General features: G+C 71.9%; 52 protein-coding genes (1 of these 52 cut by a window edge). 28 read left to right on the forward strand and 24 right to left on the reverse strand.

Annotated features, from left to right (window positions below):
* Positions 1–455: 455 nt before the first annotated feature.
* On the reverse strand, positions 456–905 hold the full coding sequence (locus ABT171_RS37735) for a nitroreductase family deazaflavin-dependent oxidoreductase (RefSeq protein WP_351250939.1): 450 nt from the start codon (positions 903–905) through the stop codon (positions 456–458).
* A 125-nt stretch (positions 906–1030) separates the two neighbouring features.
* On the opposite strand from ABT171_RS37735, the gene ABT171_RS37740 reads away from it, so the two are divergent.
* The 3 genes from ABT171_RS37740 (at position 1031) to ABT171_RS37750 (ending at position 3718) form a co-directional block, all read left to right on the forward strand.
* Positions 1031–1717, forward strand: a complete 687-nt coding sequence (locus ABT171_RS37740; protein ID WP_351250940.1) for a TetR/AcrR family transcriptional regulator — start codon at positions 1031–1033, stop codon at positions 1715–1717.
* Between the two features lie 124 nt (positions 1718–1841).
* A complete protein-coding gene (locus ABT171_RS37745) occupies positions 1842–3056 on the forward strand; it encodes a sensor histidine kinase (protein ID WP_351250941.1) in 1215 nt (404 codons plus the stop codon).
* Positions 3053–3718, forward strand: coding sequence for a response regulator (locus ABT171_RS37750; protein WP_351250942.1), 666 nt, complete (start codon positions 3053–3055; stop codon positions 3716–3718). Before ABT171_RS37745 ends, ABT171_RS37750 begins: the two co-directional genes overlap by 4 nt.
* Here ABT171_RS37750 and ABT171_RS37755 read toward each other — a convergent pair.
* Together ABT171_RS37755 and ABT171_RS37760 are read right to left on the reverse strand one after the other, a co-directional pair.
* Positions 3679–3963: a DUF6332 family protein gene (locus ABT171_RS37755; RefSeq protein ID WP_351250943.1), complete on the reverse strand. Its 285-nt coding sequence runs from the start codon at positions 3961–3963 to the stop codon at positions 3679–3681. The genes ABT171_RS37750 and ABT171_RS37755 overlap by 40 nt on opposite strands.
* A 155-nt stretch (positions 3964–4118) precedes the next feature.
* Complete coding sequence (locus ABT171_RS37760) at positions 4119–5609, reverse strand: MFS transporter (protein ID WP_351250944.1); 1491 nt, start codon at positions 5607–5609, stop codon at positions 4119–4121.
* A gap of 85 nt (positions 5610–5694) precedes the next feature.
* Here ABT171_RS37760 and ABT171_RS37765 point away from each other — a divergent pair, with 85 nt between their 5' ends.
* Complete coding sequence (locus ABT171_RS37765; protein ID WP_351250945.1) at positions 5695–6090, forward strand: MarR family winged helix-turn-helix transcriptional regulator; 396 nt, start codon at positions 5695–5697, stop codon at positions 6088–6090.
* A 7-nt stretch (positions 6091–6097) separates the two neighbouring features.
* Here the strand turns inward: ABT171_RS37765 and ABT171_RS37770 are convergent, their stop codons facing one another.
* Complete coding sequence (locus ABT171_RS37770; RefSeq protein ID WP_351250946.1) at positions 6098–6838, reverse strand: maleylpyruvate isomerase family mycothiol-dependent enzyme; 741 nt, start codon at positions 6836–6838, stop codon at positions 6098–6100.
* Between the two features lie 302 nt (positions 6839–7140).
* The gene (locus ABT171_RS37775) at positions 7141–8319 is read right to left on the reverse strand and encodes an MFS transporter (protein ID WP_351250947.1); all 1179 of its coding nucleotides are present in this window, start codon (positions 8317–8319) and stop codon (positions 7141–7143) included.
* 319 nt (positions 8320–8638) lie between these two features.
* Between ABT171_RS37775 and ABT171_RS37780 the strand changes: the two genes are divergently transcribed.
* Positions 8639–9034 (forward strand): luciferase domain-containing protein, encoded by a 396-nt coding sequence (locus ABT171_RS37780; protein WP_351250948.1) that lies wholly within the window; start codon positions 8639–8641, stop codon positions 9032–9034.
* A 12-nt stretch (positions 9035–9046) separates the two neighbouring features.
* Here ABT171_RS37780 and ABT171_RS37785 read toward each other — a convergent pair whose 3' ends face one another.
* A complete protein-coding gene (locus ABT171_RS37785) occupies positions 9047–9826 on the reverse strand; it encodes a DeoR/GlpR family DNA-binding transcription regulator (RefSeq protein WP_351250949.1) in 780 nt (259 codons plus the stop codon).
* Positions 9827–9951: 125 nt separating this feature from the next.
* Between ABT171_RS37785 and ABT171_RS37790 the strand changes: the two genes are divergently transcribed.
* Together ABT171_RS37790 and ABT171_RS37795 are read left to right on the forward strand one after the other, a co-directional pair.
* On the forward strand, positions 9952–10833 hold the full coding sequence (locus ABT171_RS37790; protein WP_351250950.1) for an SIS domain-containing protein: 882 nt from the start codon (positions 9952–9954) through the stop codon (positions 10831–10833).
* Between the two features lie 32 nt (positions 10834–10865).
* Positions 10866–11717 carry a class II fructose-bisphosphate aldolase gene (locus tag ABT171_RS37795; protein ID WP_351250951.1) on the forward strand — a complete coding sequence of 284 codons (852 nt, stop codon included), beginning with the start codon at positions 10866–10868 and terminating at the stop codon, positions 11715–11717.
* Positions 11718–11810: 93 nt separating this feature from the next.
* On the opposite strand, the gene ABT171_RS37800 is transcribed toward ABT171_RS37795, so the two are convergent.
* A complete protein-coding gene (locus ABT171_RS37800) occupies positions 11811–12944 on the reverse strand; it encodes a methyltransferase (RefSeq protein WP_351250952.1) in 1134 nt (377 codons plus the stop codon).
* Positions 12945–13011: 67 nt separating this feature from the next.
* Here ABT171_RS37800 and ABT171_RS37805 point away from each other — a divergent pair, with 67 nt between their 5' ends.
* Entirely contained in the window at positions 13012–13656 is a 645-nt protein-coding gene (locus ABT171_RS37805) for an alpha-ketoglutarate-dependent dioxygenase AlkB family protein (protein ID WP_351250953.1), read from the forward strand.
* A gap of 48 nt (positions 13657–13704) precedes the next feature.
* A complete protein-coding gene (locus tag ABT171_RS37810) occupies positions 13705–14943 on the forward strand; it encodes an ROK family protein (protein WP_351250954.1) in 1239 nt (412 codons plus the stop codon).
* A gap of 141 nt (positions 14944–15084) precedes the next feature.
* Here the strand turns inward: ABT171_RS37810 and ABT171_RS37815 are convergent, their stop codons facing one another.
* From ABT171_RS37815 to ABT171_RS37825, 3 genes are read right to left on the reverse strand one after another with little or no spacing between them, the layout of a single operon-like run.
* The gene (locus ABT171_RS37815; RefSeq protein ID WP_351250955.1) at positions 15085–15996 is read right to left on the reverse strand and encodes a phosphotriesterase family protein; all 912 of its coding nucleotides are present in this window, start codon (positions 15994–15996) and stop codon (positions 15085–15087) included.
* Positions 15993–16577, reverse strand: a complete 585-nt coding sequence (locus ABT171_RS37820) for a DUF4865 family protein (protein WP_351250956.1) — start codon at positions 16575–16577, stop codon at positions 15993–15995. Before ABT171_RS37820 ends, ABT171_RS37815 begins: the two co-directional genes overlap by 4 nt.
* 13 nt (positions 16578–16590) lie before the next feature.
* The gene (locus ABT171_RS37825) at positions 16591–17166 is read right to left on the reverse strand and encodes a TetR/AcrR family transcriptional regulator (protein WP_351250957.1); all 576 of its coding nucleotides are present in this window, start codon (positions 17164–17166) and stop codon (positions 16591–16593) included.
* 189 nt (positions 17167–17355) lie between these two features.
* Here ABT171_RS37825 and ABT171_RS37830 point away from each other — a divergent pair, with 189 nt between their 5' ends.
* Genes ABT171_RS37830 through ABT171_RS37840 form a run of 3 tightly spaced genes read left to right on the forward strand, consistent with a single transcriptional unit; the run spans position 17356 to position 20950 of the window.
* A complete protein-coding gene (locus ABT171_RS37830) occupies positions 17356–17649 on the forward strand; it encodes an SHOCT domain-containing protein (protein WP_351251035.1) in 294 nt (97 codons plus the stop codon).
* Positions 17646–18395, forward strand: coding sequence for an ABC transporter ATP-binding protein (locus ABT171_RS37835; RefSeq protein WP_351250958.1), 750 nt, complete (start codon positions 17646–17648; stop codon positions 18393–18395). The genes ABT171_RS37830 and ABT171_RS37835 overlap by 4 nt, the downstream gene beginning before the upstream one ends.
* Positions 18392–20950 (forward strand): ABC transporter permease, encoded by a 2559-nt coding sequence (locus tag ABT171_RS37840; protein ID WP_351250959.1) that lies wholly within the window; start codon positions 18392–18394, stop codon positions 20948–20950. The genes ABT171_RS37835 and ABT171_RS37840 overlap by 4 nt, the downstream gene beginning before the upstream one ends.
* A gap of 257 nt (positions 20951–21207) precedes the next feature.
* Here the strand turns inward: ABT171_RS37840 and ABT171_RS37845 are convergent, their stop codons facing one another.
* Positions 21208–21855, reverse strand: coding sequence for an ATP-binding protein (locus tag ABT171_RS37845; RefSeq protein ID WP_351250960.1), 648 nt, complete (start codon positions 21853–21855; stop codon positions 21208–21210).
* Between the two features lie 230 nt (positions 21856–22085).
* A complete protein-coding gene (locus tag ABT171_RS37850; RefSeq protein ID WP_351250961.1) occupies positions 22086–22409 on the reverse strand; it encodes a hypothetical protein in 324 nt (107 codons plus the stop codon).
* Between the two features lie 319 nt (positions 22410–22728).
* Here ABT171_RS37850 and cds1 point away from each other — a divergent pair, with 319 nt between their 5' ends.
* Positions 22729–23853 carry an L-cysteine desulfhydrase Cds1 gene (gene cds1, locus ABT171_RS37855; RefSeq protein WP_351250962.1) on the forward strand — a complete coding sequence of 375 codons (1125 nt, stop codon included), beginning with the start codon at positions 22729–22731 and terminating at the stop codon, positions 23851–23853.
* Between the two features lie 13 nt (positions 23854–23866).
* Here the strand turns inward: cds1 and ABT171_RS37860 are convergent, their stop codons facing one another.
* The gene (locus ABT171_RS37860; protein WP_351250963.1) at positions 23867–24328 is read right to left on the reverse strand and encodes an SRPBCC family protein; all 462 of its coding nucleotides are present in this window, start codon (positions 24326–24328) and stop codon (positions 23867–23869) included.
* Positions 24329–24400: 72 nt separating this feature from the next.
* Positions 24401–25243, reverse strand: coding sequence for a DeoR/GlpR family DNA-binding transcription regulator (locus ABT171_RS37865; protein WP_351250964.1), 843 nt, complete (start codon positions 25241–25243; stop codon positions 24401–24403).
* Positions 25244–25534: 291 nt separating this feature from the next.
* Between ABT171_RS37865 and ABT171_RS37870 the strand changes: the two genes are divergently transcribed.
* A complete protein-coding gene (locus tag ABT171_RS37870; RefSeq protein WP_503078484.1) occupies positions 25535–27892 on the forward strand; it encodes a hypothetical protein in 2358 nt (785 codons plus the stop codon).
* A 28-nt stretch (positions 27893–27920) separates the two neighbouring features.
* Here ABT171_RS37870 and ABT171_RS37875 read toward each other — a convergent pair whose 3' ends face one another.
* The 4 genes from ABT171_RS37875 to ABT171_RS37890 form a co-directional block, all read right to left on the reverse strand.
* Positions 27921–30356, reverse strand: a complete 2436-nt coding sequence (locus tag ABT171_RS37875; RefSeq protein WP_351250965.1) for a right-handed parallel beta-helix repeat-containing protein — start codon at positions 30354–30356, stop codon at positions 27921–27923.
* A 227-nt stretch (positions 30357–30583) separates the two neighbouring features.
* Complete coding sequence (locus ABT171_RS37880) at positions 30584–31189, reverse strand: Rv1733c family protein (protein ID WP_351250966.1); 606 nt, start codon at positions 31187–31189, stop codon at positions 30584–30586.
* A gap of 111 nt (positions 31190–31300) precedes the next feature.
* Positions 31301–32197, reverse strand: a complete 897-nt coding sequence (locus ABT171_RS37885; RefSeq protein ID WP_351250967.1) for an MOSC domain-containing protein — start codon at positions 32195–32197, stop codon at positions 31301–31303.
* Positions 32198–32240: 43 nt separating this feature from the next.
* A complete protein-coding gene (locus tag ABT171_RS37890) occupies positions 32241–32678 on the reverse strand; it encodes a DUF6643 family protein (RefSeq protein WP_351250968.1) in 438 nt (145 codons plus the stop codon).
* Between the two features lie 293 nt (positions 32679–32971).
* Here ABT171_RS37890 and ABT171_RS37895 point away from each other — a divergent pair, with 293 nt between their 5' ends.
* The gene (locus tag ABT171_RS37895) at positions 32972–34252 is read left to right on the forward strand and encodes a TerD family protein (protein ID WP_351251039.1); all 1281 of its coding nucleotides are present in this window, start codon (positions 32972–32974) and stop codon (positions 34250–34252) included.
* A 6-nt stretch (positions 34253–34258) separates the two neighbouring features.
* Here ABT171_RS37895 and ABT171_RS37900 read toward each other — a convergent pair whose 3' ends face one another.
* Entirely contained in the window at positions 34259–35452 is a 1194-nt protein-coding gene (locus tag ABT171_RS37900) for a glycosyltransferase (protein ID WP_503078497.1), read from the reverse strand.
* Between the two features lie 39 nt (positions 35453–35491).
* Between ABT171_RS37900 and ABT171_RS37905 the strand changes: the two genes are divergently transcribed.
* Together ABT171_RS37905 and ABT171_RS37910 are read left to right on the forward strand one after the other, a co-directional pair.
* On the forward strand, positions 35492–36277 hold the full coding sequence (locus ABT171_RS37905; protein WP_351250970.1) for a glutamate racemase: 786 nt from the start codon (positions 35492–35494) through the stop codon (positions 36275–36277).
* Positions 36278–36383: 106 nt separating this feature from the next.
* Positions 36384–36929, forward strand: coding sequence for a hypothetical protein (locus tag ABT171_RS37910; protein WP_351250971.1), 546 nt, complete (start codon positions 36384–36386; stop codon positions 36927–36929).
* A gap of 13 nt (positions 36930–36942) precedes the next feature.
* Here ABT171_RS37910 and ABT171_RS37915 read toward each other — a convergent pair whose 3' ends face one another.
* On the reverse strand, positions 36943–37914 hold the full coding sequence (locus ABT171_RS37915; protein ID WP_351250972.1) for an O-antigen ligase family protein: 972 nt from the start codon (positions 37912–37914) through the stop codon (positions 36943–36945).
* Between the two features lie 289 nt (positions 37915–38203).
* Here ABT171_RS37915 and lnt point away from each other — a divergent pair, with 289 nt between their 5' ends.
* The 4 genes from lnt (at position 38204) to ABT171_RS37935 (ending at position 43309) form a co-directional block, all read left to right on the forward strand.
* On the forward strand, positions 38204–39814 hold the full coding sequence (lnt, locus tag ABT171_RS37920; protein ID WP_351250973.1) for an apolipoprotein N-acyltransferase: 1611 nt from the start codon (positions 38204–38206) through the stop codon (positions 39812–39814).
* A 120-nt stretch (positions 39815–39934) separates the two neighbouring features.
* Positions 39935–40414, forward strand: a complete 480-nt coding sequence (locus ABT171_RS37925; RefSeq protein WP_351250974.1) for an NUDIX hydrolase — start codon at positions 39935–39937, stop codon at positions 40412–40414.
* A 54-nt stretch (positions 40415–40468) separates the two neighbouring features.
* The gene (locus ABT171_RS37930; RefSeq protein ID WP_351250975.1) at positions 40469–41284 is read left to right on the forward strand and encodes a 3-hydroxybutyrate dehydrogenase; all 816 of its coding nucleotides are present in this window, start codon (positions 40469–40471) and stop codon (positions 41282–41284) included.
* A gap of 108 nt (positions 41285–41392) precedes the next feature.
* Positions 41393–43309 carry a helix-turn-helix domain-containing protein gene (locus ABT171_RS37935; protein WP_351250976.1) on the forward strand — a complete coding sequence of 639 codons (1917 nt, stop codon included), beginning with the start codon at positions 41393–41395 and terminating at the stop codon, positions 43307–43309.
* 39 nt (positions 43310–43348) lie between these two features.
* On the opposite strand, the gene ABT171_RS37940 is transcribed toward ABT171_RS37935, so the two are convergent.
* Positions 43349–44725: an MFS transporter gene (locus ABT171_RS37940; protein ID WP_351250977.1), complete on the reverse strand. Its 1377-nt coding sequence runs from the start codon at positions 44723–44725 to the stop codon at positions 43349–43351.
* Between the two features lie 1267 nt (positions 44726–45992).
* Here ABT171_RS37940 and ABT171_RS37945 point away from each other — a divergent pair.
* The 5 genes from ABT171_RS37945 (at position 45993) to ABT171_RS37965 (ending at position 52219) form a co-directional block, all read left to right on the forward strand.
* On the forward strand, positions 45993–46205 hold the full coding sequence (locus tag ABT171_RS37945; RefSeq protein WP_351250978.1) for a hypothetical protein: 213 nt from the start codon (positions 45993–45995) through the stop codon (positions 46203–46205).
* Positions 46205–46879, forward strand: coding sequence for a restriction endonuclease (locus ABT171_RS37950; RefSeq protein ID WP_351250980.1), 675 nt, complete (start codon positions 46205–46207; stop codon positions 46877–46879). Before ABT171_RS37945 ends, ABT171_RS37950 begins: the two co-directional genes overlap by 1 nt.
* 43 nt (positions 46880–46922) lie before the next feature.
* Positions 46923–47639 carry a restriction endonuclease gene (locus ABT171_RS37955; protein WP_351250982.1) on the forward strand — a complete coding sequence of 239 codons (717 nt, stop codon included), beginning with the start codon at positions 46923–46925 and terminating at the stop codon, positions 47637–47639.
* Positions 47640–48221: 582 nt separating this feature from the next.
* Positions 48222–50336, forward strand: a complete 2115-nt coding sequence (locus tag ABT171_RS37960) for an ATP-dependent nuclease (protein ID WP_351250984.1) — start codon at positions 48222–48224, stop codon at positions 50334–50336.
* Complete coding sequence (locus ABT171_RS37965) at positions 50336–52219, forward strand: UvrD-helicase domain-containing protein (protein WP_351250986.1); 1884 nt, start codon at positions 50336–50338, stop codon at positions 52217–52219. The genes ABT171_RS37960 and ABT171_RS37965 overlap by 1 nt, the downstream gene beginning before the upstream one ends.
* Positions 52220–52545: 326 nt before the next feature.
* Here the strand turns inward: ABT171_RS37965 and ABT171_RS37970 are convergent, their stop codons facing one another.
* Together ABT171_RS37970 and ABT171_RS37975 are read right to left on the reverse strand one after the other, a co-directional pair.
* Positions 52546–53670 carry a GNAT family N-acetyltransferase gene (locus ABT171_RS37970; protein WP_351250988.1) on the reverse strand — a complete coding sequence of 375 codons (1125 nt, stop codon included), beginning with the start codon at positions 53668–53670 and terminating at the stop codon, positions 52546–52548.
* Between the two features lie 157 nt (positions 53671–53827).
* The gene (locus tag ABT171_RS37975; protein ID WP_351250990.1) at positions 53828–53956 is read right to left on the reverse strand and encodes a hypothetical protein; all 129 of its coding nucleotides are present in this window, start codon (positions 53954–53956) and stop codon (positions 53828–53830) included.
* 431 nt (positions 53957–54387) lie between these two features.
* Between ABT171_RS37975 and ABT171_RS37980 the strand changes: the two genes are divergently transcribed.
* Positions 54388–55638 carry an IS701 family transposase gene (locus tag ABT171_RS37980; protein WP_351250992.1) on the forward strand — a complete coding sequence of 417 codons (1251 nt, stop codon included), beginning with the start codon at positions 54388–54390 and terminating at the stop codon, positions 55636–55638.
* A 106-nt stretch (positions 55639–55744) separates the two neighbouring features.
* Here the strand turns inward: ABT171_RS37980 and ABT171_RS37985 are convergent.
* Positions 55745–56562 (reverse strand): IS5 family transposase gene (locus ABT171_RS37985; protein WP_351250994.1). Its coding sequence is split into 2 segments (ribosomal slippage): positions 55745–56220 and positions 56220–56562, totalling 819 coding nucleotides; the frame shifts between segments, so codons are not numbered across the junction.
* A 92-nt stretch (positions 56563–56654) separates the two neighbouring features.
* Here ABT171_RS37985 and ABT171_RS37990 point away from each other — a divergent pair.
* Positions 56655–56707: the start of a hypothetical protein gene (locus ABT171_RS37990; protein WP_351250996.1), read on the forward strand. The gene runs 556 nt beyond the window's last position; only the first 53 of its 609 coding nucleotides appear in the window; its start codon is at positions 56655–56657; its stop codon lies off the right edge, out of view.

Genomic DNA, 56707 nt, shown 5'->3' on the forward strand with positions numbered 1-56707 from the left:
CCCCGGGTCATCCGTTCGACAGGGGGGAACAGTCATGCCGGGCCCGGAGGCCAGCGGTCCTCTTACAGGACCGCGGAAAACATAACGGGGGGGGCGGGTCGGTGGGTGGGGTTGCGCGGGGTTGGGCCGGGCGGTGAGTTGTACGGGACTGGGCCGGGCGGGGACCCGTGGCGGGGCCGGGGCGGCTCGGGGGACTCGGGCGCGACCGTTCCGGGCGCGGATTTGCGGGGGTCGGGCTGGTGGGTGAGCTTGCGCAAGGCCGGGCCGGGTGGGGGCCTGCACAGAGCTGGGCCGGGCGGTGACTTGTACAGGACTTGGCTGGGTGGGGACTTGGAGGAGGCCCGGGTCCATGGCTGGGCTTGCGCAGCCGGGCCCGGCGGGGGCCTGCGCAGGACCGGGCCGGTGGGGGGCGGTGCCGGTCCCGGGCCGGTGGGGCAGTCCGGTGGAGGGAGCGGTCAGCTCGTGACCGTGATGTGGAAGACCGGGTGGTCGGGGGCGATGCGACGCAGGTCCTCGTCGGGGGACTCGGGGCCGACGCCGTCGAAGAAGACCCCGACCTCGGCCTTCCAGCGCTTGAGGTAGGCCCGCAGCAGCGGGACCTTGTCGTCGTCGGCGACCTCGGTGGCGCTGAAGACGTCCACGTTCTTGCCCAGCCGCAGTTCGCCGCCGCCCGCCGCCCGCATGTTGTGGGTCCACTGGACATGACCGCGCGGCGCGAGCAGGTACTGCCGCCCGTCCACCGTCAACAGGTTGACCGGGGTGGTGCGCCACTGTCCGCTCTTGCGCCCGCGCACCGCGAGGACCCGGGAGCCCCAGACACTGATGCCGCGCCGGGTCATCCAGGCGACCGCCCGGTTGAAGACGTTGATCGTGAACCAGCCCGGCTTTCTGACGTGTGTCGACATGGTGACCCCCACGGTTGGGAGAGCGGTGCTCTCGCTTGACTTCAGTGTGGTGCAGACAGGTGCTCCGACGCAAGAGCAGTGCTCTCGTTTGTGTGCACCGCTCTCGCGCGTGGCACACTGCTGGCATGAGCACCGCACAGGGCGCCCGCGCACGGGCCAGGACGGAAGTCACGGCAGCCATCAAGGAAGAGGCGCGCAGACACCTCGCGAAGGAAGGCGCGGCCAAGCTCTCGCTGCGGGCCGTCGCCCGGGACCTGGGCATGGTCTCCTCGGCGCTGTACCGCTACTTCCCGAGCCGTGACGAGCTGCTGACCGCCCTGATCATCGATGCCTACGACTCCCTCGGCGAGGCGGCGGAGCAGGCCCGCGACGCCGCGGCCGACTCCGCGCCCGTGGCCCGCTGGACGGCGGTGTGCGAGGCGGTGCGCGGCTGGGCACTGGCCCACCCGCACGAGTACGCGTTGATCTACGGCTCGCCCGTGCCGGGCTACGCCGCCCCGCAGACCACTGTCCCGGCCGCCGCCCGCGTCGGCCTGGTCCTCATCGGCATCGTCCGGGACGCCCGCGAGCACGGCGGCCTCTCCGAGCTCCCCCTCCCCGCCGGGCTGCGCCCCGAGGCCGAGCGCATGGCCGCCGACCTCGCCCCCGAACTGCCACCCGAGTCGGTCGCGGCCCTGGCGGCGGCCTGGGCCCAGCTGTTCGGGCTGGTCAGCTTCGAACTGTTCGGCCAGTTCAACAACGTGGTCGAGGACCGAGAAGCCTTCTTCCGGCACGCCGCCATGGGGCTGGCGCAGGGGGTGGGGCTGCGGTAGGCGGGGGGTACGTCAGGGGAGACCGGGGCTGACCTGCCGGAGCCGCCGTACTTCCCCGGGAGTACGAGTGATCACCTCGCTCGGCTGACGTCCGCGCCGCCCGGTGGCGTCTACCGTGGCCCGCATGACAGAGCAGCGCGCCCCGGGGCAGTGGTGGCGGCACGGCCCACCCTGGTGGAGCGCTCCGGACGACACGGAGCCGCACCGGGCGCGCCTGCCCTGGCGGTCCACCGCGCTGTTCACCGCGTTCGTGCTGATCGGCAGCCACTTCGCCGCGCACAGCGAGCACCACCGCGTGGCCCTGAACGGCTACGCGCGCGTGCTGCTCGTCGTCGCCTCCGTCCTGCTGCTCTGGCGGAACCGCTACCCGGTGGCCGTGGCCTTCGGGACCGCGACGGTGACCCTCGGCTACCTGGCCGCGGGCTATACCTACGGGCCGGTCTTCCTGACCGTCGCCGTCAGTTGTTACAGCGCGGTCGTCGCCGGGCACCGGCGGGCCGCCTGGGCGTCCGTCGGCCTCCTGTGGGCCGGGCACGCCCTGGTCGCCCTGTGGCTCTACCCATGGCTCCCGCCCGCGGGCGACAAGCGCGGGAACGTCTATCAGGAGATCGGTATCGGCGCCTGGGTGCTGGCCGTCGTCGCGCTGTCCGAACTGGCCCGGGTGCGGCGCGAACAGTGGGCCCGGGAACGCGCCGACCGGGCACAGGCGGCCCGGCGCCGCGCGGACGAGGAACGGCTGCGGATCGCCCGCGAGCTGCACGACGTCCTCGCGCACAGCATCTCCGTCATCAACGTCCAGGCCGGCATGGGGCTCGCACTGCTCGACAGCGACCCCGAGCAGGCGCGGGCCGCGCTCACCACCATCAAGGCCGCCAGCAAGGAGGCGCTCGGCGAGGTACGCCAGGTCCTGGACACCCTGCGAACGCCGGGCGACGCTCCGCGTGCCCCCGCTCCCGGCCTCGACCGGCTGCCCGAACTGGTGGAGCAGGCGGCGGCGGCCGGGCTGACCGTGGAGATCGAGGGCGAGCCGCCGCGACTGCCGCCCGGCGCCGGCCTCGCCGCCTTCCGCATCGTGCAGGAGGCCCTGACCAACGTCGTACGGCACTCCGGATCGCGGCACGCGCGTGTGCGGTTCACCGAAGACGGCGACGCGCTGCGGCTGTGCATCGACGACGACGGTCCGGCCACGGGCGCCGACGCCGGGGGCAGCGGCAACGGGCTGGCCGGCATGCGGGAGCGGGCCGCCGCGCTCGGTGGCACCATCGAGGCGGGCCCACGCCCCGGCGGTGGCTTCCGGGTGCTCGCCGTACTGCCGCTGCACCCCAGGGAGGGCCAGTGATCCGGGTACTGCTCGCCGATGACCAGTCGCTCGTGCGGGCCGGTTTCCGGGCGTTGCTCGACGCGCAGCCGGACATCGAGGTGGCCGGGGAGGCGGCCGACGGCGAGGCGGCGCTGCGCCTGGTGGGCGAACTTCGGCCGGACGTCGTTCTGATGGACATCCGCATGCCCCTGCTGGACGGTCTCGCCGCGACCCGGCGCATCACCGGCGACGCGGAGCTGGCGGACGTGAAGGTGGTCATGCTGACCACCTTCGAGCTCGACGAGTACGTCTTCGAGGCGATCCGCTCCGGCGCCTCCGGCTTCCTGGTGAAGGACACCGAACCGGACGAACTCCTGCGCGCCGTACGGGCGGTGGTCCAGGGTGACGCGCTGCTGTCGCCCGGCGTCACCCGCCGGCTGATCGCGGAGTTCGCGGCCCGTTCCAAGGAGCCCGCGGCGGCGGACGCCCTGGTCCGGCTCACCGAGCGGGAGCGGGAGGTGATGGCGCTGGTCGGCATCGGCCTGTCCAACGAGGAGATCGCCCGCCGCCTGGTGGTCAGCCCGCTGACGGCCAAGACCCATGTCAGCCGCACGATGGTGAAGCTGGGCGCCCGGGACCGCGCCCAGCTCGTCGTGCTGGCCTACGAGTCGGGGTTGGTCAGGCCCGGCTGGTTGGGGTGAACCGCCCGCTGGAAGCGGACCAGCACGCTGACCACCCGCACGATGAACACCACGGGTGTCACCGCCACGCCGAGCCACAGCAGGGCCTTGGACAGCAGGTGCGGCAGGTCGAAGAGCAGTGCGGGCCCGGCCACGGCCCCGAACAGCACCGCCGCCGCGAAGGCCGCACTCACCAGCGCATAGCCGATCTCGACCGTCGCCGCGTCCCGTTGCGCATTGCTGCGGCGTCCCCCGTGTGCGTACATTCCCCCAGCCTCACAGACGGCCGCCCGGCGGAGCAACCAGCTCCGCCGGGCGGCAGCGCGCCCCATGGGCACGCGGGGAACCGCGCGACCAGCCGACGACGGGCTGGCGGACGGCCGACGACCCGTCAGGGACTTCCGCACGTCGCGCGGAGCGCTCAGTCATGGACCGGCACGCGGTCCGTTTCCGCCTCCTGCACGGCGGATCCGGCGACCACGAGGGACGGCTGCGTACGACGGCCGCGCAGACCGGTGAGGGTGATCAGCAGGCCGGCCGCCGCGATGCCGGTGACGACGAGGAAGCCGGGCCGGTAGCTGTCGAGGACGGCCTGCGGGGTGGCGTGTACGGGAGCGCCCGCGGTCACCGCGGCCGTGACGACCGCCAGGAAGATCGCGCCGCCCACCTGCACCGAGGTGTTGAGCAGACCGGAGACCATCCCCTGCTCATGGTCCTCGACGCCGTTGGTGGCCTGGATGTTGAGCGACGGGAAGACCAGCGCGCAGGCCGCGCCGATCAGCAGCATGGACGGCAGGATCACGGCCGCGTACACGGGGTCCAGGTCGACGCGCAGGAAGAGCGCGTAGCCGAGGACCATGAAGGCGAAGCCGGCCGCGATCAGCCGTGGTGTACCGAACCGGTCGACGATCGCACCCACCTTCGTGGAGGACACCGCCACCAGCGCGCCCGCCGGCAGGAACGCGAGCGCGGTGTGCAGCGCCGACCAGCCGAGCAGCGACTGCATATAGAGCGTCGTCAGGAACTGGAAGCCCACGTACGAGCCGAAGAACGCGACCGCGCCGAGCTGGGCGCGGACCTGGCTGCCCGAACGCAGCACGCCCAGCCGGATCAGCGGGCTCGGCGAACGCCGCTCGACCAGGACGAAGGAGGTCAGCAGCAGCGCCACGGCGAGGAAGGACAGCAGCGTGCGGGCCGAGGCCCAGCCGGCTCCGGGAGCCTGGACGACGGTGAAGACCAGCAGCAGCATCGACGCCGTGCCGAGGACGGCGCCGGGGATGTCGTAACCGCCGTGGTTCTCCTCGCGGGCGCTGCGCGGCAGCAGCCGCAGGCCGGCGAGCAGCGCGACGAGCGCGATCGGCGCGGGCAGCAGCATGGTGAAGCGCCAGCTGGCCTCGGTGAGCAGGCCCGAGAGCACCAGGCCCATGGAGAACCCGGTGGCGGCGCAGGTGGTGTAGATGGAGAGGGCGCGGTTGCGCAGCGGGCCCTCCGGGAACGTGGTGGTGATGATCGACAGGCCGGCCGGTGCCGTGAAGGCCGCGCTCAGGCCCTTGATGAAGCGGCTGGCGATGAGCAGCGGACCGGAGTCCACCAGCCCGCCGAGCAGTGAGGCCAGCGCGAAGACGCCGAGGGCGACGAGGAACACCTGCCGCCGGCCGAGCAGGTCGGCGGTCCGGCCGCCGAGCAGGAGCAGGCCGCCGTAGCCCAGGATGTAGCCGCTGACGATCCATTGCAGCGTCGACGTGGACAGATGCAGGTCGGAGCCGATGGACGGCAGCGCGACGCCGACCATCGACACGTCCAGCGCGTCCAGGAACATCGCCGCGCAGAGCACCAGCAGGGTGCCCCACAGCCGGGGAGTCCAGCGCACCGCAGAGGACGGGGACGCGGGGGTGGTGAGCGGAGAGGTCATGCCGAGGACACTACATGCGCATACATTGAATGCAAACGCATTTAATGCCGGTGCAATAATCTTGTTTCTCTGCTACGGTGCGCCCATGGCGTCGAACAGGGCCGAGCAGGCGCTCGTGGAGCAGTGGCGGGACATCCTCGCGCTGCACGCGCACACCCAGTGCGAGCTGGACCGGGCGCTCGGCGGACACGGCCTGTGCGCCAGCGACTTCGAGGTTCTCGACCTGCTGGCCGAGGGCGGGGCGGACGGCGGCTGCGTCTATCGCGTGCAGGAGATCTCCGAGCGCGTCCATCTCAGCCAGAGCGCACTGTCCCGGCTGATCGGCCGTCTGGAGAAGGACGGCCTGGTGGAGCGCGCCATGTGCGCCGAGGACCGGCGCGGGGTGCGCGTGGCGCTCACGGCGAAGGGGCGCGCGCTGCACGGCGAGGTACGGCCGGTGCAACGCGGGGTGCTGGCCCGGATGCTGGGCGACGCCGACTGATCAGGCGTCAGATCCCGCCCTTCTCCCGCCACAGCGTGGCGAGCGACTGATCACCGGAGACGGTCGGGACGGGCCCCCGGTTCCACAGGGCCAGGTACAACTCGTCGGCGGGGCCGGACAGTTCGGCCTCCGCCGCCCCGGTCTCCTCCCGCACGGTCACCGGCGGCTCGTCCGTGAGCCGTACGGTCCACACCGCATCCGTCCCCGCGCCCAGTGCCCGCACCCGCAGCAGGCGTGGCTCCGGCGTGCGCACGCGGCTTCTGGGCCGGGCGTGGAAACCGCGCAGCAACTCGTCGATGCCGTCCACCGCGAAGTCCGGCGCGATCGGGGACGCCGTACCGCCGCGCGCCGCCTCGGCGTCGTGGCGGTGGATGGTCGTCTCGTGTGCCTGCCGGCGGGTCCAGAACGCCAGCGGTGAGGGGTTGGGTGCCGGATGGAAGGTCCAGCACCGCACGTCCGCGGGCGCGGCGGCGAGGGTGCCGACGAGCAGGCGGTGACTCTCCCGGTACCAGTCCACCAGTTCGGCGCCGTCGAGGTCCGGTGCGTCACCGAGTGGCCGCGGCTCCGGGTGTCCGTCGGCGACGAAGGCCGCGGCCCAGCGGTGCACCGCGCCGGTGTGCCGCAGCAGGTCGCGCACCTGCCACTCCGGACAGGCCGGCACCTTGGCGTCGGTCCCCGCCGCGGCGGCGGCCGCCGCGAGCAGCCGGCCCTCCCGGTCCAGGGTCTGCAGGAAGTCGGCAGTGTTCATGGGGGTGATTGTGCCGGACGGAGTGCGCTTGAGGGCCGGCCTTTTCGGCGTGAGCTGACGGCTGGTCGTACGGCGCGCCGGGTGCGGCGCGCACGACCCTCGCGCCGGCGCGCGCCGCCATCCGGAGGCCCCGCGCTGTCGCGGCGCGGTCGAAGGACCGCCGGCTCCCGAGTGCACGCCGCCGCCCGCCCTTCCGCTCGCGCGTCATCGGTCCGCCCTTCCGGTTTCGTGGCAGCCGTCCGCCTCTCCGGCTCCGGAGCAACCCGCGCTTCGGGCTTCCGCGCAGCCGCCCGACTTCCGCGTCAGCCGGCCATCGCCCGCCGCGTGGACACCCCGATGACCGCGGCGACGGCGGCCAGTGCCGCGACGCTGGTGAGAGCGGTCGGGAGGGAGAACCAGTCGGCCATGAACCCGATCGCGGGCGGTCCGAGGAGCATGCCGCTGTAGCCCAGTGTCGAGGCGACGGCCACGCCGGACGGACCGGTCAGCGCGCCGGCCCGTTCGACGGCGACCGGGAAGAGGTTGGCGAGGCCCAGTCCGGTGACGGCGAAGCCGACCAGCGCCGCCCACACGGAGGGTGCGAGCGAGCCGAGCAGCATGCCCACCGCCGCGACGGTGCCGCCGGCGATCACCGTACGGGCGCGGCCGAGACGCTCCAGCAAGGCCGTGCCGGTCGCCCGGCCCGCGGTCATCGCCAGCGCGAAACACGCGTACCCGGCCGCCGCCGCGCCGGACGACGCCGCGAGGTCCTGCTGGAGGTGGAGCGCGCCCCAGTCGGCCATGGCGCCCTCGCCGTAGGCGGTGCACAGCGCGACCAGACCGAAGACGACGACCAGCCCCCGGCCACCGGTGCGCCGCGGCGCGGCACGGTCCGGTGTCGCCCCCGGTGAGGCAAGCCGGTCCGCCGGTGCCGGCGGCTCCTGCCGCAGCAGGGTGCGTCCGGCGACGGCCGTGACGAGCAGCCCGATCAGAGTGAGGCCGAGCAGATGCCGGGTCGGGGAGAGCGCGCCGGCGACCAGTCCGCCGAGACCGGCGCCGATCATGCCGCCCAGGCTGAACGCGGCGTGGAACGTGGGCATGACCGGCCGCCGCAGCGCGGCCACCAGGTCGACGGCGGCGCTGTTGAAGGCGACGTTGATGCCGCCGTAGGCGGCACCGAAGAGGAGGAGTACGGCGCCCAGGGCGGGCGCCGAGTGGGTCAGTGGCGGGAGGCTGACGCTGAGGGAGAGCAGGACCGCGCAGACCACGGTGACCGGATGGCTGCCGTAGCGGCGGCAGAGCCGCCCGATGAGGGTCATGGTGACGACGGCACCGGCGGAGACACCGAGCAGGGCCAGCCCCAGGTCGCCGGCGGAGGCGTTCGTCTGCTGCTTGATGGCGGGGATGCGGACGACCCAGCCCGCGAAGATGAAGCCGTCGAGGGCGAAGAACGCGGTGAGGGCCACGCGCAGGCGGACGAGGTCATGACTGTCACCCGGCACCACACTGTGCGAACGGGTTTTGTTTAGTAGCGGCACAAAATCAGGTTAGGCGGGTGCGTGCGGATGAGGCAAGGGGGTGCGGGCGGCCCGCGCGCAGCGCCGCGCTACTCGGTTCCCCCCGGTCCGGAGCGGGCCGATGTGGCCTTGAGCTGCGCCTGCCTGCGCCGTCCCATGACGACGGCGGCGTCAACACGGCGTACCCGCATGGCCCGTTCGCTGTACTCTCGCGGTCTCCGCGCCCGACGCGCCGCCGGATACAGGTCGGTTAATGCTTGCTCACGAGCTGGTTGCCGGCGGATGAGCGGTCCATGATGGCCCCATGACGTTGGCCTCGCGCGCGCTCGCGCAACTGGCGACCTGGCCCGACCTGAGGCAGGCGGTCCCGAGCTGCGGCCTGGGACAGGCGATGAGTTCGGCCCAGGGCGAGATCGCCCACTTCCACTCGGACCGCGATGTCGATCTGCGGCTGACCGACCGGGCCGTTCGCCGGTTCGCCAAGGACTTCAGGGGGGCGGGGGCGATCAGGATCGTGCCCGGCTCGCAGTGGGTGACCCTGCGCCTCGACGCCGCGAGCGACGTCGACCTGCTGCTGACCCTGGTGAGCGTGGCGCTCCAGGCCCAGCAGGCCTGGCCCGACCCGGCCGACCGGCCGCTGTTCGGCTGCAACGACCAGCGGGGCGCGGGATTCGTGAAGGCCGACCTCGGCGCCTTCTGAGGTCGCCGGCCCTCACACCGCCAGGACCCGGACGCCCGCTTCCTCGAAGCGCCGCACCGTCTCCTGCTCCACCGCCGTGTCCGTCACGAGCGTGTGCACCAGTTCCGTCCCGCAGATCCGGGCGAACGCCCGCTGGCCCAGCTTGCTGGAGTCCGCGGCGACCACCACTCGCTCGGCGCGCTCGCACAGCAGCCGGTTGATCGCGGCCTCCGCCTCGTCATGGGCCGCCGCGCCGTGCGTGACGTCGAAGGCGACGACACCGAGCACCGCCACGTCGAGCGTGATCTGCCCGAGCACCCCGTCGGCGAGCGGACCGATGAGTTCGTACGACTGCGGGCGCGCCACCCCGCCCGTCACCACGATCTTGAACTGGGGCCGTACGGCAAGCTCGTTGGCGATGTTGAGCGCGTTGGTCACGATGGTCAGCGCGGGCGAGGCGCTGGACAGATCGCCGCGTACGGCCAGGGCGCGGGCCACCTCCGTGGTGGTCGTGCCGCCGGTCAGGCCCACCGCCTCGCCCGGCGCCAGCAGATCGGCCACGGCCTTGGCGATGCGCTGCTTCTCCGGGGCGCGGCGGGCCGTCTTGTAACGGAGCGGGAGTTCGTACGACACCCCGTGCACCACCGCTCCGCCCCGGGTGCGCACCAGCATCTGCTGCTCGGCGAGCTGGTCGAAGTCCCGGCGGATCGTCGCCGCCGACACCTCCAGCTCGGCCGCCGCCTCCTCGACCTCCAGCCGGCCGCGTTCGACGAGCAGGTCCAGCAGCGCCTTCCAGCGGGCGTCCCGGGACATCCGCAGCCTCCGTTCTGACGTGTTCCCGGTGACCTTAGCGCACCTCACTCGGCGCGGAATGCTTGATCGTGCTCGAAAGCTCGCTATATCTTGCAAGAACAATCAGCGGCGGGGAGGGTATGGGCATGACGCATGTCGAGAACGAGCTGAACAGCCAGCCCGAGTGCTGGGCACGGGCTGCCCAGGAGGCGGGGCGGTACCGGGACGCGCTGCCGGGGCCGGGGGAGCGGATCGCGATCGTGGGGTGCGGGACCTCGTACTTCATGGCGCAGGCGGTGGCCGGCCTGCGGGAGGGCGCGGGCCAGGGCGAGACCGACGCGTTCGCGGCTTCCGAGTTCCCGTACGGGCGGTCGTACGACCGCGTGGTGGCCCTCACCCGCTCCGGCACCACCACCGAAGTGCTGGAACTGCTGGGTGAGTTGAGGGGCAGGACCCGCACCACCGCCGTCACCGGCGATCCGGACACCCCGGTCGCGAGCGCCGCCGACGACCTCGTCGTGCTGGACTTCGCCGACGAACGCTCCGTCGTGCAGACCCGGTTCGCCACCACCGCCGTCACCCTCCTGCGCGCCCATCTCGGCCTGCACACCGACTCCGTCGTCGCCGACGCGCGCACGGCCCTCGCCACTCCTCTTCCCGAGGAACTGGTCGCCTGCACCCAGTTCACCTTCCTCGGGCGCGGCTGGACCGTCGGGCTCGCCCACGAGGCCGGGCTGAAGATGCGCGAGGCCTCGCTGTCCTGGACCGAGACCTATCCGGCGATGGAGTACCGGCACGGCCCGATCAGCATCACCACCGAGGGCACCGCCACCTGGATGCTCGGCGACGCACCCGAGGGGCTCGCCGAACAGGTCCGGGCCACCGGCGGGCTGTGGGTCGACGGCGGGCTGGACCCGCTCGCCGAACTCGTCCGCGTCCAGCGGCTGGCGGTCGCCGTCGCCGCCTCCCGCGGCCTCGACCCCGACCAGCCGCGTCATCTCACCCGCTCGGTGATCCTCGCCCCCTGAGCCCCGCCCCGCGCCCCGGAAGGACCCCTCACGTGCCCCTCGCGTCCACCGGCGAGCTGGTCGTCGCCGCCGCCGAAAACCGATCCGCCGTCGCCGCGTTCAACATCATCACCCTGGAACACGTCGAGGCCGTCATCGCCGGCGCCGAGTCGGCCGGCGCGCCCGTCGTCCTCCAGGTCAGCGAGAACGCCGTCAAGTTCCGCTACGGGCGGCTGCTGCCGCTGGCCCGTGCGGCCGTCGCCGCCGCCGAACGCGCCGCCGTCCCCGTGGCACTGCACCTGGACCACGTACAGAGCGACCATCTGCTGCGCCAGGCGCCCGACGCCGGGTTCAGCTCGGTGATGTACGACGCGGCCCGGCTGCCGTACGCCGACAACCTCACCGCGACCCGCGCCGCCGCCGACTGGGCGCACGCCCAAGGGCTGTGGATCGAGGCCGAGTTGGGCCAGGTCGGCGGCAAGGACGGCAGACCGCCGCTGGACGCCCACGCACCCGGCGCCCGCACCGACCCCGACCAGGCGCGCGACTTCGTGGCCTGCACCGGCGTCGACGCGCTCGCCGTCGCCATCGGCAGCGTGCACGCGATGACCACCCGCACCGCCACCCTCGACCACGGCCTGCTCAAACGGCTGTCCGCCGCGCTGTCCGTCCCGCTCGTGCTGCACGGCTCCTCCGGCGTACCGGACGACGGCCTGGTCGCGGCGGTCGCCGGCGGCATCGCCAAGGTCAACGTCGGCACGGCACTGAACATGGCCATGACCGGCGCGATTCGCGACTTCCTCGCGGCGAATCCCGAGGCGGTCGACTCCCGTAAGTACTTGAGCGTGGGACGGGAGGCGATGGCCCAGGAGGTGCGTCGGATCATCGAGGTTCTGGCCGGCTAGAGCGCCCCGCAAGGGCACGGGGCTGTGTTCGATGGGCGACTACCGCCGCGGGGCGCGACCAGGCCGCGACGACGCCGCGGACGATCGACGTGCTCAGCCCTTCCTGACCGCCTTCAGCACCACGAACTTCGGGTCGGAGGCCACCAGTTCACAGTTGCCGAACAACCGCCTCAGCTTCACGTGGTACCCCAGGTGCCGATTCCCGATCACCCACAGCTCACCGCCCGGCCGAAGCGAGCGCAGTGCCCCGGTGAACATGCGCCACGCCGTCGCGTCGCTCGTCGCCTGGTGGGAGTGGAACGGCGGGTTGTTCAGGACCAGGTCCACACTGCCCGGCGCCACCCCGGCCAGCCCGTCACCGACCCGGAACTCGGCGTGCCCGGGCACCCCGTTCGCCTTGTACGTCGCCTCCGCCGAGGCCACCGCCTGGAACGACTCGTCCACGAACAGCACTTCGGCCGCCGGGTCCGCCAGCGCCACCGCCGTACCGACGACGCCGTTGCCGCACCCGAGGTCCACCACGCGGCCCGCACCCGGTCCCGGCAGGTGCTGGAGGAAGAACCGGGTGCCGATGTCGAGCCGGTCGGCGCAGAACACGCCCGCGTGGTTGACGACCGTACGCCCGGAGACCGCGCCGATGCCCTCCGGGAGCGCGTAGCTGAACGGCCACGGGTTCTCGGGCCGGGCCGCCGCCGGGTCCGGGCTGCAGAAGATCAGCCGGGCCTTCTGCCGGGCCAGTGAGGTCCGGGTCGGCCCGAGGATCCGCTCGAACAGCTGGAGCGTGGAGGTGTGGATCTCCTTCACCATGCCGGCGCCGACGACCACCGTGTCCGCGTGCACGGCGGGCGCCAGCCGCAGCAGCTGGTCCTCCAGCAGCGCCAGGCTCTTCGGCACCCGCACGAGCAGCACGTCCACCCGCTCCGGCGGCGGGTCCTGAGTGGTCAGCAGCCGGACGGCACCGGGCTCCACACCGGCCCGCGCCAGGTTCGCCCGGGTCGCCTCCTGGCTCAGGAAGGAGTCGGTGATCTGCGTCGGCCGGTGCTCCGCGAGCGCCGTGACCAGCGCACCCCAGCGGTCCCCGAGCACCACGACCGAGCCCGTGAGCGGCACCCCCTCCTCGGCCAGGTGCCGCAACAGGTACGCGTCGGAGGCGTCCCAGGCGCGCAGCCGGTCGCGGGGATCCTCGGGGAAGCGGGACAGCTCGATCTCGCCCCACGGTGTCGTCATACGGTCGCTCATCGTGCCCCCAGGCTAGCCGAGCCGCAGCTCAGGAGTGCTGCGGCAGGATGGGGGCGTGGACGCGGAGCTGTTTCCCAGGGAGCGCGCGGAGGTCGCGCCGGGCGCCGTGCACGTCCCGGACTGGCTGGACGCGGGCCAACAGCGCGAGCTGCTCGCCGCCTGCCGGGCCTGGGCACGGCCACCGGCCGGCCTGCGCACCGTCCGCACCCCGGGCGGCGGCACGATGACCGCCCGGCAGGTCTGCCTGGGCTGGCACTGGTACCCGTACGCCTACGCCCGCACGGTCGTCGACGGCGACGGTGCCCCCGTGAAACCGTTCCCGGCCTGGCTCGGCGAGCTGGGCCGGCGCGCCGCCGTCGCCGCGCTGGGCCCGCAGGAGCCGTACGCCTACGACATCGCACTGATCAACTTCTACGACGGCGACGCCCGCATGGGCATGCACCGCGACGGCGACGAGCAGGCGGACGCGCCGGTGGTCTCCCTCAGTCTCGGCGACAGCTGCGTCTTCCGCTTCGGCAACACCGCGACGCGCGCGAAGCCGTACACCGACGTGCAGCTGCGCAGCGGTGACCTGTTCGTCTTCGGCGGTCCCTCCCGGCTCGCCTACCACGGGGTACCGCGCGTGCACGCCGGCACGGCCCCGCCCGGGCTGGGCCTGGCCGGACGGCTGAACATCACCCTGCGGGTGAGCGGCCTGTAGCGGGCGGCGCCGGCCACCCCGGGTGCGGATCATGGGAGACTCGCCCTCATGAGCGGCAAGGCGGATCCCCGGGCAGCGGGGGAGAGGACCACCTCGAAGGCGCGGCTGGACCGGGGGCGCGGTGCGCTCGGACCCGCGCTGGAGCTGGTGCACACCGGGCGGGCACCGACCCGGGCCGTGCTCACCGCGGAGCTCGGCGTCACCCGGGCGACGGCGGGGGCGGTGGCCGCCGAGCTGGAGGCGCTCGGGCTGATCCGGGTGGACGCCCGGCCGGGCGCCGCGGCCGGCTCCCAGGGCCGGCCCTCGCACCGGCTGGAGGTCGCCGAGGACGGCCCGGTGGCCCTCGCCGCGCAGGTCCACGCCGACGGCTTCCGGGCCGCGCTGGTCGGTCTCGGCGGCCGGATCGTGGCGACCGCGCCCGGCTGCGAGACCGTCGACGCCGACCCGGCGAAGGTGCTCGGCTCGGTCGTCGAGGCCGGCGCGGAACTGCTGCGCACGACCGGCCGCCGCTGCGTCGGCGCCGGACTCGCCGTGCCGTCCGCCGTGGCCGAACCGGACGGCCTCGCCCTCAACCCCCTGCACCTGGCCTGGCCCGTCGGAGCCCCGGTCCGGCGGACCTTCGCGGAGTGCGTCCGCGACGCGGGCATCACCGGCCCGGCCTTCGCGGGCAACGACGTCAACCTCGCCGCGCTCGCCGAACACCGGCACGGCGCCGGGCGGGGCGCCCGGGACCTGCTGTGCGTGGCCACCGGCCACCGGGGCGTGGGCGGCGCGCTGGTGCTGGACGGCCGCCTGCACACCGGCAGTTCGGGCCTGGCCCTGGAGGTCGGTCACCTCACCGTCAACCCGGAGGGCAGGCCCTGCCACTGCGGCAGCCGCGGCTGTCTGGACGTCGAGGCCGACCCGCTGGCCCTGCTCGTCGAGGCCGGCCGTGAGCCGGGCCCCGAGGTGTCCCTGCTCCAGCAGGCCGACGACCTGCTGCGCACCCAGTACGCCGATCCGGCCGTCCGCAGGGCCGCCGAGGCCCTGATCGACCGGCTGGGCCTGGGCCTGGCCGGCCTGGTGAACATCCTCAACCCCGACCGCATCATCCTCGGCGGCCTCCACCGCACCCTCCTGGACGCCGACCCCGGCCGGCTGCGCGCGGTCGTCGCCGACCGCAGCCTGTGGGGCCAGAGCGGCGGCGTACCGATCCTGCCCTGCACGCTCGACCACAACAGCCTCGTCGGCGCGGCCGAACTGGCCTGGCAGCCGGTGCTCGACGACCCCTTGGGAGCGCTGCGGTGACCGCTCAGGCCGGGAGAGGCGCGCCCCGAAGGGGCGCGGGACTGTAGGTGACATCGCGGCTCCGCCGCGCGGGCGCGACACGCCACGGACGACCCGCAGCCGCCGGACGGCAGAACGACGCAGGCGCCCAGGCGGGGACCCTCACGGCCAGTCGACCGCGAACGCCCGCCCAGGATGCTCGGTGAGCATCCGCTCCACCAGCTCCGCACCCAACTCCACCTCAAGCCTCGGCCGGGCCCTGCGCAGCAGATACGGCATGCCCGGCCCGCCGTCGACCGAACGGCCGCCGGCCACCACGGTGTCGCCGCCGAGCAGCAGCCGGTCGGCGAAGCCGGCCTCCGCCAGGGCCCGTACCGCCTCCGGCATCCGCCAGTCGGTGGCGTGATGGGCGCGGGAGGGCCCGTCGAAGGCCAGCCAGCAGCCCGACGCGGCGGCCTGGCGCTGCACCACCGGGTCGGGGGAGCGGTTCAGATGGCCGAGGATCACCCGGTCACCGGGCACGCCCAACTCGCCGCACAGCAGGTCGAGCACGTCCAGCGCACCGGTGCCCAGCTCCAGGTGCACGGCGATGGGCGCGCCGGTGGCCCGGTGCGCCTCGGCCGCCGCCGTCATGGTCCAGCGGGCGTGCGCGTCGAGCGCGTGGAAGCCGCCCGCCACCTTGATCAGACCGGCGCGCACCCCCGTCGTACCGATGCCGTCGGTCAGCTCGGACACGAACAGCTCGGCGAGGCCGGTACCGCGCAGCCCGCCGAGCAACTCGGGGTCGTAGTGCGCGGCCTGGTGCAGCCCCGTGGCGCACACCAGGCGCACACCGGTGGCCCGGGACAGCTCCGGCAGCTCCGCCGTCCGCCGTCCCATCCCGTACGGCGTCCACTGGACGACGGCCGCTCCGCCCGCCGCCCGGAACGCGGCCAGCTCGGCCCGCGCCGCCGCCACGTCGTCCAGCTCCTGTCCGGGCAGCTGCGGGCTGCGCAGGAAGAGATGGTCGTGCGCGTCGCACACACCCAGCTCCTCGGGCGGGATGTCGCCGAGGACCGTGCGGACCCGGTTCACCACTGCCGCCCGCGCGGGAGCCGGTCCCGGCCGGGTGCGGACAGGTGCAGCACCTGGAAGAGGTCGCCTTCGGCCTTGGGCGTGTCGTGCTCCCAGAGCGAGAAGTGCACCAGCTCCCAGGCCCGCGTGTCGACGGCGGCCGCCGCCAGCACCGCGCCGTCCTCCGCCGCGAGCCGCCCGGTCTCGGCCGCCGCGTCCGCCATGAAGGCCGCCAGCTCCACGCCCTCCGGCACCGGTTGGCGTCGGCGCACGGCGAACGAGGGCGCGGAACCGGTGGCGGAGCCCTCCTCGAACGCCAGGCCGGTCCACTGCCGTATCGCGGGCCGCCCGAAGTCGTCGACGGGCCCCTGGAAGGCGCCTCCCCACAGGAAGCTGTTCATGCCCTCCATCGTGTTCCAGAGGTAGAACGGCCCGTACTGGTTCACCGGCGAGCCGTGCACCCCGCGCTCGCGCAGCACGTACGTCTTGATGCCGAGGCCGTCCCAGTCGTCCAGCAACGGGCCGACACGGGCGACGCGGGAGCGGATGACGCCCATGTCGTAGTCCGCGGGCAGGGTGAACTCGTACTGCATGGCGTGCATGTCGAACCCTCTCTCAGTCTTCCTGTCCCGGACTGCGCGGCGCGAGCAGGGAGAGCAGGCCCCGGACACCGGCGTCGAAGGCGGCGGGGGAGCCGGAGGCGCGGGCCAGGACATAGCCGCCCTGCACGGTCGCGAGGACGGCCGCGCCGATCTCCTGTCCGTCCAGCGAGGGTGCGAACTGCCCCAGTCGCTTGCCCTCTTCGACGATCCCGGCGATCCGCTCCCTGATCCACGCGATCGTCTCGTCCACCGGCGCGCGCAGCTCGTCGCTGGCGATCACGTCCGGGTCCATGGTCAGCCGGCCGACGGGGCAGCCGCGCAGTACGTCACGCTCGCGCAGCAGGTACGCCTCGATCCGCTCGTACGGCGTGCCCGGCCCGCCGAGGACCCGCTCCGCCGTGGCGCGCAGCTCGTCGGCGGTGCGCCGGATCGCCGCCAGCGCGAGATCGGGCTTGCCCTTGAAGTGGTGGTACATGCTGCCCTGGCCGGCGCCCGCGCGCTCCAGGATCGCCTTGGGGCTGGTGCCCACGTACCCGCGCTCCCACAGCAGCTCGCGGGTGGACTCGATCAGTCGTTCCGGGGTGCTCATGAAGCTACTGTACATACTAGTAGTTACAGTCCGCCAGTCCGGGGGGAGCAGGTGCACTCCACCGTCGTACTCCCGCGGAGGTACGCGCACTGCCTCCGGCCGCACGACGACCCGGACCCGCTGCCGGAGGGAGTCTCGTGCCATCCCCGAAGACCGGGGGCCACCGAAGCGACAACGGAGATGACCGAGATGCAGAACCTGGCCGACTGGGGCGGCGGCGGACCCGGCCCGTGGATCCTGTTCTTCCCGCTGATCTGGGCGGCCGTCGTGCTCGGCGCTGTCACGGTCCTGCGGCGCACCGGGCTGCGCGGCCGCGGGGGCCCCTGGCGTGTGACGGACGGCGGACGGCCCGCGGGCGACTCGCCGCTCGCGGTGCTCGGCCGCCGCTTCGCCTCCGGTGAGATCGACGAGGACGAGTACTGGCGCCGCCTGTCCGTCCTGGAGGAGCAGTTCGGCCGCCCGGGCAAGGGAGGCGCGGCGTGACCGCGACGACGGCAGTGCGGGCCGCCGCCCGCGTGGTGGACGCGGTCAAGGTGTACGGCGGCGGCGACACCGCCGTACGCGCCCTGGACGGCGTCGACGTCTCCTTCCCCGCCGGGCGCTTCACCGCGATCATGGGCCCCTCGGGCTCCGGCAAGTCCACTCTCCTGCACTGTGCGGCCGGCCTCGACACGCTCACCTCCGGCGCCGCCTGGATCGGCGACACCGAGCTCGGCGCGCTCGACGACCGACGCCTGACGCTGCTGCGCCGCGACCGGGTCGGCTTCGTCTTCCAGGCGTTCAACCTGGTGCCGACGCTGACCGTCGCCGAGAACGTCACCCTGCCGCTGGACCTGGCCGGGCGGCGCGGCGACCGGGAGTGGATCGACGCGCTCGTCGACGTCGTCGGGCTGCGCGACCGGCTGCACCACCGGCCCGCGGAACTCTCCGGCGGCCAGCAGCAACGGGTGGCCGTGGCGCGGGCCTTCGCCGGGCGGCCCGACGTGGTCTTCGCCGACGAGCCGACCGGCAACCTCGACTCCCGCTCCGGCGCGGAGGTCCTCGGCCTCCTCGGCTCCGCCGTACGCGACATGGACCGGGCGGTCGTCATGGTCACGCACGACCCGGTGGCCGCCGCACACGCCGACGAGGTGCTCTTCCTCGCCGACGGCCGCCTCGTCGACCGGATGGAGTCGCCCACCGCGGACCGGGTCCTGGACCGCATGAAGGCCTTCGAGGCGCGGACATGAACGCGTCGCTGCGGCTCGGCCTCACCTCCCTGCGCGCCCACCGGCGCCGGTTCGCCGGCACCTTCCTCGCCGTGTTCCTCGGCGTCGCCTTCCTGACCGCCACTCTCGTCATGGGCGACACGCTCAGGGCGAGCTTCGGCAGTATGTTCGGCGAGGCCACCGACGGCACGGACGCCGTCGTGCGCGGCGCCGACGCCATCACCACCCCCGGCGAGGCCCGGGGGGTACGGCGACCCGTGGACACCTCGCTGGTGAGGACCATCGAGCGGGTCCCCGGTGTGGCCGCCGCCGCCCCGAGCATCCAGGGCGCGGGCCAGCTCGTCGGCTCCGACGGCAAGCCCGTCGGAGGCCAGGGACCGCCCACCCTGGCCGGCAACTGGATCACGGACACCCGCCTCAACCCGTACCGGATCGCCGAAGGCCGCGCGCCCGCGAAGCCCGGCGAGGTCGTGGTGAACCGGGGCGCCGCGAAGAAGGGCGGCCTGAAGATCGGTGACACCACCACGCTGCGCACCCCGGACCCGGTCGAGGTCACCATCGTCGGCCTCGCCACCTTCGGCGGCCAGGACGGCATGGCCCAGGTGACGTTCACCGGCATGACCCGGGCCGACGCCGAGAAGTACCTCACCGCACGCCCCGGCCAGGCCGCCGCGATCGAGGTCCGGGCCGGACCCGGAGTGAGCCGGCGGGAACTGGTCCGCAGGCTGAGCCGCGTGCTGCCCGAGGGAGTCGAGGCCATCACCGGTCAGCAGTCGGCGCAGGAGAACACCGACATGATCTCCAGCCAGTTCCTGACCGTCTTCACCACCCTCCTCCTCGTCTTCTCCGGCGTCGCACTGCTCGTCGCCACCTTCTCCATCTACAACACGTTCGCGATCGTGGTCGCCCAACGCACCCGCGAGAACGCCCTGTTGCGGGCGCTCGGCGCGGCACGCCGCCAGGTGACCGCCGTCGCACTCGCCGAGGCCTGCCTGGTCGCGCTCACCGCGTCGCTCACCGGGCTCGCGGGCGGCATCGGCATCGCCGCCGGCCTGCAGGCGCTGTTCCCGGCGATCGGATTCCCGTTCCCCGACGGCGACCTGGTGATCAAGACGCTGTCGATGGTGCTGCCGCTCGCGGTCGGAACCCTCGTCTGCCTCGGCTCGGCGCTCCTGCCGGCCCGGCGCGCCGGACGCACCGCGCCGCTCGCCGCGCTGCGCGAGACGGCCGTCGACGCCTCGGGCGCCTCCCGCGTCCGTGCGATCGCCGGGGGCGCCCTCGGCGCGCTGGCGCTCGCCACGACCCTGACCGGCGTCCTCGTCTCCCCGTCGGTGTGGCTGGCGGGAGTCGGCGCCCTGCTCGCCCTGGCGGACTTCGTCGTCCTCGGCCCGGTCGCCGCCACCACGGCCGTACGACTGCTCGGCGCACCCGTGGACCGGCTGCGCGGGGTGCCCGGCTCGCTGGCCCGGCGCAACGCCCTGCGCAGCCCGAAGCGGACGGCGGCCACGGCGAGCGCGCTGATGATCGGCGTCGCCGTCGTGTCGCTGTTCACCGTCTTCGGCGCCTCGCTGAAGGCCACGATGGACCAGACGGTGTCCCGGTCCTTCGCCGGTGACCTCGCCGTCAGCAGTCCGTCCCTCGGCGCGGGCGGCAGCGGACTCAGCCCCCGGCTCGCGCCCGCCCTCCAGCGTCTGCCGCAAGTCGCCACCGCCGTGGGACTCGGCCGCGGCGTCGCCGAAGTGAACGGCCATGGACGGGCGTTGACGGTCACCGATCCGGAGGCACTCGCCCGCACCTTCGACCTCGGTACGGTGACCGGCTCCCTGCGCGGCCTCGGCGCCGACGGCATCGCGATCACCCGGACGGAGGCCGGCCGGCAGCATCTGCGCACCGGTGACACCGCCCGCCTGACCTTCACCGACGGCCGGAGTGAGATCACCGTCCGGGCGGTGTACGGCCGGTCGGAACTCGCCGGCGACTACGTCATCACCCGCGCCGCGTGGGCCCCGCACCGCACCCAGGACGCGGACACCCTGATCGCCGTCACCTTCAGGCCCGGGGTGAGCGCCGACGACGGCAAGGCGGCGGTGCGGCGGATCGCCGCCCGGTACGGCAACCCCGAGGTGCAGACCCGCGACGAGTACGCGCAGTCGTCGGCGGGCGGGATCGACATGATGCTGACCCTCGTCTACGCGCTGCTCGCCCTCGCCGTGGTCATCGCCCTGCTCGGCATCGCGAACACGCTGACGCTCGCGCTGCACGAACGCACCGGGGAACTGGGCCTGTTGCGGGCCGTCGGCCAGACCCGGGCCCAGCTGCGGGCCATGGTCCGCTGGGAGTCGGTCCTGGTCGCCGCGTTCGGCACGGTCGGCGGGCTGGGCCTCGGCGCCTTCCTGGGCTGGGTGCTGGTGAAGGCCTCGGACGGCGCGGGCGACACCGCGTTCGCCTTCGCCCTCCCGCCCGCGCGGCTGGCCGTGGTGGCCCTCGTCGGCCTCACCGCCGGCGTCCTCGCGGGCCTCCGCCCGGCCCTGCGCGCGGCCCGGCTGGACGTGCTGCGGGCCATCGCGACGGAGTGACTGCGTCGCGTCGGCGGGGGCGCCTAAACACCGGGTCGGTCGAGACCGTGTGCGGGTGCGGGTGCGGGTGCGGGTGCGTTGTGGCGGGCCGCGCCTACTCGCCGGGTCGGTCCAGACCATGTCCGGGTGCGGGTGCGTCGTGGCCCGGTCGCGCAGTTCCCCGCGCCCCTGGGGAGCTGCAGCCGTCGCACTCGTCGGCGCGGGCGAGCGACCCCACCCCTGGCCCCCCACCGTCGTACCGCGAGGTCCCCGCCCGGTCAGCCCGAGACGGCCGACGGGGCGGGGGTGTGCGCGCCGGGCCCGGCCGACGCGTGCGCCACCGCCGGGGCGGGGGCTGCTGCGGCGACCGGCGCCACGGCGCCGACCGGTGCTGTCGCACCGCCGACCTTCGCCGCGGCCACCGGTACCGTCGAGCGGACCGGCGTGGCCCTGGCCGTCGGCCGCGGCTCCGTCGTGCGGCGTGGTGCACTCGCCGGATGCGGCCGCACCACCGTCGGCGCGGGCAGCGTGAACCAGACGACCTTGCCGTTCTCGCCGTCCGGCCGCGCCCCCCAGCTCTCGCTGACCGCCGCCACCATGGCCAGCCCCCGGCCACAGGTGGCCAGCGGGCCGGCGTCGGGCGCTTCCGCGGCGTCGGCCGGCACCGGAAGCCGCGGATCGTTGTCGCGCACCGAGACGGTGAGCCGGTCCGGCGCCAGCTCCAGCTCGACCGTGCACGACTTGTCGGGCCTCGCATGCCGGTGCACGTTGCTCAGCAGCTCCGTCACACCGAGCGCGGCCCGGTCTATCAACGCGTCCATGTGCCAGTAGCGCAACTGTGCAGATACGATTCTGCGGACCTGGCCGATCCGCGACGGCAGGGCCTGGAGCTCCACCGTGCAGTGCCTGCTCGGGTGACTGATCACGGCTGCGACTCCCCGATGTAGAGGTCCGAACGGACCGGAAGAACACGGAGAACAACGGATCCAGCAGGGCGTCTGCGTCCAGACGTCCGCCTGCTGTCGTGGCCGGCGGGCTGGTTCGCAGCGTTATCGCCGGTAAACCCAGAGTGACGTGAGACCAGCGTGACGCAGCGGGTGCCCGCCCGCAACTCGCCGCGACGGACCGCTGCTCACCGGTGTGCGCCGGACGTTCCTCAGCCGCCGCGTCCGGCGGCGCGCCGCACCGCCTCGATGAACCGGCGTGCCGCGGGCGGACCCGGCTCGCCCGGAGCGGGGTCGCGCTCGCCCAGCGTCAGCAGGTACCGCTTGCCGTTGAGGTCGGCCAACGCCTTGTCGTCCGGACCGAACCACGGCTTGGACGCGCGCACCGCCCGCACCGGAGCGCTGTCGATCTCGCTGCCGTAGCTGGTGAGCAACTCCAGCCTGCCGTCGTTGATCCGGACCTGTCCGGCCCGGGTGAGCGAACGCAGCCGCTTGCCGATGCGCACGCCCTTGGCCGTGAACTCAGGCTCCGCCATCCTTCGCCGCCCCCTTGCCCGTGTGCTTCCGCGATCCAGTGTGCGCCCCCGTCAGGGCCTGTCCGAGGGACGATCGTCCCGTCGCGTGCAGTCTGCCTCCGTGCGGCCGGGAGCACCAGTACACGCGGGCGCCTGCGGCAGCGGCCCGGAGCACTCCCGCCAAATGCGCCCCCGGATGCTGCGCACGCCTGTGTCCCAGGGCCTCTTTGGGTGGCTCAAAGATGCGTTTATGCAGGTGGGAAGCGATGTGAAAGATGCCTATGCTCGATGTGGCCGGCCGCGCGAGGCGTCGTCGGCGCCGAGCGTAAGGAGCACCGCCGTGAGCACCACCCACCAGACCCGGACCGGCGCGACCCTCGACGTCGACCGCAGCGACGCCGCCTACCGTGACTGGCTGAAAGAAGCCGTCCGCAAGGTCCAGGCCGACGCCAACCGCTCGGCGGACACGCACCTGCTGCGCTTCCCGCTCCCCGAGCACTGGGGCATCGACCTCTACCTGAAGGACGAGTCGACACACCCCACCGGCAGCCTCAAGCACCGCCTCGCCCGCTCGCTCTTCCTCTACGGCCTCTGCAATGGCTGGATCCGCCCCGGCCGCCCGGTCATCGAGGCCTCCAGCGGCTCGACCGCCGTCTCCGAGGCCTACTTCGCCAAGCTGATCGGCGTGCCCTTCATCGCGGTCATGCCGCGCACGACCAGTGCCGAGAAGATCCGCCTGATCGAGTTCCACGGCGGCCAGTGCCACTTCGTGGACGACTCCCGCAAGATGTACGAGGAGTCCGCCCGCCTCGCGGTGGACACCGGCGGTCACTACATGGACCAGTTCACCTACGCCGAGCGGGCCACCGACTGGCGCGGGAACAACAACATCGCCGAATCCATCTTCCGTCAGCTGGAGTTGGAACGGTTCCCGGAGCCGGCGTGGATCGTCGCCACGGCCGGCACCGGCGGCACCTCCGCGACCCTCGCCCGCTACGTCCACTACATGCAGTACGACACCCGCATCTGCGTCGCCGACCCGGACAACTCCTGCTTCTTCGAGGGCTGGACCACCGGCGATCCGGACGTCACCTGCGACTGCGGCTCCCGGATCGAGGGCATCGGCCGCCCGCGCATGGAGCCGAGCTTCGTGCCCGGCGCGATCGACCGGATGATGAAGGTCCCGGACGCGGCCAGCGTCGCCGCCGTACGCGCCCTGGAGCGAGCCATCGGCCGCAAGGCCGGCGGCTCGACGGGCACCGGACTGTGGAGCGCGCTGAAGATCGTCTCCGAGATGGTGGCCGAGGGCCGCCGGGGCAGTGTCGTCACCCTGCTGTGCGACCCGGGCGACCGCTACCTCGACAAGTACTACTCCGACGCCTGGCTCGCCGAGCAGGGACTGGACATCACGCCGTACACGGCGGCGATCGAGACCCTGCTGACCACGGGGGCATGGCCGGACTGAGCCCCCGCACGGGTCAGCCGAGGCGCCGGTCCAGCCTTGCGACCGCACCGCGGAAGGCGCGGCCCACCCCCGGGCGGGCGAGCGTCCACAGCAGGCGGAACGCCGCCGTTCCGTCGAGCGCGAAGGTCATCTGCACCCGGGCCCCGGTGCCCGCCGGGGCAAGCCGCCACTCCTCCACCCAGGCGCGCGCTCCCGGCATGTTCGTCACGTCGACGCGATAGGCGTAGAGCTCCGGCGCCTTCGCCGCGACCACCGACTCCTCGAACCGGCCGCCGCCGCGCAGCCGCACCTGGCGACCCCCGCCGGCCGACCGTACGGAGGCCACCCCGGGGAACCATTCCGACCAGCCGGCCGGGTCCTCGGCCAGCGACCGGAAGACCGCTTCCGGGGCTGCGGCGACCTGCCGGGCGAACACCAGGCGCACCGGCGCCGCCTCGACAAAGTCCGGACCGACCGGACGTAGAGCATGAGCCATGGCGCGAAACCCCCCTCGTGAAGCCCCTCCAAGGAACCGGGGTGGTGCACCGCCAGCCTAACTGATACACCGTCAGATGTCGTCGGCGTGCCAGCCGTCCGCGTCCGTCTCGCCCGCCACCAGCAGCCGCGGCAGATGCTCCGAGATCTCCGCCCGGGCCTCGGCCGGCAGCCCCGCGTCGGTGACGAGCGTGTCCACCTGCTCCAGCGTGGCGAAGGAACTCAGGCCCACCGTCCCCCACTTGGTGTGGTCGGCGACCACCACGACCCGGCGCGCCGAGTGCACCAGCCGCCGGTTCGTCTCCGCCTCCGCGAGGTTCGGCGTGGACAGACCGGCCTCCACCGATATGCCGTGCACGCCGAGGAACAGCAGATCGAAGTGGAGGGCCGCGATCGCCTGGTCGGCGACCGGCCCGACCAGCGAGTCCGACGGGGTCCGCACGCCGCCGGTGAGCACCACCGTGGCCGCGCCCTGTCGCTGGCCCGAGGTGCGCTGCGCCGCGTGGAAGACGTCCGCGACCCGCACCGAGTTCGTCACCACCGTCAGATCGGGCACCTCCAGCAGGTGCTGCGCGAGCGCGTACGTCGTCGTACCACCGGACAGGGCGATCGCCGTGCCCGGGGTGACCAGCGTGGCGGCTGCCCGCGCGATGTCCTCCTTGGCGGTCAGCTCCAGACTCGACTTGGCCTCGAAGCCCGGCTCATGGGTGCTCGCCTCGACCACGGGCACCGCGCCGCCGTGCACCTTCTCCAGCACACCCTGACGCGCGAGCGCGTCCAGATCGCGGCGCACGGTCATGTCCGACACGCCGAGCTTGCGGGTCAGTTCGTTGACCCGCACACCACCCCGGCGCCGGACCTCGTCCAGGATCAGGGCGCGGCGCTGCTCCGCGAGGAGGTTCTGATTCTCACTCACGTACGCTCCGGTCCTTTCGCCGCCAGCCGTCCGACACACCCGGCGCACCACCCCCGACCAGGAGGTTCCCTTCGGCCGGAGATGCGCGGGCGTCCCATCCTTTCACGGGTCGGTACGGGTTGCGCCACCTTCTGTCACGACCCGCACCTGCCACGTGTGCCACAGCGGTCCCGCCGTCGTCACCCGAATCGGGGAGATTCCATGACGAGTGGTGCACACCGCCGGCGCAACCGGGATCCTGAAGCCCGCATCGGCACAGGCCTACGGGCGCCTCACGGGGGTGCGAGAACAGTGGACCGCGCACAGCAACGCCCCGGCGGGCAGCAGACGGACGGGGCGGCGGCGCCGCAGGGCGGCCGGACGGGCCGGCTCCGCGCACCGGAGGCCGAGCTGGAACTGCTGGTGCACGGGGTGGGCGGGACCACCCCCGAGAAGATGCTCGGCGACCCGCGCACCGTCCGCGTCACCGGCGACGACACGGCCGCCGTCTTCCGGCGCGCCGAGGACGCGGCGGGGGAAGCATCCCGGGACGAGCCCGTCCAGGAGGCGTACGTCTGGTGCAACCTCACCTCCGGCGACCGCAGCCGCGCCCTGTGGCTGGTGCTGCTGCCGTTCATGGTGGTCAACCTCGCCCACTGGATGCGCCCCGCCGCGGCCGGCCGGCACCGCATGGTCCGCCTGTACGGCCTCCTGGTGCGGCTGGCCGCCCTCACCCTGACCGTGCTGCTGGTGGCCGCCGTCTGCGAGGTGGCCCTGGACCTGGTGGCCTGGCAGTGCGCCGGCGTCCATGACTGCGTCCGACGCCACTCCTGGCTGACCTTCCTCGCCCCCCACGCGTCCACCGCCTTCGACGGACACGGCAGCTGGTGGAGCCCGCCCGGCCGCCGGCTCGCCCTGGCCGCGCTGGTGCCGACCGCGCTGACCGGCCTGCTCTGGTACCTCTCGCACCGCACCTGGAGCGCGTACGAGTCCCACCAGCCGCTGTCCCACGACCCCGAACCGGACACCGACGGCAGCGCGCTGACCATGCCCGGCTTCTGGTACGGGCGCCGCCTCGTGGCCCGGCTGCGCGCCGCGCACACCGCGGCGGCCCTGCTGACCGTCGCCGCTGCCCTCGCGGCCCCGGCGGCCCGCTTCGACCACCGGCCGGGCGGCCCCGCCGTCCTGGAGGCCGTGAGCCGGCTGCTCACCGCGGCCCTGCTGGCCTGGGCGGCGGCGGTGGTGGGGGTGGTCTGCCGCCGGGGGCGCAGCGAGACGCGCCTCGATCAGCAGGCCGACCGGCACCTCGTACGCCTCCTGCCGCTGGGCGCGCTGGCCCTGCTGCTGCTCACGGCCGCCTACGCCGGCTGGGCCCGCCCCGGCTGGCGGTCCACCGGGCGGCCGCCCGGCGACCCGGCCTTCGGCGGCCTGATGCTGGCCCAGGGACTGCTGGTCGTCGCGCTCGCCGTGGTGGCCCGGTACCTGTACCGGCGCACTCCCGATCCGCGCGCGGGGATGCGCGGCCTCGGCGGACCGGCCGTCGCGCTGCTCGCCTGCGCGCTGGGCGGTGTGCTGTCCGGCGGGCTCGCACAGCGCGTCGCGGACTGGCTGGACGGCACCCGCGCCCTGCTCCCCGGGCCGCCCCTCCTGCTGACCTGGCAGGCGTCCACCATCCCGCCGGTGCTCGCGGTCCTGCTGCTCCTCGCCGCCGGGCTGGCGGCGCGGACCGCCCGGCTGGCCCGCGCCGAACGCACCCGCGTCCGCCACGAGCACCCCGGCGAACCCGAGGACCCGGGCCGCACCCGCGCCATCGCCCATGTCCGCGCCATGTCCGCCCTCACCGACCGGGCACCCCTCGTCGTCGCCGTGCTCACCGTCACCACCCTGCTGCTCGGCGGGGTGGCGCTGGCCGGCGCGCTGACCACACGCAAGACACCCGACGGAGCGGCCCGCCGCACCTACGACGCCCTCCAGGCCGTCGCCGGGATCTCGCAGGCGCTGGGCTCCTGGCTGATCGGGCTCGGCTTCCTGCTCTTCGTGACCTGGGGCAGGCGCGCCTACAAGGACGCCTCGGCACGGCGCACGATCGGCATCCTGTGGGACGTCGGCACCTTCTGGCCCCGGGCCGCGCACCCCTTCGCACCACCCTGCTACGCCGAGCGCGCGGTGCCGGACCTGACCTGGCGCATGGCGACCTGGACGCACCGCACCGGGGGCCGCCTGGTCCTGTCCGGTCACTCCCAGGGCAGCGTCCTGGCCGCGGCAGCCGCCTGGCAGCTGCCCCCGTCCGTGCGCGGCCGGATCGCGCTGCTGACCTACGGCTCCCCGCTGGAGCGCCTGTACGGCCGCTGGTTCCCGGCCCACTTCGGACCGCCCGCGCTCGTCGCCCTGCACCGCGATGTCGCCTGCTGGAGCAACCTGTACCGCCGTACCGACCCCATCGGCGGCCCCGTCCGCGTGCCCGACGACGCGAGCCCGGAGGTCGACCACGCCCCGCTGCGGGACCCGCTCGCCTACGGCCGCACGCCCGAGCATCCTCTCCCGGCGCCCCTCCTCGGTCACTCCGACTACCAGGCGGACCCGGCCTTCGCCCGCGCACGGGCCCGCCTGCTGAGCCGGCTGCGCCCGGAGCTGCCGGGGCCGCGCCCCGAGCCGCCGGCGCCCCGGTGAGGCCCGGCCATGTGCCCGACGTACCCGGTCAGGGCAGCTCCGGCAGGTCCTCCGCGAACAGCAGGGTCAGATCGTCGGTGCTGGGATCGTCCAGCTGGGCGACACGGCCCGCGTGCCGTTCCACCATCGCCTCGAAGGTCTGCCGGGCGGTACGGCCGTTGCCGAACGCCGGGCCCTTCGGGATGGCCGTGAAGTACGTCAGCAGCGCCTCCGAAGCGCCCGGCGCCAGCCGGTACTCGTGCTCGTCGGCCTGCTGCTCCACGATCCTCAGCAGCTCCTCGGGGCCATAGTCGCCGAAGGTGATGGTGCGGGAGAAGCGGGAGGCGACTCCGGGGTTGACGGACAGGAAGCGCTGCATCTCCGCCGTGTAGCCGGCGACGATCACCACCACCGCGTCCCGGTGGTCCTCCATCAGCTTCACCAGCGTGTCGATGGCCTCCTTGCCGAAGTCGCGCCCGCCGTCCTCCGGGGACAGCGCGTACGCCTCGTCGATGAACAGCACACCGCCGCGCGCCCTCTCGAACGCCTCCTGCGTGCGGATCGCCGTGGAGCCGATGTGCTCACCGACCAGGTCGACCCGGGACACCTCCACCAGGTGCCCCTTCTCCAGCACACCGAGCGAGGCGAGGATCTCGCCGTAGAGGCGGGCGACCGTCGTCTTGCCGGTGCCGGGCGAGCCGGTGAAGACCAGATGCCGCTTGACCGAGGCAGCCTTCAGGCCCGCCTGCTGCCGCCGCCGGCCCACCTCGATCATGTCGGTCAGCGCCCGCACCTCCCGCTTGACGCTCTCCAGACCCACCAGCGCGTCCAGCTCCCCGAGCACGTCCTTCGAGGTCCGCACCGGCTCGTCCGGGACGGCGGCGATCAGCGGCTCCTGCTCCGTGCTGCGCTGCCCGGGGATCGAACCGAGCAGCCCGGCGGAGTGCGACACCGTCTGTACGGCGGTCTCCCGGGCCGGGGACCGCCGCAGACCGCCGCTCTCGTCGCTGGTGCAGTCCTCCACCACCGGACCCGTCCCGGACCCGGCGTCCGGGCCCGCGTCCGCGAACTCGTAACCACCGCGCGCACAGCGCTCCGTGCGGCACTTGCGCAGCGTCGCACGGCAGCCGTCGATCACATGGAAGCCGTAGCCGCCGCTGCCGCTGACCCGGCAGTTCAGGAAGCTTCCGCGGCCGCCCGCGGAAATGTAGAAGCCCGCCTCGGCGGGGGAGTCGACCGTGCAGCGCTCGATGGTCGGGTCGGCTCCCTTGGTGACGATCACACCGGTCTGGGTGCCGTCCAGGGTGCAGTTGTTCAGCGTGCCGCCGCTGCCGTGGTCGCGGAACCACGCTCCGGTCGCCGCCTCCCGGATCCGGCAGTCGTCGAGCTGCGCGGTGGCCCCGTCGCTCACCGACACCGCCGTGTTGCGCACCTGCGACAGGTCGCTGTCCACCACGTCCGCGCGCGAACCGCGGTCCAGCACGAACAGGGCGTCCGGCACGTCGTGCACCCGGCAGGAGTCGAGGACGGCGGTGGCGCCGTCGCTGACCCACACCGCCGGATAGTCCCCGGTGCTGTCGAAGATCTCGCACTGGTGGGCGTCCACCCGGGTCCCCGGATCCCACACCGACAGGCCGTTGCGCCCGAACTGACGGACCGTCGTCCGGGTCAGCGTCAGCACCGAGCGGGAGCGCAGGTCGACCGCGTTCTCGGGGATGTCATGGATGCGGCAGTCGGCGAGCGTGAGCACCGCGTCCGTGTCCAGGGTGACACCGTCGGCGGTGGTGCGGTGCACATCGCAGTCGGTCAGCTGCGCCGTCGCCCGCTGGGTGACCTGGACGCCGGAGCCGCGGACCTCGTAGATCTCGCAACCCACCGCCTCCAGCGACGAGTTCTCGCCCGTCGCGGTCAGCCCGGTGCCGGAGGCATGGTGCACCCGGCACCGCTCCAGACGCGGGCGGGCACCGCCCCGCACGGCCACACCCGCCTGCCCGGCCGCGACGACCTCGCACTCCTCGAACACCCCGCCCGCGCCGTCCAGTACGGCGATGCCGATGCCGGCCGGGTTGTCGACCGTACAGCGGCGCACGGTCGGGCGGGCACCGCCGCGCACCTCGATACCCGCCGCGGACCGGGTGACGATCCGCACGTCCATCAGCTCGGGCATGCCCTCCTCGACCAGCAGCGCGGGCGCCGCCGCGTCCTGCCCCTCCACGTGCAGGTCCTGCACCACGGCCGAGGCGCACACGGTGAGCGGCACACCGTCCGCCGGCGCGATCCGCACCGAGCCGGGGGAGCCCTCGGGCCCGCGGAGCGTCACCGCCCGCTGGACGACGAGGTTCTCCCGGTAGGTGCCCGGGGCGATGGTGAGGACGTCGCCGTCGGTGGCGGCCTCCAGGGCGGCGGCGAGCGAGGCGTACTCGCCCGTGCGGCGCCGCCACCGCGACGTACCGGTGTGCGTCACCTGGACCGTGCCCTGTGCCATGGTGTTGCTGTGCCCCCACCTCGTCGTACTGACGGCTCGCTGCCACAGGGGCCGCGCCGCCGGTGCCAAGACCGCGACCGTGCTCAGCACCTGGGCTGGTGCGCGTTCGCGCTCCCGAACGTGCGTGCCTGTGCGGTTCGCTCGTCCGCGGGTTGTCGCCGAAAGCGCTTCGGCCGGTCCACCGTAGCGTGTGCGTGCAGGGTGGGTTGACCAGAGCCGGAAGGCCGTCAGCTGCCGGTGCCCGCCTTGCCCCAGTCCGGGCCGGCCCGGTCCCAGGCCTGGTCCCAGCGTGCGAACCGCCCGCGGACCATGCGCCACACGGCCAGCCGCCGGGCGGCTTCGACCAGGCCCGTGGCCAGCAGGGCCGCGCCGGTCCCGGCGAGCACCGCGTGTGTCGTCGCGGTGGCGGAGTCCAGCGGCCGGGTCGTTATTCGGCCCTGCGGATCCGTCCAGAGCCTGAAGTGGTCTCCCGTATCCGGGGACTTGACGTCCGTCAGGGCCGGGCCGTGCCGGTGGCTGCCGTCCGGTGCGGTCCAGTCCGCCAGAACACGGCGGTGGGTCTGGCGCGCCGTCGTGGTGTCGGGGTCACTCTCCGGCGGGACTTCGCCCAGGTCACGCACCACCGTGGCCGTGACGAGGTGGCGCGTGCGCTGCTGCTCGCGCACGGCTCGCTGCAGCGAGTGCTGGGCGGCGGCGCCGACCAGCCATCCGGTCACGGGCGCGGCCACGGCGATCAGCATGAGCGCCACGAGGGCCAGCCATGCCTCGGCCAGATCGGTCGTGCGGCACAGCGGATTGCGCCGCCAGCGCCACAGGCCACTGATCGCCCGCATGTCCCCACCCCCTTCCGCTCCGTCATAGCCCCTGGCACGGGCACGCATTCGCGGCCCGGTGCAAGAGAGAGCGACATCACGTCAGCCGCGGACGGTCCCGCGCGCGGCCTCTCAGGAACCTCTCGTGTCCTCCCAACGACGGGGGCCCGTCCCCGGTTCCCCGTCATCGGGCCGAGGCGGGTGCTGCTCCAGCACCCGGACCGGGTCCCCGATCCTGATCGTGCCGGTAGAGAGGGGCACGAGGTTCTGGCCGAAGATCAGCCGCGCGCCCACCTTGCGATGGCGCGCCAGGGTGCGCAGGGGCTCCCGGCCGCGCACGGCGGTGTCCTGGTCGACGGTGGTGACGACACAGCGTCCGCTCGACTTCGCGACGCGGAAGACCACGTCGCCGATGGAGATCCGCGACCAGTGGTCCTCCGCCCAGGCCTCGGTGCCGGCGATGACGACGTTGGGCCGGAAGCGGTCCATCGGCAGCGGGCCCTCCTGAGCCTGGGCGCCCTCGGCTATCAGGGAGTTCAGGGCGTCGAGGGAGGCGCTCGTGGTGGCCAGCAAGGGATAGCCGTCGGCGAAGCTCACCGTCTCGCCGGGCAGGGCGTACTCGGGATCGACCGGGCGGCGGGTGGCCGGATCGTCCATGTGCACGAGGCGGACGTCCCTGCGCAGATAGGCGCTGCACCAGGTGTGCGCGGCCGCGGCTGCCGGAACCGCCTCGACCTTGGTGCCGAAGACGTTCACCGGCACGGTGCCGGCCGGCGCGGGCACCGGCACCGTCAGCGGCGCGTGACCGGGCGCGGACAGACGAAGGCCGCCGCCGGGCAGAAGCTCGGCGGCGGCCAGCGCGAGGCGTGGCTGTTCGCGCTGTGTGACGACCTTTCCCCCGTCGTCGATCAGGGTCCAGCGCCGGTCTCCGGCCAGGCCCCAGGGCTCCACCGCGGCCTCCCGGGGTGCCTGCCCCCGGAACGCCTTGACCGGATGGACGTGAATCGACTGCACTTCGGCGTTCTCCATGACGCCATCGTGCCAGGAGGCACCGACAGCGCCGGGGTGCCGGTCAGTAGCCGCGGTACTGCTGGTTGTTGTACGGGTCCTGGTAGGGGGCCGGCGCGGGTCGCGGCGCGGCCGGGCGCATCGCCTCGTATCCCGTGCCCGCCCCCATCGGGCGCTGCTGCTGCGGGGCCTGCGGGCCGGGGTAGCCCCGCGGGGCGCTCGCCTGCTGCGGGATGTACGCCGTGGGTGCCTGTTGCAGCGGTGCGGGCTGCGACATCTGCGGATAGCCGTAGGCAGGGGCCTGCGGGGAGGGCGCCGCCGGGAGGGCGGGCAGTGCCGACGGCAGAGCGGGCAGGCTGCTGCCCGTGTCGTAGGCGGCGGGGACCCGGATCGGGGCGATCTGCGGGGTGCCCCGCTCGGCCACGAGCGAGTCGTAGATCGGGGTGTCCGGGAAGGAGGCGGAGTAGTAGCCGCCACCATAAGTGGAGCGGGGGGAGGTCATGGCACATAAGTTAAGCCCACGATGTGCTCGTTGGGGAGACCGATAAGAGGGTTGTTTTCCGTGCCTGCAGTGACCGGGGATCCCCAATACGAGCGAACTTGGCAAAAATGGACGCCGACCGACGCTTTAATTGTGTAAAGGCCGAGCTCCTGCGGGGTTACCGCCAGTTGACCGGCGGTCTTCCCGTGCCGGTCAGGGGAGCCTGCCGTGCCCCGGAATAGGTTGTCCGGGTACGGATCACCGGGACGACCCGGGGTGCCCGGAAGCCGACACGGATGGGGGCGGACATGTCAATGCTGAAAGGGTCGAACACGCCGGTGCCGACCACGGCCCTGCGCGTCGAACTGGGCTGGCGCCCGGCACCCGGGGTGCCCGACGCGGACGCCTCCGCATTGCTGCTCGCCACCGGAAGGGTCCGCTCCGACGCCGACTTCGTCTTCTACAACCAGCCCGCCCACCCCTCCGGCGCGGTGCGTCACGAGGGCAAGAGGACGACCGGCGCGGGCGTGACGGACACCCTTTCCATCGACCTCGCGCGCGTGGAGGGCGCCATCGAGCGGATCGTCCTCGCCGCCTCCGCAGACGGCGGGACCTTCGGACAGGTCCCCGGCCTCTACATCGAGGTGACCGAAGCGGTGACCGGGCGGACGGTGGCCCGCTTCGACAGTCCGGGCGCGACCGTCGAGACGGCCTTCGTGCTCGGCGAGTTCTACCGCCGCCAGGGCGCGTGGAAGTTCCGCGCCGTCGGCCAGGGCTACAGCAGCGGACTCGAAGGGCTGGCAACGGACTTCGGTATCACCGTGGACGAACCCCAGCACACCGCACCGCCCGCCGCCACGGCCCCGGTCACGCCGCCCCCGCCGCCCGCGGCGGCCCCGGCACCCCCACCCGTACCGCCCGCGCCCTCGGCCCCTCCCACGGCTCCTCCGGCTCCCGCGCCCCAGCCGGTCCGCCTGTCCAAGGTCACCCTCACGAAGACGGCGCCGTCCGTCTCGCTCGCCAAGCAGGGCGGCACCTCCGGAGCCATGCGGGTGAACCTCAACTGGCAGAGCCGCAAAGAGCTTTCGGGCTGGGGCAGGTGGGGAGGCGGGCAGGGAGACATCGACCTCGACCTGTGCGCCCTGTACGAACTGGCCGACGGCCGCAAGGGCGTCGTCCAGGCGCTCGGCAACGCCTTCGGGTCGCTGCGCCGGCCGCCGTACATCCACCTCGACGGCGACGACCGCACCGGTGCCGTGGCGAGCGGCGAGAACCTCACCATCAACCTCGACCACGCCCGGGATTTCCGGCGCATCCTCGTCTTCGTCACCATCTACCAAGGCGCCACCTCGTTCGCCGACCTGCACGCCACCGTCACCCTCCAACCGCAGCACGGCGCCCCGATCGACTTCTCGCTCGACGAGTGCACCGTCCCCTCCACGGTGTGCGCACTCGCCCTGATCACCAACACGGGCGGCGACCTCCTCGTACAGCGCGAGGCGCGGTACCTGGTACCGGAGCGCGGCGTCAGCCCGCAGCGCACCATGGACCGCGCCTACGGCTGGGGCATGAACTGGACGCCCGGCCGCAAGTGACCCGGCTCAGCCCTCGTCGGGCACGGCGTCGGGGCGCGCGTACGTGCGGCCCTTCCAGGCGGCCCCGCGCCCCCGGTAGTGCTGCACGGCCGAGTCGACCGTCATCAGCAGGTACAGCAGCGCGGTGAACGGCAGCAGCGGCGCGAGCCACAGCGGCTGCCGGTAGTAGCGGAGCATGGGCAGGTACGTCCCCGCCATCACCGCCCACGCCACGGCACCGGTGACGGCCGTCGCCGTAGCGCCGGCCGCCGCCCCCACGGCCACCGCGGCGGGCGGCACCAGGTAGACCAGCGCGAGCCCGGCGACCGTACCGAGCAGCAGCAGCGGGTTGTGGCGCAACTGGGCGTAGGCGCTGCGCGAGACCATCCGCCACAGGTCGTGCAGCCGCGGATACGGCCGCACACTGTCCACCCGGTCGGCCAGCCCCAGCCAGACGTGCCCGCCGGCCCCCTTCACCGCGCGAGCGAGCGCCACGTCGTCGATGACGGCCTGCCGGATGGCGTCCGGGATGCGCGCCTTCTCCGCCGTCCCGGTGCGCAGCAGGACACACCCGCCCGCCGCCGCGGCCGTACGCGAGCCCCTCCGGCCGATCCACCGGAACGGATACAGCTGCGCGAAGAAGTACACGAACGCCGGGACCACCAGCCGCTCCCACACGCTCTCCACCCGCAGCCGCGCCATCTGCGACACGACGTCGAAGCCCCCGGCACGGGCCGCCGCCACCAGCGTGCGCAGGCTGTCCGGCGCGTGCGCGATGTCCGCGTCGGTCAGCAGCAGATACTCGGGGTCACGCGCGCGTGCCAGGCCGATGCCGTGCCGCACCGCCCACAGCTTGCCCGTCCAGCCCGTCGGCGGTTCGCCCGGCGAACCCACGGTCAGCGGCAGCCCGCCGTGCCGCCGGGACAGCTCGCGCGCCAGCTCCCCGGTGCCGTCGGTGCTCCCGTCGTCCACCAGGAAGACCTCGGCCCGGCCCGGGTACTCCTGCGCCAGCAGCGACGGCAGGCTCTCGGGCAGTACGGCGGCCTCGTCGCGGGCGGGTACGACCACACAGACCGACGGCCACGCCTCCGGTTCCCGGCGCGGCGGCAGCCGTACGTCCGTACGCCAGAAGAAGCCCTGGCCCAGCAGCAGCCAGCACCAGGCGGCCAGCGACACGACGGTGATCCACGACAGGGCGCTCACCCCCGCAGTCTGCCCCACCGGACAGGGCCGCAAGGGCCGATCGTCTATCGTGGCCGGGTGAAGATCGCGCTCATGGACTCCGGAATCGGCCTGCTTCCCGCCGCCGCCGCGGTACGGCGGCTGCGGCCCGACGCGGATCTCGTGCTCTCCTGGGACCCGGACGGGATGCCCTGGGGACCACGCACTCCGGAGGACATCACGCAGCGGGCCCTCGCCGTGGCCGGGGCCGCCGCCGTCCATGAGCCCGACGTCCTGATCGTCGCCTGCAACACCGCCTCCGTGCACTCGCTGCCGCAGATGCGGGCCCGTTTCGAACCGGAGCTGCCGATCATCGGCACCGTGCCGGCGATCAAGCCGGCCGCGGCGGGCGGCGGCCATGTCGCGATCTGGGCCACCCCCGCCACCACGGGCAGCGCCTATCAGCGCAACCTGATCGAGCGGTTCGCCACCGGGGTGGCCGTCACCGAGGTGGCCTGCCCCGGCCTCGCGGACGCGGTGCACCACGCGGACGAGGCCGCGATCGAGGCCGCCATCGCCTCGGCCGCCGCGCGCACCCCCGAGGACGTGACCACCGTCGTTCTCGGCTGCACCAACTACGAGCTGGTCGGCGAGCGCATCCGGGCCGCAGTCCAGCGGCCCGGCCGCCCGCCGCTCATACTGCACGGCTCCGCCGGGGCGGTGGCCGCACAGGCCCTGCGCCGGATCGGGGCGGAACCGGCCGCGGCCGCCCTCGCCGACACCAGCCTCACGGTGCTGCTCAGCGGTCGCGAGGCCATGCTCCCGGACACGGCACTGGCCTACGAGGAAGGCCGTTTCCTGCAGGCGGTCAGCCCCGTCCGCTGACCGGCCGCGCGACCGCGGCCCAGGCCCGGACCGCCCTGGCCCACTCGGGTCAGTCACGCTCCGCCACGTCCTACCCGCGCAGCGAAACCTGAGTAACCTCATAAACATGAGGGACCACGTCCACGCCGACGACAGCCCGAACCCGGAGATCTGGACCGGGCGCGCCACCAACCGGGTCCAGTGGCTGCTGGCGCTGGTCGGTGCGGCCTGCATGGCGCTCGGTATCGAGCTGGCGGTGGACTCGGCATGGACGGCCGGCGTCGCCCCGCTGGCGATGTCCGTCGTGGGCTGCATCGCCGCCGGACTGCTGGTCCTCTTCGGCACGCTCGCCTTCGTGCACGTCGACCTCAAACTCGACAAGGAGTCCGTGGAGGTCCGCTGCGGCCACATGGGGCTGCCGCGTCGCCGCATCCCGCTCTCGCACGTGGCCGGTGCCGACTTCACCGCCCTCGTCACGCCCAGGCACTGGGGCGGCTGGGGCTACCGGTGGCGGCCCGAGAAGGGCACCGCCGTCGTCGTACGCCGGGGCGAGGGCGTCGTGCTGCGCCTGTGGGACGGCCACACCTTCACCATCACCGTGGACAACGCGGAGTCGGCGGTGCGGGTCATCAGGGCCCGGCTGCGGACCCCCGGCCCGGGGCCGACCCGCTGAGGGATGACAGCGCTCAGAGCCGCGGTTCCGCGCTGGGGCGCGGCCACGGCCACGCCGTCGCCCAGCCGGCCAGCAGCCCCGCGCCCACGGTCACCGTGGTGAAGCTCAGCGCGTTGCTCACCGTGGCGCACACGGCCAGCGCCGTCAGTGCGGCACCGGCGGTGACGGCGACCGGGGTGGAGCGGGGAGAGCGCCACAGCGCGTGCAGCACCCAGCAGAACGCGGCGGCGACCAGGAAGACCCCGATGAGGCCCTGCTCCGCCGCCAGCTGCAGCAGGGCGGAGTGAGGTCTGCCGTCGGCGAACGGCGTCTGCGGCGCCGTGCCGCCCAGCCCACCGAGCCGTCCCGGACCGACTCCCAGCACCGGATTCCGGCCCGCCAGTCGCAGGGTCTCCTGCCACAGGGCCGCCCGGTGCCCGGTCAGCCGGCCCTCGACCGCCCCGGCGAGGCCACCGGGCAGCACGTCCGAGGCGAGCGCCCAGGTCGCCCCGGCCACCAGCGCCGACGCCACGGCCAGACCCAGCAGCCACCCCCCACGGCGCGACACCGGGCCCGCGGCGAGCGAACACAGCAGTACGGCCGCACTCGCCGCGCAACCGGCCGTCGACCCCAGCACCGCACCGGCCGGCACGATCCCGGCGGCCAGCACCCGCAGCAGCAGCCGCAGCCACGGTACGGATGCCGACCAGGCGGCACAGCACCCGGCTCCGGTGGCCAGTGCCAGCAGGGCGGCGGTGGCGCCGGCGTGTCCGAGCGGGGCGGCGTACCGGGGACCGGCGGAGAGCCCGGGCAGGGCCACGGCCAGCGCGAGTCCGGCCACCGCGCCGGCGCAGGGCGCGGCCACCGGCAGCAGTGCCCCGGAGACCCGGCCGGCGGCGTGACCGGCGGTCACGGCGAGCACCGCGAGCAGGACGCCCTCGGGCCGTCCGTCGTGGGCCGCCGCGGCGACCAGCGACCATGCGGCACAGGCGCCGAGCAAGATCATGCCCGTGCCGTCAGAAACGTTTCGTCTGTCGTCGGCCGCGTCCGCGTCCACCCCGGCCACGGGCCTCGTCTCCGTCGCCCCCACTGCCGCCCCTCGCCCCTGTCCCCGACCCTGTCTCCGGCCACGGCGGGCACGGCGCCGAAGCCGGCCGCACTGCCGAGGCTGGGCACACCGTAGCGGCTGATGACCGGTTTGGGGACGAGATGCGACGGAACGGGTTCTTTCCGCTCCGGTCCCCGCCCCCGGACCACGCTGTCGGCGGCACACCCCCCGCCGTACACTCACCCGGGTGACCGTCACCGCAACTTCCGTGGACCAGCAGGACCAACTCCAGTCGCCCTCCGCCTCCGGCGTACGCGGCGGCCGGCTGCTGCGCCTGGTCCCGGCCGTCGTCTCCGCGCTCTGCGGAGTGCTGCTCTACGTCAGCTTCCCGCCGCGCCCCCTGTGGTGGCTGGCGCTGCCCGCCTTCGCCGGCTTCGGCTGGGTGCTGCGTGGCCGCGGCTGGAAGGCGGCCCTCGGCCTCGGCTACCTCTTCGGCCTCGGCTTCCTGCTGCCGCTGCTGGTGTGGACCGGCGTGGAGGTCGGTCCCGGTCCCTGGCTGGCCCTCGTCGCCATCGAGGCGGCCTTCATCGCGTCGGTCGGCGTCGGTGTCGCCGCCGTCTCCAGGCTGCCCGCCTGGCCGGTGTGGGCCGCCGCCGTCTGGATCGCCGGCGAGGCGGTACGCGCGCGTGCGCCCTTCCGGGGCTTCCCCTGGGGCAAGATCGCGTTCGGGCAGGCGGACGGCGTCTTCCTGCCGCTCGCCGCGGTGGGGGGCACGCCCGTGCTCGGCTTCGCGGTCGTGCTGTGCGGATTCGGCCTGTACGAGGCCGGCCGGCTGATCGCCGAGCGGCGCCGGACGCATGCCGTGCGGCGCGGGACCGCTGCCGCCGCGCTGCTGAGCGTGGCCGTTCCGGTGGCGGGCGCGGTCGCCGCCCGGCCGCTGGTGAGCGACAAGGCCGAGGACGGCACCAGGACCGTCGCGGTCATCCAGGGCAACGTGCCGCGCTCGGGGCTGGAGTTCAGCGCCCAGCGGCGGGCCGTCCTGGACTACCACGTACGCGAGACGCTCAGGCTCGCCGCCGACATCAAGGCGGGGAAGGCGCCGAAGCCCGACTACGTGCTGTGGCCGGAGAACTCCTCCGACATCGACCCCTACACCAATCCCGACGCGGCCGCCGTCATCGAGGGCGCGGCCAAGGCGGTCGGTGTGCCCATCTCGGTCGGCGGCGTGGTCGAGAAGGACGGCAGACAGCTCAACGAGCAGATCCTGTGGGACCCGGTCAAGGGGCCGACGCAGACCTACGACAAGCGGCAGATCCAGCCGTTCGGCGAGTACCTCCCGCTGCGCGGGCTCGTCGGCGCGATCAACAAGAACTGGACCAGCATGGTCCGGAAGGACTTCAGCCGGGGCAGCGCGCCGGGCGTGTTCGACATCGACGGCGCCAAGGTGGGCCTAGCCACCTGCTACGAGGCCGCGTTCGACTGGGCCGTGCGGGACACCGTGACGCACGGCGCGGAGATGATCTCCGTGCCGAGCAACAACGCGACCTTCGACCGCAGCGAGATGACCTACCAGCAGCTCGCCATGTCCCGGATCCGTGCCGTCGAGCACAGCCGCACGGTGACCGTGCCGGTGACCAGCGGCGTGAGCGCCGTCATCATGCCGGACGGCAGGATCACCCAGAAGACCGGCATGTTCGTGCCCGGCTATCTCGTGCAGAAGGTGCCGCTGCGCACGTCGAGGACCCCGGCGACCCAGCTCGGCATCCTTCCGGAGATCGCCCTGGTGCTGGTCGCGGCGGGCGGGATCGGCTGGACGATCGGGTCCGGACTGCGCCGTCGGCGCGCGGGTGGCGTGTAGCCCTACGACGGCACGTGCCGGCGACGTGTGGACGTACGACCGGTGACCGTCCTGCGAAAGGGTGCGTACGCTCCCTGGACCGCCAGGGAAGCGCGCCTCCGGCCGGTTAGGGTCGGGCCCATGGCTATTCCTGACTTCATCCGCACGCTCCGGGCCTCCGCCGGCCGGCAGTTGCTCTGGCTTCCCGGGATCACCGCGATCGTCTTCGACGACGAGGGCAGGGTGCTCCTGGGCCGGCGGTCCGACACCCGCAGGTGGTCGGTGATCGGCGGCATCCCGGAGCCGGGGGAGCAGCCCGCGGCCTGCGCCGTGCGAGAGGTCTTCGAGGAGACGGCGGTGCACTGCGTGGCCGAGCGGGTGGTCCTCGTCCAGGCCCTGGACCCGGTCACCTACCCCAACGGTGACCACTGCCAGTACATGGACATCACCATCCGCTGCCGTGCCGTGGGCGGCGAGGCCCGGGTCAACGACGACGAGTCACTGGAAGTGGGCTGGTTCGAGGTCGACGCGCTGCCGGATCTCCAGGAGTTCGGCCGCTTTCGGATCAAGCAGGCCATGTGCGAGGCACCCACATGGTTTGCCCCTACGACTGTCGGCTGAAGTATGGGTGGCCACCATATGTGGTGACGGGTGGGTCCCGCTTAGGGTCGCTCCATGACCTCGCCCAGTCGACCGCCCGGCCTTCGCCCGCAGCCCCTCGCCCTCGACCTCGGCGGCCGCACCGCCCTCGTCACCGGTGCCGCCAGCGGCATCGGCCGCGCCTGCGCCCTGCGGCTCGCCGCCGCCGGTGCGCAGGTGCGCGCCGTCGACCGGGACGAGACCGGTCTGGCCGAGCTGGCCCAGCAGACGGACCGCACCGGCGATCTCGCGGGCACCGTCGTACCGCACCTCGTGGACCTCACCGACCTCGACGCCGCCGAACGCGCCGCCGCCGGCACCGATGTGCTGGTCAACAACGCCGGGCTGCAACTGGTCCGCCCGCTTGAGGAGTTCCCGCCCGACGTCTTCCACACCGTGCTGACCGTGATGCTGGAGGCGCCGTTCCGCCTCATCCGCGGTGCCCTGCCGCACATGTACGCACAGGGCTGGGGCCGGATCGTCAATGTGTCCTCCGTCCATGGGCTGCGCGCCTCCGCTTTCAAGTCCGCCTATGTGGCCGCCAAACACGGTCTTGAGGGCCTGTCGAAGACGGCCGCCCTGGAAGGCGCCGCCCATGGGGTGACCTCGAACTGTGTGAACCCGGCCTATGTGCGCACGCCCCTGGTGGAGAAGCAGATCGCCGACCAGGCGCAGGCGCACGGCATTCCCGAGGAGCGGGTGCTGTCCGAGATCCTGCTGAAGGACAGTGCGGTCCAGCGGCTCATCGAACCGGAGGAGGTCGCCGAGGCGGTGGCCTACCTGTGCAGCCCGCAGGCGTCCTTCGTCACCGGCACCTCGCTGGTGCTCGACGGCGGCTGGACGGCCCACTGAATGCACGGCCCACTGATGGGACGGAGCACCGAGCGGCCCGGTGACGCCCCGCCGGGGAGTTTTCCACAGGCCTGACGGGCCGGGCGGCGGATACGGAATCCTGTGACCATGTCCCGCGATCACGTTCAGTCGGCACCCAGCGGCAGCGCCGAGGCCGCGTACCTTGAGCTGCTGGCCCGCGACGCCTCCCCGGAGGCGTACGAGCAGCCGGTGCTGCTCGCCCGTGCCGAGGGCAGACCGGCCGACCGGATCGCCGCGCTGGAACAGACCAAGCGGCTCGCCCTGCGCGTGCGGGCCGAACTGGAGGGACGCCGACGGCGCGAGGCGGAGCTGTCCGCGCTCTTCGAGACCGCCCACGACCTCGCGGGCCTGCGCGACCTCGACGCCGTCCTGCAGGCCATCGTGCAGCGCGCCCGCTCCCTGCTCGGTACGGACGTCGCCTACCTCACCCTGAACGACCCGGAGCGCGGCGACACCTACATGCGGGTCACGGAGGGCTCCGTCTCCGCCCGCTTCCAGCAACTGCGCCTCGGCATGGGCGAGGGGCTCGGCGGACTGGTCGCCCAGACCACCCGGCCGTACGTCACGGACGACTACTTCAAGGACGCCCGCTTCCAGCACACCCTCACCATCGACGCCGGCGTCCGTGACGAGGGCCTGGTCGCCATCCTCGGCGTCCCCCTCATGCTCGGCCCGCACGTCATCGGCGTCCTCTTCGCCGCCGACCGCAGGGAACGCTTCTTCGAACGCGCTCAGATCGCCCTGCTCGGCTCCTTCGCCGCGCTCGCCGCAGCCGCGATCGACACCGCCCATCTGCTCACCGAGACCCGCGCGGCCCTGGCCGGCCTGGAGCGCGCCAACGAGATCATCCGGGATCGCAGCGCCGTCATCGAGCGCGCCTCCGACGTGCACGACCGGCTCGCCGAACTCGTCCTGCACGGCGGCGGGGTGCACGACGTGGCCGCCGCCGTCTCCCAAGTCATCGACGGCACCGTCGAGTTCACCGAGGCCGACGCGGCACCGGCGGAGGAACTGGAGGCAGCCCGCGCCGAGGGACACGCCGTACGACACGGCAGCGACTGGATCGCCGCCGTCGCCGCCGGCGGCGAACTCCTCGGCGCCCTGGTCCTGCGCGGGCACCCCGGCCTCGACCCCGTCGACCAGCGCACCCTAGAGCGCGCGGCGATGGTCACCTCGCTGCTCCTGCTCGCCCGCCGCTCGGCGGCCGAGGCCGAACAGCGCGTGCGCGGTGAACTGCTGGACGACCTGCTGGACGCGCGCGACCGGGATCCGCGCCTGCTGCGCGAACGCGCCGCCCGGCTGCACGCCGACCTGGACACCACCCATGTCGTGCTCGCCGCCCGCCTCGACGGCCCGGCGGCCGACGCCGACGAGGAGGCCGCGGCCCGCCGCCGTATGTGGTCGGCCGCCTCCCACCTCGCCGCGACCCGGCAGGGCCTGGCCGCCGCACGCGACGGCGGCACCGTTCTGCTGCTGCCGCTCACCGCCGGTGACACCGCCACAAAGCTGGCCCGCCGCACGGCCCGCCAGCTGGGCACGGCGGTCCACCAACCCGTCACGGTCGGCGCCTCGGCCCCGGTCACCGACCTCACCGCCCACCCCGAGACCGTCGCCGCCGCCTACGCCGAAAGCCGTCGCTGCCTGGAGGCGCTGCACCTGCTGGGCCGCGCCGGGGACGGTGCGGCGGCCGAGGACTTCGGATTCCTCGGGCTGCTCCTCGCAGGCGACCGGGACGTCGCCGGCTTCGTCGACCGCACCATCGGCCCGGTCGTGTCCTACGACGAGCGCCGCGGTACGGACCTGCTGCGCACCCTGGACGCGTACTTCGCCTGCGGGATGAGCCCGGCCCGTACCAAGGACGCCTTGCACGTCCATGTGAACACGGTCGCCCAGCGGCTGGAGCGGGTGGGCCGGCTGCTGGGGGACTGGCAGACCCCGGCCCGTGCCCTGGAGATCCAACTGGCTCTGAGACTACACCGGTTGGCGACTCCGCGCAGACCCTGACCCCCGTACGGCCCTTCCGTACGGGGGGGGAATCCCCGGTCAGACCGTCCGCGCCTCGGCGGCGGGACCGGCACCGGCGGACTCGCCGCCCTCGGCCCCGACACCGGCCAGGTCCCGATGCCGTGTCTCCCGGGCCACGCCGACGGCGACCAGGGTCAGCACTGCGGCGGCGATCACGTACAGGGCGATCGGGGTGGGGCTGCCGTAGTCGTCGAGCAGTGCGGTGGCGATGAGCGGGGCCGGCGCGCCCGCCGCCACGGAGGCGAACTGGGCGCCGATGGACGCGCCCGAGTACCGCGTCCGGGTGGCGAACATCTCGGCGAAGAAGGCGGCCTGGGGCGCGTACATGGCGCCGTGCAGGACGAGCCCGACGGTCACGGCCAGGACCAGATACCCGAACGAACCGCTGTCGGTGAGCGAGAAGAACGGAAACATCCACAGCCCCACTCCGGCCGCGCCGAACAGATACACCGGCCGGCGGCCGATCCGGTCGGACAGCGCGCCCCAGGCCGGGATGACGGCGAAGTGCACGGCGGAGCCGATGAGCACGGCGTTGAGCGCGGTCTGCCTGGAGACGCCGGCCGAGGTGGTGGCGTAGACCAGGACGAAGGCGGTGATGACGTAGTAGCTGATGTTCTCGGCCATGCGTGCACCCATCGCCACCAGTATGTCCCGCCAGTGATGCCGCACCACGGAGACGAGCGGCGGCTTCTCAGGGCCGCCCGCGCGCCGGGACTCAGCCCTTGCCAACGCCTCCTTGAACACGGGCGATTCGTCGACGGACAGTCGAATCCACAGACCGATGACCACGAGCAGACCGGAGAGCAGGAACGGGATCCGCCAGCCCCATGTCCCGAAGGCGTCGTCGGGGAGCACGGCGGTCAGCAGCGAGAGCACACCGGTCGCGAGCAACTGCCCCGCCGGCGCGCCGGTCTGCGGCCACGAGGCCCAGAAGCCGCGCCGCCGCGCATCCCCGTGCTCCGACACCAGCAGAACGGCACCGCCCCACTCACCGCCGAGCGCGAACCCCTGAACGAGCCGCAGCACGGTGAGGAGTACGGGCGCGGCGGATCCGACCGTGGCATGCGTGGGCAACAGCCCGATGGCGAACGTCGCCCCGCCCATCATCACCAGGCTCAGCACCAGCAGCTTCTTGCGCCCCAGCCGGTCGCCGTAGTGCCCGAACACGAGCGCCCCCAACGGGCGGGCCGCGAACCCGACGGCATACGTCAGGAACGACAGCAGCGTTCCGACGAGCGGGTCGGAGTCCGGAAAGAACACCTTGTTGAACACCAGCGCGGCGGCCGAGCCGTAGAGGAAGAAGTCGTACCACTCGATGGTGGTGCCGATGAGGCTGGCGGCGACGATTCTGGGGAGGCTGGAGGGGGGTGGGGGAGCGGTGGTTCCAGAGGCCATGTGCGCCACTTCCTCGTGTGCGGTGGGGACGGGTACGTGTCGGCACACGGTAGGAAGATGCAGGTCAGGGGCCCATGTGGTGGGGCAACATAGTTCGAGTATTGGCTATGCGTGCGGCCACCATGCCGGCTCACGGAAGGGCGGTTCAGGGGCTCGAAGGTGGTCGAAACGAGTGCTGTCCGGGACGCACAGTTCGGGGTGATTTGACGGTGCGGTGCTGACTCCCGTGCTGGTTTGGTGCTGACTAAAAGCCCACGTCATCACCCGTGCTCACCCCTCCCGTGCTGACTTGGTGCTGACTACGCTCCGTTGAACTCGGACATCTTGGGGCCGATCGGCTCAGGGCCGTTGCGTGGTAGGTGACCGGACGGAGAGACCGACCCGGCTTCGCCACTCGGCTCTGCGGGCGCGGACAAGGTGCTGCACTGCGCGTGGTGCGCGTTCGTCCCAGCAGATTCTTCGTCTGTTGGTGGTACACGGCTCAGATCCGGTCTGACCAGCGAAATCAGCTGATCGCCACAAGCTGCGGACGGCTGGTCCGGGTATGGTCCTGATCTTGGTTCGAAGGTTCGTGGTGATGAGCGCTGCTCGCATGTTGCGCTTGTACGACGATGACGGCCTCGGCACTGCTTCGAGAGGCGTCGACGGGCCGCCAGAAGACTGTCCTGACCGGGCTGCACCAAGACTGGATCCGGCGCTGGCGGAGGCCAGCGGCCGTTTCTTCGGCCCGGCCCTACAACCGTGGCGCTGTCCTCGCAGGACCGCGACGCCACCGCGTTGAGAATTCGTCCTGCGGGGGCTCGGTTGACCGAGGCGTCGCGGCGGCGGGTTGATCAGTGCCTACCAGTGCCTCCCGACCCTGTGACGCCCCCGGGTCATGCGCAGAACCACGGTTTGAAGGGGCGGCGCCGGCGCACTATGGCTGTGAGTGCGCTTCCGCTGCTTTTCGCCATTCGTCGGCAGAGCTCCGCTTGGCGTGACCGGGGCTGTTTCCGCAGGTGAGAGACGGACGGTCACGCGCCGCGTGAGGGCTGGCGGAAAGGGCCATGGTGAATCGCTTGGGAGCTGGGAAGGGCTTTCGCCCAGCTGAGCTGTCTCAGGCGCGCTGCCCCGTGCATGGGCCTGAGGGTGTGGGCCCTCCTGGCCTGATAGCGACTCGATCGGGGCGTAGCGCCGTGATGACCCATCAGCTGCTGTCAGTGCCCACTGCTACACCCTTTTGTTGGGATGAGCCGCGCTCCGCGGCCCACCGACGGGAGGGGGAAGCATGGCGAAGGTGCCGGACGGGTTCCACCGGGTACGCGGACACATCCGTCGCAATCCGAAGCCCAGGAGCGCCAAGCGCATGAGCGGTTGGATAATTGCCGGCTTACTGGCCGGCGTGTGGCTGTGGGGGCAGGTGTTCGGGTTCAGTGGGTCCACCGCCACGACACCGCCGACGGATCCGAAGCCGGCGGCCAGTGCGACGGCCGACCGCTGATGGGACGGATACGTCTGCGGCGCCCTCGCGGAGCCGCGGAAATGGTCGCAGCGGCTGTGGTCGCCCTGGCTGTACTCGTCCTGGTGGCGCGGACGGCGGCCACGGCGGTCGGCACACTGAAGGCGGCCTGGCCTGCCCTGCTGGCTCTCGCCCTGCTCACGGGAGCCGTCGCGGCGTGGCGGATCAGGCAGGCGACCACGATGCGGCGTCGGGAGAAGGAGCGGCTGGCCACTCTGCGGATCACGCTCGCGGAGTTCGACACCATGGACGACCGTCGCTTCGAGTACGCCCTGCGGGATCTGCTGGTCCGCGACGGCTGGCCGGCCCGCAGAGTGGGTGGCGGCGGCGACCAGGCCGCCGACGTCATCGGTGACCATCCGCAGCGCGGCCGGATCGTGGTGCAGGCCAAGCACACCCGCGTCGGCGGGAAGGTGGGCTCAGCTGTGATGTACGCGGTGAAGGGGACGGCCGGGCCGGTCCACAAAGCCGATCACGCTGTCGTCGTCACCAACGGGGCCTTCACCCGCGATGCCATGGCGTGGGGCGACCGGCACGGCGTCCACTGGATCGACCGGGAAAAGCTACGGCGCTGGGCCGAGGACGGTGCCGCTCTGCACGAGCTCCTCGGATTGTCCGCGCGCTCCCGCCCGAGCCGATTCAGGCGTGCGGCATGACTGGCAAAGAGCGTGATCGCTGCCCAAGACGTCTGGAGGTGTGGTGTTCGATGAGGACGGGTCGCTCGACCCGCTGCTGAAGTTCCTGCTGTATGCGGTCATCGCGCTGGCCGTCGGCAAGATGCTCTGGGAGTGGCTCACCGAGGATGTCGGCCAGTGGATCACCGTAGATTTGTGGGGGCTGATAGCCGATCACCCGTGGTGGACCGGGCTCTTCGTGGTCGGCGGACTGCCCATGCTGCTCCTGCTCGGCAGAATCCTGTCATTCCTGTTCGGCGCCAACACCTACGCCGACGTGGACGACACGTTCGCGGCTCCCTCTGGCGATGCGATCGAAGCGGAGGCGCTGACCTTCAAGATGACGCAGCTTTCGTCGATGAGCGCGACGGGTTTCGAGCAGGCGTGCACTGATCTCCTGGCCCGTGACGGATTCCGGCGTCCCAAGCGGGTCGGAGGCGCCGGTGACCTAGGCGTGGACATCACTGCCCGCGATGATGAAGACCGCCTCCTGATCGTGCAGTGCAAGCAGTATCAGAGCCCAGTCGGGTCAGGCCACGTGCAGAAGTTCAACGGGACAGCCCGCCCGCACCACGGAGCCGACCTCCCGATCATGATCGCGCTCAACGGCTTCACGCAGCCGGCGATCGACTTCGCCCAGCATCACCAGCTCATCCTCATGGGCCGCCCGGAATTGAAACGATGGGCCCACGGCGAGCACCTCTACGACGACGTCCTCGGCATCCAAAGCACGACACACTGACGCCAGCGCACACCCAGCTGAGTCCGTCCCCGGAGATCCCGCCTAGTGGCCGGTGGTCCCGTTTCGGGCTCAGTCCGGTGCGGCGCGTTGTCATGGAGATCGGCCCGGGCCCCTCCCGGCGACGAGCCCCCCAGCGAGGCGGCCTTGGGTCGAGATATCGTGAGGTGACACCCCTGTGATGACGCCGCGGTCTCCGGCATGCCGGTCCTCCTCAATGGGTTCTCTACCCCAGCCGCTCACCGTCTGAAGCGCGCTTCCTGACGATCCGTCACCTTGCTGCTCGGCGGGGGTAGGTACAGAGGCTGCCCGCAAGGCCGCAGTAGCGGACCCCCCTTTCAGCAGTCGACCGCTTTGTGTCTACTGATGATCTTGCGTGATCGAAATTGACAGGTATGAGGGAAGTGTGAAACGGGAGGCGTTCCCGGTGGCAGGATGCAGCTCCAGGGCCTGAGGAGGCGTGAGCGCGGTATGGGGCTCGTCCGTTCGTCGAGTGCTCGACAAGCCCTCATAGGCATAGGTGCGCGGCAGGGAGTTGGGGTGTCTCAGACCGGTACGAGTGGCATTCCGGGCCAACGGGCTGGCTTGAGCGAGTTGCCCAGCCACAAGACTCCGACGCCACCCCGCCTGACCAAGGCTGTAATCCAGAATTTCAGGTTGTTGCGTGAGACCGAGCTGTCCTTCACTGACGACGTGACATTGTGTGTGGGCCGCAACAACACGGGAAAGACCTCGCTGGCCAAATTGTTCAAGCTCTTCCTGGCGAAGAAAGACAGCGTGCTGCGCATCGAGGACTTCTCTGCAGAATGCTACGCGGAGTTCCTTGACGCGCACCGCCTCTACGTTGCGGGTGAGAAGGAACAGGCACGCGGTCGGATCCCGAAGGTCACCCTGACCCTGCATATCGCATACGACGCGAACTGCGGACAGTACGGCCCTCTGGCCTCCTTCATTGTGGACCTTGATCCCGACTGCTCCGAGGTCGTGATCAGGCTCACCTATGCATTGAAGGACGGTGCCCTAGACGTGTTCCTCAGCGACCTGGTCAGCAGTGCGGACGCTGCGCCTCTTGAGCGGCTCGCTAGACGCATTCCGGCCCACTTCGGACTGTTTGTGACGGCGGTAGATCCCGCTGACGACGCGAACGTGCGCACGGTCGACCTGGCGGACGTCAAGAAGCTCCTAAAGGTGGACTTCCTCGATGCGCAGCGGGGACTGGACGACGAGGACCGGGAGGCCGCCCAGCCCATCGGAGCAATCTTCGAGAAGCTCTTCACCTCAGCGAAGGGCAGCAAGCGTGTTGAGTGGCTGGAGGATCTCGCCACGCGTATCGACGTGATGCTCACGAACACCTCCAGCGATCTCGACATCAGTCTGCAGGAGATCCGCACCCAGGTGGCGCCGGCATTGACGGCCTTCGGATATCCGGGGCTGGGGAATCAGGAGTTCGTCACTGCTGCCCGCCTGGATTCCCGGCGGCTTCTCAGGAACTTCGCACGTATCCACTATCCGGGAGCGGCTGGCGTGCGATTTCCGGAGTCGTACAGCGGCCTCGGAACGCGCAACCTGGTGATGATGCTCCTCAAGCTCTTTACCTACTACCGCGAACACGCCGCCCAGTCCAATGAACTGGGGATTCATCTCGTCTTCCTGGAGGAGCCGGAGGCTCACCTGCATCCCCAGATGCAGGAGGTGTTCATCCAGCAACTCCTTCAATTTCCCTCGCTCTTCCCACGGCTCGATGCCCAGATGCGCGCGAACAGTCCCCAACCGGTTGGTATGACGGAGGCGACCGGTTCCGGCAGCCAGAATGGATCACCCTGGAACGCCCAGTTCGTGGTGACTACCCACTCGGCGCATGTAGCCAATCGGGCGCGCTTCTCGAACATCCGGTACTTCCGCAAGGAGGAAGAGGCTGCCGAGCCCGGAGACGAGCCGAGGCCGGCCCGTACGGCCATCAAGGACCTCTCCCAGGTTTCGCGCGACGAGAAATTCCTGCTGAAGTTCCTGACCCTCACCCGGGCCGACCTCTACTTCGCGGACAAGGCGATCCTCGTTGAGGGCGCCAGCGAGCGTGTCTTCGTCCCAGCCGCAGAGGAAAAACTCGCAGCGCGAAAGCCAGACACAGCTCTCTCGCATCAGTATGTGACGTTGATGGAGGTAGGCGGCGCGTACGCCCACAAGTTCTACCCCCTGCTGAGGATCCTGGGCATCCCAACCCTGATCATCACTGATCTCGACCCCATCGACGCAGACGGTCCCAAGACCCGCAAATGCACCGTGTCCGAAGGAGGACACACGTCCAACCAGTCCATCCGGACATGGTTCGACGAGACGGGCGAGACCAAGGTGGCCGAACTACTCAGACGCGCCGAGGCAGATGCACCCGTAGCCGCCAACCTTTGCCTTGCCTACCAGGTGCCCGAGCAGCCCGGAGATCCATGCGGCCGTACCTTCGAGGACGCCTTCGTACTGGCCAACCCGACTCGCTTCGGTCTCTCCCGGCGTAGAGCCACGACCACGAACGCGAGCCTGGAAAAGAGAGCCCGCGACAAGGTGGACGGCAAGGGCAGCAAGGTCGACTTCGCCCTCGAGCACGTCCTTGGCGAACACGACTGGGAGGTGCCGAAGTACATCAGGCGCGGTCTCGAATGGCTCATGGCACAGGACGGGACGGCGACGAAGACGGATGACGAGTGATGACGGCACATCCCGAAGAGCTGGTACACGGCAAGCGCGTCGTCACCGTGGCCGAGTCGGAAGCGCAGACGGTACGGGAGACGATCCTGACCGCATTGCGGGAGGGTAGCCACTTCAAGTTGGAGGCCGGCGCCGGTGCGGGCAAGACGAGCTCGCTGATTCAGGCACTTCAGAGCATCCTCACCGACCGAGACCGGTACCTCCCGCGACGGGACCAGCGCGTCGCCTGCGTCACCTACACCAATGTGGCCCGCGACGAGATCATCAGTCGCACCGACGGCAGCCCGTCCGTCTTCGCCGACACCATCCACGGCTTCCTGTGGCAACTGCTCTCTCCCTTCCCCAAGTACCTGCTGCGCTACGTCGTCGAGGTCGACGCCATGCAGTCCAGGCTGGAAGGGCGAACATCACTGGACGGCTACACAGTCGATTACAGCACCGGCTACCGGAAGGTGGACCACGACACACTCCACGTGCAACTGGCGCACGAAGACCTTCCCGCCCTGGCTTGCAAGTTCTTCGCCCTCCCCAAGTTCCGGGCCCTGGCCGCCGACCGGTTCCCCATCGTGTTCGTCGACGAGTACCAGGACACCCCCGCCGGTCTGGTGGAGGCCATGTTGGGCACGCCGGGTGAGGAGACTCCCCTCCGTGGTCCCCTCTGCGGATTCTTCGGCGACCACTGGCAGCAGATCTACGACAAGGTGTGCGGGACCATCGGCGACCCGCGCGTGAAACCGATCGTCAGGAGGCGCAACCGCCGGTCGCAGCGCGCTGTGGTGGATCTCCTGAACGCGATGCGCCCTGAACTGGAGCAGACCACGAGCCGGGGAGCAGGTCAGGGGAGCATCGCCATCTACCACACCAACGACTGGGCCGGTACGAGGCTCACCCACCACCGGAAGGGACAGATAGGCTGGGATGCCGCGCATGCGGCCCGCAGTTGGGCCCTGGAAGACGCCCGCCGACGCCTGTGGAACACCGAGGTATCCGATGGCTTGGACGGAGCGCGGGCGGCAGCGCCCAGCACGAAGATCCTCATGCTCACGCACGAGACGATCGCCGGCGAATTGGGCTACCAGCGACTTCACCAAGCCTTCCGGCGCAACGAGTCCTATGTGAAGAAGGAGGACCACGTCATGGCCTTCTTCCTGGACGTCCTGGAACCCGCACTACTTCATCACCGGAACAAGCGCTACGGCGCGATGTTCGACGCGCTCGGCCACCGCTCGCTTCTGACCTCCCCCGCCGACAAGCACGCCTGGGCGGCCCTCCTGAAAGAGCTCGAGAAGACCCGTGAGGATGGCACTGTGGGCGACGTCCTCGACCTCTGCCTGAACCAGCAGCTGTTTGATGGACTGGGAAGGGTCCGTGAACGCCACCGTAAGTCGGTGCCACTGGCCAGCAGCGAATCGCAGGCCGAAAGCGACGACAAGGCCAAGGCGCGAGCGGAAGAGTACGAGGCCCTGCGTGCTGTTCCGTATGCGCAGCTACTGGTGTTGCATGACCACCTGGGCGGTGGCACGCCCTTCGCGACGCAGCACGGAGTCAAAGGCCAGGAGTTCGACAGGGTGCTCGCCGTCGTCAGCAAGGGGCACACTCGCTTCCAGATCCCCGAGATGTTGGCGAATTTCTCCCGGCGTCACGGACTGCAGGGGAAGGAGCGGGAAGCCTTCGTCAGGGCGCGGAACCTCTTCTACGTGGCGTGTTCGCGGGCAAAAGAGCACTTGGCCCTTCTCTTCACCACGAAGCTCGACCCCGCTGCGCTCGACACCCTCCGCGAATGGGTGGGCGACTCACGGATCATCTCTCTGCGGTTCGATGGAGACTCTGTGATATGCGGCGAGCGCGAAATGAACAACGCTGTCTCGCCAGTGCACGGGTAGGCTGTCGGCCCTGGAGCGGCGGAGCATTGCCGCACAGCACCTCCGCCGTGCCTAGCGTATGGACCAGGGCGGGGCGTGGGCTGCTCACCTTTGCCCAGCTCACTGAGCGCTGGAGCAGCCGCCACACGGGCACTGGGAAGAACCATCTACGACCGCGACTTGCGTAGTGAGGCGAACGAGGTACCACGTCCGCTTCCTGTATGTTCGTGAAGATCTCACCCGTGGCTTCTGGGGCTCTCCTTATTACCTGGTGCCGCTATCTACCTTGCTCGCGCGCACCCAACTCTCGCCCAGCCCTGCCCACGCCGGGCGCACGTGGACTGACGTCAACGGCGACGCCATGGCAGGCGGCGTCTCGCGGGCGGGTTGAGCACGGCTTGCACGGCGCGGCCGAAGTTCCCTGCGGCGGCCTCGAGATCTCGGGGCCTGCGCGACTCGTGGTACCGGAAGACCTCGGTCATAAAGGTGTCTGTGGCTTCACGGATCCCTGCGTTGGAGTGGCGCAGAAGTGGAGCGGCGGCGTGGGCGACCGCTGCCAGTTTCGGGATGATGGAGGCCGTAGCGGTCTTCACCTGAGTGCGCTCTTGGGCCAGGAACCAGGCCACCCCGCCCGCTCCGGCGGCCATCTGGCGCCAGTCCGGTTCCTTGGCGAACGCGGCCACCCCGAGCCCCGTCATGGACGCCAGGATGCCGGCCCGTACTGTCTCCATGCGGTTGCTCCACAGGGAGTGGTCGGCTTCTACGGCTGCACGCAGGTCGGCTACTGCGTGCACCATGGCGTCGAACTGGGCTCCGAGTGCGCCTTGCTCGGCCTTGGCGTCGGCGCGGGCCGTCGCTCGGGCAGTCAGCCATGAACCAAGGGGAACGCCCGCCAGACCGATTGTGGCCGTGATGAGCGCGTTGGGGTCGAACGTCACGGGCCCAGAATGCCGGTGCCGATCTTCACTGGTGGCGCTGTTGCCAAGCCGTGACGGACGGGGCGTCTTTGGTGGCGGGCCGGGGGGCGACCCCTCCCGGGCGCACGGGTTCGCGCGGCCCGCCCCGACGCGGGCGGTGTACGGCCACCCGGTACGCCTGCCCCTTTCACGGACGCCGGCCGTACGCGCGGCGTCCGCGAGGTGTTCCAGCAGGAGGGTGGCCACACCGCGGTGGTGCCAGTCGTCGGATACGGCCACCGCGATCTCCGCCGTGCCGTTGACCGGCAGGACCTCGTACTCGGCCAGCCCCACCAGCCGCCCACGGTACTCGGCGGCCAGCGCGCGGTATCCGGAGCGTTCGCCTCCGGCCACCCGCTCAGCGGCTTGCCAAGCGGAGGACGGGCTGGCGGAGAAGAACCTGAGCCGCAGGTTCTGCGGCGACATCTCCTCGTACAGGCGCTGCACCGCCTCACGATCCGTCGGGCCCGCCCGCCGTGTGCGTACGGTGGTTCCGTCGGCCAGCAGTGCATGCACTGGGGCTTCCTGGATATTGGTCAGCCCGAACTCTCCCTCCGTACGGTTCGGCCTTTAGCGTCCGGCGGAGGGGCCCGGTGGCACAGGGGCTGACTGGGCACCGCGTGGGCCGAACGACCCTTCCGGGCCGTGCACCGCCAGAAAGCCCTGCAGCATCTCACTGCGCCAGCGAGGAGTAGCCGGTGACCAAGACCTGGTGCGTGCGCAGGTCGAGCGCCGGCGGCCCGTGCCGCACGATCTCCGGCTCCACCAGGCGCCTGCGGTGCAGCACCGCCTGTATCCGCACCAGCAGCTCAACAGCCTGAACGGCTTGGCCAGGTAGTCGTCGGCGCCGTTGCCAGGGCCACCACGCGGTCCGCCTCCTCGTTCCGCGCGGTCACCGCGGTGATCGCCGCGTCCGACCGCGCCCCGCAGCCTCCGGAACACCTCGACACTCTCGATGTCGGGCAGCCCCAGATCGAGCGGCACGGCATCGGGACAGGGCACCGACAGGGCTGCCCGCCCGGTCCGGACGTCCTCGGCCGAGTGGCCATCGTCCGTTCGCATTGGGACCTGCGGATGGGCGAGGTCGCCGGAGCACAGGCGTCGAGGCGGCTGCAGACACCCGGGCAGGGGTGAAGGCAGCGCACGAGCGACAAGGGGCTCTCGTAGGCGCCGCCTTACTTAGTACTCCAGTCAGATTTCGTGTCCTGAGCTGGTGGTTGTCGTTGTCCGGGTATGGAGGCGATAGTCGAAGTCGACCAGTGGCACGGTGAGTTGGAGGCGGTGTTCGCTCGGGTGGCGGGCTGCTTTGCCCGGGTGGATCTGCGCCGGCGGATGCGGGACTATGTCCGCGGTCTGCTGGCGCCGGTGGGACGCAAGAACGGCTGGCAGTTGGCCGAGTGGGCCGGCCACCGCGACCCGGCAGGTCTGCAGCACCTGCTCAACGGCGCCCGATGGGACGCCGACGCGGTCCGGGACGATGTCCGGGCCTATGTCGCCGAACGGCTTGGCCCGGGCGGGGTGTTGATCATCGACGACACCGGCTTCATCAAGAAAGGCAGCACGTCGGCGGGGGTGGGTCGGCAGTACACCGGAACCTCGGGAAAGATCGACAACTGCCAGATCGGGGTGTTCGCCGCCTACGCCACTGGCTCGGGCAGGGCTTTGGTCGACCGGGAGCTCTACCTGCCCAAGTCCTGGACGTCGGACCGCGAGCGCTGCCGGGCGGCGAAAATCCCCGACGAGCGGGGCTTTGCCACCAAGGGGGAGCTGGCCCGAGACATCGTGCGCCGCTGCCTGGCCGCCGGTCTGCCCGCCGCCTGGGTCACCGCGGACGAGGCCTACGGCCAGGACTGGCACTTCCGCCGCCTGCTCGAGCAACTCGACGTCGGCTACGTGGTCGCCGTGCCCAAGTCCCAGCAGATCAAGTCCCTGGCCGGAATCTGGCGCATCGACCAGCTCATAGACGAAGCACCCGGTGATGCCTGGCAGCGGCTGACCTGCGGCGACGGAGCGAAGAGGCCGCGGATCTATGACTGGGCCGCGGCCAAACTGCCCGCCAACCTGATCTTCGACCCCGATCCGCCCACCCACCACCGCTGGGTGATGGCCCGCCGCAGCCTGTCCGACCCCGCCGAGGTCGCCTACTACCTCGCCTACGCACCCGTCGGCATCGAGCTCGACGAACTGGTCCGGATCGCCGGCAGCCGATGGGCGATCGAGGAATGCTTCCAAGCTGCGAAGAACGAGTGCGGCCTGGACGAGTACGAGGTCCGCCGCTACCTCGGCTGGTATCGACACATCACCCTGGCCATGCTCGCCCACGCCTTCCTGACCGCCCTCGCCGCCCAGGCACACGGTGACGCAAGGGGGGCAGCAGAAACGGATCAGCCCTCGCCCCGCTCACCGTGGCAGAGATCCGGCGCCTGCTGGACACTCTCCTGCCACATCCCCGCCCCCACCAGGACAGACGCCTCCACGCCCTGAACTGGTCCCACTGGCGCAGACGCCACCAAGCCACAGCCCGCCGCTGCCACTACCGAAAAAGAGCCAGCTCAGGACACGAAATCTGACTGGAGTATTAGACCGTGTCCTATGTGGTGAGGCGGACGAGCCGCTTGTAGCAGCACAGGGCGGCGGCGAGTCCGAGAAAGGCCAGGTAGTTGCGGGGGTTGCGCTCGTATCGGGGGCTGAGTCGGCGGTAGCCGGACAGCCACGACATCGTCCGCTCGATCACCCACCTGCGACGACCCAATCGTTCGCTTGACTCGATGCCCTTGCGGGCGATCCGGACTCCGATGCGCTTGCCGCGTAACCATCTCCGCAGGTCGGGCCGGTCATACGCCTTGTCCGAGTGCAGGCGTTCGGGCTTGAAGTAGCGGCCGCGATGGGGGTCGTGTCTCGTTTGGTGATCAGCCACCATGGGCTTCAGTCCTTCACTGTCGTGGGTGTTGCCAGCTGAGACACCGACGACCAGGGGCAGTCCGTTCGCGTCCGACAGGATGTGCATCTTGGAACCCGGCTTGCCCCGGTCCACGGGGCTCGGACCTGTGTGTTCGCCCCCTTTTTCGCCCGGACGTGGGCGGTGTCGAGAACGACGCGGGTGACGTCGATGAGACCGGCGTCGTCGAGCCGGTGCAGGACCGCTTCGTGCAGACGGGCCCAGACGCCGGCTCTGGACCAGATGAGGAACCGGCGGTGGGCCGTGGACTTCGAGACGCCGAAGCAGGGCGGCAGCGCCCGCCATGCACAGCCGCTGACCAACACATAGATGATGGCCGCGAACAGCGTCTCATCAGGGGTGTTGGCTGTTCCGCCGCCCTGCGGCCGTGTTCGTTGCTCTGGGATCAGCGGCTTCGCGATGTCCCACAGCCCATCTGGCACGATCCAACTCCACGTTCCCCGCCCCATACCGGGGCAACGTCCGCCTCACCACATAGGACACGGTCTTACTGGTCGTCGCGCTCTGTATCGCAGCTAGTACGTAAAGATACTCTTGCGCCGTGCCGGGTGAAGAAGAGCACGTGAAGGGCGCCGAGGCGGTGCAGCGGGTCAA

Origin of the sequence: Streptomyces sp. NPDC001851, assembly GCF_040297165.1 — a bacterium.
Lineage (GTDB): Bacteria > Actinomycetota > Actinomycetes > Streptomycetales > Streptomycetaceae > Streptomyces.

Coding starts and splice junctions, on each gene's coding strand:
- ABT171_RS37735 (WP_351250939.1), bottom strand. CDS start 905: ATGTCGACACACGTCAGAAAGCCGGGCTGGTTCACGATCAACGTCTTC.
- ABT171_RS37740 (WP_351250940.1), top strand. CDS start 1,031: ATGAGCACCGCACAGGGCGCCCGCGCACGGGCCAGGACGGAAGTCACG.
- ABT171_RS37745 (WP_351250941.1), top strand. CDS start 1,842: ATGACAGAGCAGCGCGCCCCGGGGCAGTGGTGGCGGCACGGCCCACCC.
- ABT171_RS37755 (WP_351250943.1), bottom strand. CDS start 3,963: ATGTACGCACACGGGGGACGCCGCAGCAATGCGCAACGGGACGCGGCG.
- ABT171_RS37760 (WP_351250944.1), bottom strand. CDS start 5,609: ATGACCTCTCCGCTCACCACCCCCGCGTCCCCGTCCTCTGCGGTGCGC.
- ABT171_RS37765 (WP_351250945.1), top strand. CDS start 5,695: ATGGCGTCGAACAGGGCCGAGCAGGCGCTCGTGGAGCAGTGGCGGGAC.
- ABT171_RS37770 (WP_351250946.1), bottom strand. CDS start 6,838: ATGAACACTGCCGACTTCCTGCAGACCCTGGACCGGGAGGGCCGGCTG.
- ABT171_RS37780 (WP_351250948.1), top strand. CDS start 8,639: ATGACGTTGGCCTCGCGCGCGCTCGCGCAACTGGCGACCTGGCCCGAC.
- ABT171_RS37785 (WP_351250949.1), bottom strand. CDS start 9,826: ATGTCCCGGGACGCCCGCTGGAAGGCGCTGCTGGACCTGCTCGTCGAA.
- ABT171_RS37790 (WP_351250950.1), top strand. CDS start 9,952: ATGACGCATGTCGAGAACGAGCTGAACAGCCAGCCCGAGTGCTGGGCA.
- ABT171_RS37800 (WP_351250952.1), bottom strand. CDS start 12,944: ATGACGACACCGTGGGGCGAGATCGAGCTGTCCCGCTTCCCCGAGGAT.
- ABT171_RS37810 (WP_351250954.1), top strand. CDS start 13,705: ATGAGCGGCAAGGCGGATCCCCGGGCAGCGGGGGAGAGGACCACCTCG.
- ABT171_RS37820 (WP_351250956.1), bottom strand. CDS start 16,577: ATGCACGCCATGCAGTACGAGTTCACCCTGCCCGCGGACTACGACATG.
- ABT171_RS37825 (WP_351250957.1), bottom strand. CDS start 17,166: ATGAGCACCCCGGAACGACTGATCGAGTCCACCCGCGAGCTGCTGTGG.
- ABT171_RS37830 (WP_351251035.1), top strand. CDS start 17,356: ATGCAGAACCTGGCCGACTGGGGCGGCGGCGGACCCGGCCCGTGGATC.
- ABT171_RS37840 (WP_351250959.1), top strand. CDS start 18,392: ATGAACGCGTCGCTGCGGCTCGGCCTCACCTCCCTGCGCGCCCACCGG.
- ABT171_RS37850 (WP_351250961.1), bottom strand. CDS start 22,409: ATGGCGGAGCCTGAGTTCACGGCCAAGGGCGTGCGCATCGGCAAGCGG.
- ABT171_RS37860 (WP_351250963.1), bottom strand. CDS start 24,328: ATGGCTCATGCTCTACGTCCGGTCGGTCCGGACTTTGTCGAGGCGGCG.
- ABT171_RS37875 (WP_351250965.1), bottom strand. CDS start 30,356: ATGGCACAGGGCACGGTCCAGGTGACGCACACCGGTACGTCGCGGTGG.
- ABT171_RS37880 (WP_351250966.1), bottom strand. CDS start 31,189: ATGCGGGCGATCAGTGGCCTGTGGCGCTGGCGGCGCAATCCGCTGTGC.
- ABT171_RS37885 (WP_351250967.1), bottom strand. CDS start 32,197: ATGGAGAACGCCGAAGTGCAGTCGATTCACGTCCATCCGGTCAAGGCG.
- ABT171_RS37890 (WP_351250968.1), bottom strand. CDS start 32,678: ATGACCTCCCCCCGCTCCACTTATGGTGGCGGCTACTACTCCGCCTCC.
- ABT171_RS37895 (WP_351251039.1), top strand. CDS start 32,972: ATGCTGAAAGGGTCGAACACGCCGGTGCCGACCACGGCCCTGCGCGTC.
- ABT171_RS37910 (WP_351250971.1), top strand. CDS start 36,384: ATGAGGGACCACGTCCACGCCGACGACAGCCCGAACCCGGAGATCTGG.
- ABT171_RS37915 (WP_351250972.1), bottom strand. CDS start 37,914: ATGATCTTGCTCGGCGCCTGTGCCGCATGGTCGCTGGTCGCCGCGGCG.
- ABT171_RS37925 (WP_351250974.1), top strand. CDS start 39,935: ATGGCTATTCCTGACTTCATCCGCACGCTCCGGGCCTCCGCCGGCCGG.
- ABT171_RS37930 (WP_351250975.1), top strand. CDS start 40,469: ATGACCTCGCCCAGTCGACCGCCCGGCCTTCGCCCGCAGCCCCTCGCC.
- ABT171_RS37935 (WP_351250976.1), top strand. CDS start 41,393: ATGTCCCGCGATCACGTTCAGTCGGCACCCAGCGGCAGCGCCGAGGCC.
- ABT171_RS37940 (WP_351250977.1), bottom strand. CDS start 44,725: ATGGCCTCTGGAACCACCGCTCCCCCACCCCCCTCCAGCCTCCCCAGA.
- ABT171_RS37945 (WP_351250978.1), top strand. CDS start 45,993: ATGGCGAAGGTGCCGGACGGGTTCCACCGGGTACGCGGACACATCCGT.
- ABT171_RS37950 (WP_351250980.1), top strand. CDS start 46,205: ATGGGACGGATACGTCTGCGGCGCCCTCGCGGAGCCGCGGAAATGGTC.
- ABT171_RS37965 (WP_351250986.1), top strand. CDS start 50,336: ATGACGGCACATCCCGAAGAGCTGGTACACGGCAAGCGCGTCGTCACC.
- ABT171_RS37980 (WP_351250992.1), top strand. CDS start 54,388: ATGGAGGCGATAGTCGAAGTCGACCAGTGGCACGGTGAGTTGGAGGCG.